This is a genomic window from Rivularia sp. UHCC 0363 (genome assembly GCF_034931125.1).
Classification (GTDB): Bacteria; Cyanobacteriota; Cyanobacteriia; order Cyanobacteriales; family Nostocaceae; genus Rivularia.
This window is the reverse complement of the sequence record NZ_JAYGHM010000037.1, coordinates 1-56838: the sequence shown is the minus strand read 5'-3', so window position 1 is coordinate 56838 and position 56838 is coordinate 1. Positions and strand designations below refer to the sequence as shown.

Here is a 56838-nt window from a genome sequence, read left to right as displayed (position 1 = left end):
CCATCGGGGATGGGATATTGTTTGACAAATTCAATATCTTTTGCATCAATCCCGACAATTACTACCCGCTCGTCAACTGGTTCTTTGGGACGCAAACGCAACATTGTATCGAGGAACATCCATTCTAAGGATTGCATTCCTCCAGCCATACGCATTAACATCACTGCAATTAGCACGAGCATTCCTGGAGGTGCAGCACGGAACCACAACTTAAATTCTTCACGAATCCGATTCCAAATTCTCCTTTGCATCATCTTCCCGATTCATTTTCCCTCTGTTAATCAATTAAACCTTCTTCTCTAGCACGAATTTCGGTTTGGATTCGCATATTCTTACCACTTTGCTTGCAATCTTCGGGATATACCCCCAAAACATCCTGAATCTTCGTCCAGTAAGTCCGTACTGCTCGTTCTGATTTATACATTCGTTGCGCGATCGCTTTATCTGTCAAACTTTCTTCAAAAGCCAATCGCAACACATCCACCCATTCAGGTTTCAGTTCGATTCCTGTTTTGATGTCCTTGGTATGGGTTGCACCATGAAATGCCAAACTAACCCGCATCAACATTTCTTCTTCAGGTAATCCTTTATCGGCGATCGCAAAGCCACCTTGATGATTATCAATTTCGTGTTTAATCCGGATCAAAGCTTTCACATAACTGGTTTGCACGATAAAATTTTGATGGGGATATTCTTTGAGTAGATTTTGTAAAAGTTTAATTCCCAGGTCAATTTCAGCTTTTTCCCCAATGCGATCGGGAATTGACAAATCCATCACAATCAAATCTAATTGATGAGATTGAATTAGAGATAGTGTCTCTGTTGCTGTTTGAGCCTTAATAATATTAGCTTCAGGATACTCTCTCTTTAATACATCAAGAGTACCTGTCAAGATTAATTGATGGTCATCTACCACAAGAATACCGAGCTTTCTGTCCACTGGCAAATCCTCGTAAACTTGGTGTTCTTTATAATTAATTGATACCATATTTTTACTTACATTCTCTAAATTAAAAGTTTCCTTAAACTTTACTTTTGCGAAAAAGCTATCTACACAATTATTGTATGCTAATAGCAGAACCTAATTTTTTACCACCGCCCAATGCATGATTGTTGTACCAATGTAATTGTTGCTTTAATTCTAATTGAAGAGGAATATTGAAACTATGCACAAAAGTGCAAATCTAATAAACTAGCATTGTGGCTTATCGGTTTCTAAGCAAAAAGTTTGTAATACTTGGGAACTAACAGAAGTAATAGCTATACATCTCACAAAATCGCGTTGCTCCCCTGAACAATTAACCATGCTTATTGCATAACTTCAAATGAATCCTATTATTTTTTCAAGTGCAGGAGTGGAGAGCAGTGCAAGTAGTGGAATTCGCGGGTGGCGGTGGGGTTGCTTGTGGAATCAAAAAAGTTAACCCCAGTGCCGAATTTTGGGCAGTGGAATTTGACCCAACCAACCAAAAGTTAAGCGAAAAGATTGCCGATAATTACCAAAAAAATTTTCCTGACCATTATTTAATTCGTAAGTCGGTACAGCAATATTTACTTGCTCTCGCATACCATCCAGTTTGGGTAGGACAATACTTGTAGCAGAGTATTTTTGTGCGATCGCAATAATTTTTTTCGCCAGTAATCTATCAATATACTCACCTAATTCAGAATCTCCATATTGATTTGGTGAGGCTTGTATTTGAGCTATTTGACGTGCGTGCGACATGGCTTGTTTTTGTTGTCGCTGTCGATTAAGCAATTTGTAATTATCACCTAACAGTTGTTTGATGCTGCGGTAGGTAAGAACTTTACCTAAAATCACGTCTACAACTGCGACAGTGGCAGATTTTTCTAAACCAAGGCTGACACCGAGAAGAATATGAGGTTGACCTTTGTATAAAGATTTACTAGGACGTGGGAAGGGGTTATTAATTCTGGCTAGAGAGGAATTTTTGCGTTTCATATGGGCTTGTTGTTGAACATTTAGATCGCCTTTGGCTTTAGTCTGGGTGATGGACCAGATTTTTCCTTATACTGAGATTGCCCAAGAATTCTTTGCCTTACTCCGAGCTTGGCACGAGAACGGTAAAAACGAAGAAATTTGGCAAAAATTACGCTTAGTAATTGCTCATTCTCAAGAAGTCTATGTTTCTCTAAAAGTGAATCAATCCCCCTTTAATGTGGGTTTGTCTATTGAAATCGGAGAATTTAACGCTACACAAATACAAGAATTAATCCAACGACATGGATTAAATTGGTCAGAAGCGGAAATAGAAAAATTAAAGGGAATGATTGATGGTCATCCTTATTTATTAAGAACTGCTCTTTATCAAATTGCTAAAGGTAATTTAACTTTAGAACAATTTCTGAAAATTGCGCCAACTGAAGAAGGATTATTTGGAGATTTTTTATATCACTATCTTTTAGTTTTGGAAGATGACCAATTGTTGAAAACAGCAATGCAACAAGTAATTGAAAGTGATGTTCCCGTCAAAATAGATTCAGTACAAGCTTTTAAATTGCGTAGTATGGGACTAATTGAATCCAAAGGAAATGAAGTGCAATCCCTTTGTAATTTATATCGTCTTTATTTTCAAGAACACCTATCTGATTGATTACAGAAATACTAAATTTAAGTAATTAGCCGTAATTAAATAGAACTGTGTAAAACGTTGTACTGTCCCTCAATCATCTTTCCAAACGGTGTAAAACACCTGTGACACCAACCATCAACCCACAAAGCCGGAACTTTGAATCTAGCACCACAATTAGGACACTCAGACAGCAAACTTAAATTATGCAGCTTACACCCCTGCGTTACCTTAAACTGCCACTCAATTTTGTGGCAAGATGACTCAGCATAACAAGCCCCACACAAACGAATCGGCTCCATTTTCATTCCCATTCCCACAGGTGGCAACATCAACGTGAGCCTATCCGCATCAATCCCCACCACCACAGCCAAACTTTGCAACTGCTGAGGAGAAGGAGGAGGATTAAACCGAAACTTTTCCCAACGTGCGATCGCACCTCCAAGCTCTGCAACTTTGCCCAACCCAGAGGGTGTTAAATCATTCGCTCGTCGAAATCTTCCCAAAAAATGACTTAAACTTTCCCCTTCTAATGGTTCAACTTGAAACAACCAAGGCTTAATATTTTCCGCTTCCATCATCTGTACTCAGCAGTAACTTCCTTCAAAGTATCCAAATCAATCTTTTGTAATCCTTTTTTCAAAGCCCTAATCGCAGCTTCCCGCAAAATCATATCCAACAATCCAATATAACCACCCGTCGCTTCCCCCAAAGTCTTCAACATCATTTTACTTCCAAGATTAGAAGGCACAGGCAGCCTTAAAATTTGCTTCTCCCAAATCTCCACCGTCTGCTTAAAATCTTGCCCCGACATCTTTCCAAATCGATGACAGGAGCGAAAACGGTTGTAAACTTGCTCATCCCGCTTAATTACCGCATCCAAACGGTCAGTCCCAACCAAAATCACCGATATTTCCAACTTGTCAAAAATATCACGCACCTCTGCAAAAGTTTTAGCTTTAAAACGGTCAGCCTCATCAATAATCAACATCTCTACGCCGCAACCCTTGAGGACTCGCAACGTCCTATCTCGAATTTCTGCAACTGTTCCTTTCGTTACCTGATATTTCAAATGCTCCATAATTACCCCAAAAAACTCCTTAGCACCGCACTCTTGGGGAACTTGGATATAAGCCACAGGTACAGTTGGGGGTTTTCCTGCAACTTGAGAGGGCTTATTCCTCAATCTATAGGCATCACAACCCATTGTTTTACCCGTTCTCGACTCACCCACCACACGTCCAGATTGCCGTGATTGTCGCTTACCCTCCAGCCAATCATGGAGAGTTTGCACCTGTTGGAGAGGAACAAAACCCTTACGATTCAATCGTTGAATCTCAGCTTGTACTTTTTCACTATTAACGGGAATATCACCCAACTGTTGAGCGATCGCTTGAGCTTCCTTTGCTGACATTTTTACCACCCGTAATCTTCACGCATTTGTTCGTAATCAAAAACTTCCGGCATATCTGGCTCTGTTTCGCTGTGAATAGATACCACCTCTACTGATTCCTTTGGCTCAACAGGTATAAGTTGTTTAGCTTTTTTGACCTCAGCCTGTTCTACTTTTTGGCGCTCTTTTTTGGTTTTCTTTTGAGTTGGGAATACTTCGCGTTTCCTAACTTCTGCCAAAATTGAACGATTGCTCACAGCCTTACCCACTTCCCGCACTCTGCGACTAATAGCTTTTGCTTCATCTAGGGATAGTTCTTCTGTCTCCAAATCTTGAGCATACGCACGAGCAATAAATACCTCTTTATCCCCTTCTCTGCGGTAAACCAAAATCGTTGTGATGTCTCTGGGGTCATATCGCAACACAACACTTTCCCCTGCATAACCCGCTAAATATTCACCTCGGTACATCAAATTTTCAAATTGCAGATATCCCCCACGTTGAATTTGTCGCCGTGTTTGCTTCATCAAACAAATATCCAAATCCCGCTCGGAAAGTAAATCCGGTGCAGCAATTAAACCAGATTCCCAGCGTTGAAATCTTGTTTGGTCGCCCATTCGAGCATCAAGTCGCTGATTATAGTTATCAACGATGTAACGCACCAACATTTGCTCTAACTGCCGTAACAGCAAGCTTCTTTCTCCGCTTCCTCTGGCCGCTCTTGAACGTTTGAACCCGTATATCCTTGTAAAGTTGAAAATAATTCTGTGTTTAGAGTTTTAAATGGACGCTCAACACTACCCCCTTCGGATGGGCGATCGCGCAAATGACAAACAAAACCTAACTGCACTCCTATTTGTTGCAAATGGTTGGAACGAAAATCCTTGCCCCCATCTGTGTAGAGGTGTTGTGGTAAACCATAAGTACCCCATTCTTCATGAAGTCCGTATTCCGAATTGTACTGCTTAGGTAAAATTGCATGACGTAAAGCCAAAGCTACAACTTGAGAACTTGGTGCATCGTAGCCCAAGTGAATCCCCATAATGCAGCGTGAATAACTATCTACAACTGTTGTTAACCAAGGGCGACTAAGAAGTTTGCCATGTTGGTCTACCAACAAAATATCGGCGGGGGTATGGTCGCACTGCCAAACTTGGTTACTATGTTCTACTTGTAAATCCTTACCATCACGGGTTTTAACTGATAACCGCGAACCACGCCAGCCCCGAGAGCGAACACTTTTAGCTTGTTCAATTTTATCTATTAACGGTTGCAAAATCCGATAAACCGTCATGTGGGAAGGAGGCCAGACCTTTCAATGCGTTCATACGTACTACCACTTTTGAAGCTGAAACCCGCATTCTTGCGTTACCGTCAAATTAGGTTTTTTAGTTATCCATACAAGTTGACGAGATTCGCAGATCAAAAACGGTCAATATATCGCCGATCAAATTGTTCGTTTTTTTGAAGATTTCCCATAAGCCTAATTTTTAGGGGGTTAATTGGACGTGTTTTTTGGTCACAAAATTTAGTACGATTGTTCGCGTTGAAAGGGCTGGGGAAGGAGGCTTAACACCCAGTTCGTCTGCTCTCGCCTTCGCTCTAATAAAAACCTGCTGACGAGTCATTCTTTTACTAATTATCTTCTGGCTCAAATTAGTATTTTTTTGTTTAAATTAAACTTAGTATCTGAAAAAACAAAAAAGAGGATTTGTAAAAATGGCTCAAAATAAACAATACATTTCAATTCGCAATCCTTATCAAGATAAGACCTTTCTGAGAATTGCTGGCTGAAGGAAAGCTTGATGAACTATATTATCCGACTAGTGATGATTTGAAAAGAATGGAAGAACGGGATAAAGAAAACGAAGAAACAGATCAACTTGTTAATTCTGAAGATTTTAATCAAATGATTGAGGAAAATAGAAGTAATCAAGATTCTGATGAGATAGATTTTTGATTTTTTTCATATTCAAAATTAAAAGACGCTTATGGAAAATTACCACAAGCGTGTTTTCTCACATCTTGCACCAATAAAAAATGATGTAACTTAGTTACTCATTATTAAACTACAATCCTTGATTTAACGATAAAAACCAATAAAAATACGGCAATATTATTAGTAATTACTCCTCGCGTAACACATATCCTACACCGCGTACTGTATAAATTAGGCGTTTTTCCTTACTTTCTTCAAGTTTGAGGCGTACATAACGTACATAAACTTCAATAACGTTAGAATCTCCTACAAAATCATAACCCCAAACCTGCTCTAAAATTTGGTTTTTTGTAAATACTTGACGGGGATTGCTCATCAAATATTCAAGCAAATCAAACTCTTTCACTGTCAATTCTATTGCTCTGTCACCACGGAATACTTGACGAGATTGACAGTTCAAAGTTAAATCTTCAAATATTAATAAATGGCGGTTATCTTGCTCAATATGACGGCGTAAATGAGCGCGAATTCTGGCTAAAAGTTCTTCGATGTTAAAGGGTTTAACTACATAATCATCAGCCCCAGCATCCAAGCCCATAACTCGCGAAGTTACTTCATCCTTAGCTGTTAACAAAATTATTGGAATTTTACTTCCCATAGCTCGCAGATGACGACAAAGTTCTACTCCACTTAACCCAGGAAGCATCCAATCAAAAATAGCTATATCTGGAGATGATTCTCGTAACAATATTAATCCTGTCACTCCATCATTAGCGATACTAACGCTATAACCTTTGCTATTTAACTCCATCTCTAAAAATTGAGCAAGTTTAATTTCATCTTCAACCAGAATAATATGTTCGCTCACTATCTAATCTCCCCACGATAAGAATATATTTAGGAATATCGGATTGCTAGTTGATTTTTCTTACTCATCAATATTGTCATACCATAGCCATCGGAAATTTTACTGTTACTATAGTTCCTTCAGTATTCGATTCAATCAGAAATTCTCCATTGTGTGCTTCTACAATTCGTTTTGTAATTGCCAAGCCCAAACCGCTTCCAGAAGATTTTGTTGAAAAGAATGGCTGAGTTAATAGTGGTAAAATATTTGACGGTATGGGTTCGCCATCATTACAAACTTGAATGCAAACTTCTCCTTTATTAAAATTACTATTTACCTGTAGTTTAACTTTTTCTCCAGAACCTACAGCTTCATAAGCATTCTGAATAAGATTAATTAATACTTGTTTAAGTTTATCCTCATCACCATATATTTTTGGTTCTGCTATCGCAGGATAAAATTCAAGATGTTTGTTAATCATTGCTGGCAGAATTTGCTGCAAATCTAATACTTTTTGAATACATTGATTTATGTCAATTTGCGAAACATCTAAAATCTGTGGTTTCGCGTAAAGTAATATTTCTGCTAATAATTTTTCTAAGCGCTTTGCTTCGTCTAGTGCCAAAACTAAACGTTTTCTAACCTCAGCAGATAAATCAACTTTGTTAAAGTATTCTAAAACTAATTTGATTGTACAAAAAGGATTACGAATTTCGTGAATAATAGAAGCCGCAAATTCACCAATTGCGGCTAAACGCTCCTGTTGGATAATTTTCGCTTGTGCTGCTCGTAACTCCTCTGTTTTGAGAGTTACTTCTGTTTCTAAAATTTGATTAAATTGTCTTTGTTGTTCATATAGATGGTGGTTATCAATCGCTGTTGCTGCTCGTTCGGCAAATAATTCAACTATTTCTATTTCTTGAGTAGAAAACCGACGCGGTTTTTGATGAAAACAACAAATTGTGCCTATAACTTCTCTTTGAGAAGTACGCAAAGGTATTCCTAAATATGCACGGCATCCAGATGGAGCTTGACCGTATTGGGTACAAGTCTCCGTATCTTCAACAATCAGAAATTGACCAGTTTCTAGAACAGTACCAGTTAATTGACCGTGAAAAGAGTGAGTACCATTATTTTCGCCCATTTCTATACTACTAGCCAATATTTGACCAACACCTTCTTGACAAATAGTAATAACAGAAGAATCAACATTGATTAATTTACTAACACTGTTGACTATTTCCTTTAAGTATATACTTAATTCACCCGTGCGATGACTCAGAGATGACAAAATTTGAATGGTTCTGGCTTTATGCTGCAAATGAGAATTATCTAATAAAATTGAGTTCTTATTTACTGTTTTGTTAAAAGTTAAAAAATTATCATTGTATCGCAACAAAAATAACGTAATTAAGGTTCCAATCAATGGTATGCTTATCCAGAATAAAATATAATTAGATTGAAAAGGTTGAAGCATCTCCTTATATATAGAAGTTACTGAAACTAACTGCATCCCTAACAAAGCACCATAAGAAAATGTTTTATACAAACCAGCTAGAAAAAATATTACTAAAACAGCGGCAAAAAATAATAGTGAATAAGAGAGAGTAATTGGTATTTCACAGGAATAAAATCCTGCAAATATCCCTGATGTTCGTTGAGTTGCTACTAGTTTCTGTATTATTAAAGCGAGGAAAAAAATCCCAATACTCAAACGCATGACAAATAATCCGATTTCGATCCGTTTTTCGTTTGCCATAGCCAAGTTCCCCGATTATCAATTCTGTAGAATGGTTTCAAATGCAGATTATAATAAAAGGCTATACATAGCTTTATCTAGAAAACCCTAGCTAGCAAAATATACAGACCTGCACTTTAAGATACTACTAAGTAGACTAATTCGTCTACTTTTATAAAATTGATTTATGAACGGCAAAACTAATGAACAAAATATAGGTTATAATTAGTTGGTGTTAAGAGATAAGTTCGTTTATCTATTGAAAACCTTCAAATATCTTAACTTGCTAGAATAGAGGAATCAATATTACTTGGACGACGTTTAACACCTCTTTCACGACGAATATCGCGCCAAATTCCTGTAGCTGCGATCGCACCATCAGAAGCCGCAACTACTACTTGATTAAGACCTAATTTTAAATCGCCAACTGCAAAAATTCGAGGGTGAGATGTGCGGCAAATTTGATCTGTGACTAGAGTTTCACCTTGGGTTTGGAGGTTTAATCCCGAAAGATAAGCTGAGTGGAATTGTGAACCCATTGATACTAATCCAGCATCCAATTCTATTACAGAACCATCCATCATTTGCACGCCAGTCATTTGATGATTTGCGCCTAGAAACTTGGAAATCGGTTTCTCTACTAATTTATATTCATGTTCCCATAATCTATCGCGGAATTGGGAACTAATTTCAAACATATCTTGGGTAAAAAGAGTGATATAAGGTGTAAACCAACCCAGACTAAAAGCGACTTCTAAACTGCGTTCGTTTCGACCAAAAATACCAACTCTTTTGTCTGCCATTTCATAACCATCGCATATTAAACAAACGTGTAAATTATATCCTGCATAGTCGTAAACATTCTGCATATTGTCTACAAAAGGCAAGTTATCAATAATACCGCTAGCTGCAATCAAATATTTAGTATGAAATATTTTATAAGTGCTATTTTGGCGACCTATTTTAACTTTAACCTCAAAGATACTTCCTGTATCAATTACTTCTTCTACGTAACGATTTAGTAAATCTCCTCCTAAAGATAAGTAATGGTCTTTACCATGTTTTAGTAAAGTGCGACCTTGAGTATCGGGTGGTAAACCAAGATAATTATGGAGTTCCTGCATCCAGAAAGAACGGGCTTTACCTTTATCTATAATTAAACTATTCAAAAGATATCTTTGTAAATAGATTCCGGCAGATAAACCACCAACACCACCACCAATAACAATCGTATCGTAAATTTTATTCATGGGTTCTTGTAAAACTTGTTTTGATAGTTGCATAAATACCTCTTTTCAATTTTAGATTGAGTTTAATAGCTTCCCAGTTTCTAACTGGAAAGCCTTTTAAGAAGAGTAAAATCCTTTACTGAGTAACTTTTTCTGCCAACATTGTTAAAGCATTCTCAATTTTTCCTAATGCTTCTTCTCCACAACCTTTTAATTGATGACGAATTAATAGGTATTTCGGACTGTTGTAACCGAGCCAAACTTGTCCTTGTTCGTCTTCCCAAATAAGAGCTTTTTGAGGTAAATCAATTCCCGCAGTTTGATTACACTGCATTAATGGGGTACCTGCATTCGGATTACCGAATATAATTACTTGCGTCGGACGTAATTCTTGACCAATGGATTCTGCTCCTGCTTGGTGATTAACTGTAGCAACAATATTTAAACCTTGTTCTTTGGCAATAGATTCAAATCTTTGAACTGTTTCCTCTACACTATAAGCACTTTTTACCCTAACAATACCATCTTTTCTCGCTCCAATAATACTATTTTTCCTTGACCTGGCTATTTCATTTTTAGCATTTTCTCTGATTCCTTGAGTTGCATAAGCAGGAAAAACAAATAAACCTAATGCTGCAATGCTCAATAAAACTTTCTTCATTGTAATACTCCAATAACTTAATAATAAACTGAACAGAAATTAAAGTCTAACTTTTACTAAAATTAGTAAAAACTTTTAATCAGGACTAAACTAATAACGGAGATAAACAACCATGAAGCCGCACCTAGATAAAGAGGTTTGATTCCACTTTGCTTAATTTCAATAATACTAGTTTTTAAACCCATCCCTGCCATAGAGCTAGCTAGTAGAAAATGGTTGAATTCAGTGACTGATTTCTTTGGGGTTTCCGGAAAAATATTAGCACTATTCAGTAACATTAAAACAATAAATCCAAGTACAAACCAAGGTATTGGTAGTTTTTTCGATTTTATTCCTTGTGCTGAATTACTTGATTCCGGTGCTAAAAATCCCAAAGTCAAAACAACTGGAGCCAAAAAGATAACTCTAGATAATTTCGCAATTGTACCAAACTCACCGCTAACTTCTCCACGTTGAAATGCTGCTGCTATTACTTGGGCTGTTTCATGAATGGAAACACCACACCAGATTCCAAATTGTTGAGATGTTACCTGAAACAAAACGGCTAATAGAGGGTAAAGCAACATGGAAATAGTACCAAAAATTGTAACTATTGCCACAGCATAAGCCACATCTTCGTCTTTGCTTTCTACTACACCATTAGTCGCAACTATCGCAGAAGCACCACAAATGGAAGTACCCGCAGCAATTAATTTTGTTAGTTTTTGATTGACTCCAATTTGTTTTCCAAACCAACAAGTAAAGACAAATGTACTGACTAAAGTAACAAAGACAATTACTAATCCCGTGGAACCAACTGCAAGTATTTGGGATAAACTAAGTCGCAATCCTAATAGAATAATAGATAATCGCAGAATACGTTTTAGAGAGAAAGCAATTCCCGGTTGAAAAACTTTGGGGACGACCATTGTGTTTTTAACTATGATGCCTAAAAGAATTGCTATAATTAACGAACTGAATAGAGAAAGTGATGGAATCTTCGTTAGAGAATTGGCTAAGATTGCAAGTCCTATTGTTAATAACAAACCTGGCAATATGCTATAGAAGGGGAGTCTTTTTGTTATTGGTTCGTTCAAATTTTGAGGTGGATTATTCATTTTTGTAGATTAAAGCTATTAATAAACTACTTAAAGTGAAATTAGATGTAATCTAATTCTGGATTTTGAGCCATCATTTCCAAGATTTCATCTGATTCGGAAATGGAGATTTTAAAAATATCTTTCATGAAGCGATAATAGGCTGTATAAATCTTAGGAATAGCTTCATTATCTTCGACGATGAAAAAAGGTGCGGATGGCACTTGATATTTTCTCGCTAAATTAAACCCTTCGCTGTCAGATTGTTGCCGTTCATCTGCTGTAATAATTTCGTCTATTTTATCAAGTAAGTTTAATTCCTTCAGATTGTTTAAAACTTTTGCAGATTTTTGACAAGGATTGCCATCTAATTTAATCTTTTGGACTAATTTGATATACATGATTTTGAAATATTGGTGAGGAACAGGGAATAGGAGAGACGTAATATATTACGTCTCTACATAATGGCAATTGAAAAATCAACCGTTATTCTGAGTTAAATTTATTTCGTGGAAGCCACATTCTTTATCAGCAGCTTCTTCCCACCACCAACGACCGAGACGTTCGTGTTGATTAGGTAAAACTGGTCTTGTACAAGGTTCACAACCGATACTAATAAAACCTTGAGCGTGTAACTTATTGTAAGGAACTTCATTGGCACGGATGTATTGCCATACTTGAGCAGAAGTCCAGTTTGCCAAAGGATTAAATTTAATTAATGCGCGTTCTTCTGTGGAAAAAGCACTGTCAACCTGAACTACGGGAACGCTATTTCTGGTTGCGGGGTTTTGGTCTTTACGTTGTCCGGTAATCCAAGCATCGACAGTTGCAAGCTTGCGGCGTAATGGCTTAACTTTGCGGATAGCACAGCATTCTTTATGACCATCCTGGTAGAAGCTAAATAGTCCTTTTTCTTTAACTAATGCTTCAACTTCTGCTGCATCCGGAGAAATTACGTCTATCTTAACTCTATATTGTTTTCTAACTCTATCGATAAATTGGTAGGTTTCAGGATGCAAACGACCTGTATCAATGGAGAAGACTTTAATATCTTTTTTGATTTTTGATGCCATGTCTATCAAAACTATATCTTCTGCACCACTGAAAGAAATTGTAATGTTATCGAACTGCTTGAGAGCAAATGCAAGGATGTCTTGTGGATTTTTCTGCGAGTACTCGGATTCTAATTTGGTAATGTCTTCGACTATGGAAATGGTATTAGCTAAAGTCATAATTCTCCTTTGTTTTTTGTTGGCTATTTGTACGAGTAAATAGGATTAAACTGTAGTTAGTTTCATGGAAGAAACTAAAATTTGTGCAACCTCTGGACGAGAAAATTCCGGTGGTGGGGTTTGACCGTTTCTCAGCATTTCCCGCACTTTTGTTCCAGATAGATGTATTCTTTCTTCTTTACTGCTGGGACTGGTTTTACCCGTTGCCATTGATTGGGTGCGAGTACAGTAAAATGCGTGTTCAAATTTGAGGGGAGTAATTTGTAACTCGTCTTCTGTAAATTCATCGAAGATGTATTGTGCATCGTAAGTGCCGTAATAGTCGCCAACTCCGGCATGGTCGCGTCCGACGATAAAGTGGGTGCAGCCGTAATTCTGGCGGGCGATCGCGTGCATAATTGCTTCGCGGGGTCCGGCGTAGCGCATGGCGGCGGGAAATACCCCCAAACATACGCGATTTTGCGGATAATATTTTTGCATGAGTACTTGATAGCACTCCATCCGCACGTCAGCAGGGATATCATCGGACTTCGTTTGACCCACTAAGGGATTAAGAAAAAGTCCATCAACAAGTTCTAAGGCTATTTTGGTGATGTATTCGTGGGCGCGGTGAATCGGATTCCTAGTTTGAAATGCTACAACTGTATTCCATTCACGTCTAGTAAATTCGACTCTGCTAGCTTCTGGAGTCAAACGGTAATCGAGAAAATCTTGGTAAGGAATTGAATTGATAATTTTAATTGAACCACCCAGGTAAACTTCTCCTTCCCCAAGCATGGCTTGAACACCAGGATGTGCTTGTTGAGCAGTTCGATAAACTTGTTCTGCTTCAAAATTTTGATCTGGTTTAAATTTACTACTAACGGTCATTACTGCAAGTATTTCTCCATTAGGATGAGCTAAAGCAATCTCAGAATCTAACTTATATTGCTTTGCTATAGATTCAGAAACTTGTAAAGTTACGGGAATGCTCCAAGCAAGACCATTAGTCAAACGCATATCTTTGACGATGGAGTTATATTCTTGTTCGTTTACAAAGCCTTCTAGAGGGCTGTAAACACCTGTAGCAATACATTCTAAATCAGCAAGATTACGAGTGGAGAGGGTCAGAAAAGGTAAATTTGAGGCTTTCAAAAAAGTTTCCTTGCGGTCTTTTTCAGACAAGTGACAGTCTATTAGTCTACCACCGTGGGGTTGAATTAAGGTTTTGATGTAAGACATTGTTTTACTCCTTATATTAGTAATTGGTAATGGGTAATAGGGAATAGTAAAAGAGGGGGGGAACGGTTCATAAAATCTAAAATCCAAAATCTTTAAAGTCCGTAGAAAAAAATAATTAATGGTGGTACGATTATTGTCATTAAAATACTTAATGGCGCACCGACACGGATAAAATCGGTAAATTTATAGCCTCCGGCTCCATAAACCATTGTGTTTGTTTGATAACCAATTGGTGTGATAAAGCTGTTGGATGCTGCGAAGGTAACGGTAAGCATGAAAGCTAGAGGGTTTAGTTGAAGATTCTCCGCAACATTGACTGCAACTGGTAACATCAAAACTACTGCTGCGTTGTTGGAAATCATCTCTGTAAGTATGGAAGTAATAATGAAGAAAGATGTCAGTATCCAATAACCAGATAGATTTCCTGCAATTGCAACCAAGTAATTCGCTAACCATTGAGTTGCACCAGACTTATCCATTGCTGTACCCAGGGGTATTAAACCAGCGAGCAGAAAAATAATGTCCCAACGCACAGCATCGTATATTTCTCTGGGTTTGAGACAGCCAGTTAAAACCATTAACACTACACCAATCAGAGAACTGATGAGAATAGGTAACAAATTAAAAGCTGCAACTACAACAACTCCTAAACCAATACCAATTGCGATCGCGGCTTTGTCACGTCGGAGTGTTTCTAATTCTCGCTGTGTTAGTACCAGTAAGTTGGGATTTATTTGTAAACCAAAGAGGCTTTGCTTAGGACCTTGGACTAAGATGACATCCCCAAACTTTAAACGGATTTCACTAAGACGTTCTCGTGTAATTTCTTGTCCGCGATGGATTGCTAAAACTGTAACGTTATGCCGTTGACGAAAGCGTATTTCTTTGACAGTTGAACCGATGAGATTAGAATTAGATGGAATAAGAACTTCTGCAATACCTTCATCTTCTGCACTAAGTTGTACTTCTAAAGATTTTTTATTCTGAATAAATTCGGGCAGAATTTCAATACCTGTTTCATCTTTAATTTTAAGTAAATCCTTTCGATTACTCCTAACTAAAAGTACCGAACAAGCTTGCAATTTCTTATCTTCTAAAGGCTGATGAAAGTGAGTATCGTTAGCGATTATTTCTAATACATCTACATCAAATTTATGTTGCAGACCGCTAGAATCTAAGGTTTTTCCAACTAAATTAGAGCCGGGTGGAATTAAAATTTCACTAATGTAATCCCTTAGACCATAGTCTTGAGTAAGAATATCATCAGTTTGTTTTTTACGATTTGGTAATAACCGAGGTGCTACAAGTGCGAGATAAATTAAACCGACGCTAAATGTAACTAGCCCTAATTTAGTGAATTGGAATAAGCTAAATGTTCCGTATCCCAACTGCTCGGATAAACCGCTGGCTAAAATGTTTGTAGAAGTTCCAATTACCGTAATCATACCACCTAAAATAGTGGCAAATGATAGCGGTATTAATAATTTAGAAACTGAAATATTTTGTCTTCTACACCATTCTTCAACAATAGGTAAAAATACGGCAACAACGGCAGTATTATTTATAAATGCTGTTATTGGACCAACAATAAATCCTAAAGTGAAGATTTGTTTACTAGGGCTTTTTCCACCCCAGTTTAGTAAAATGTCGCTGACAATTTGAATAGCCCCAGTACGAGCGATACCTGCACTTAGGATAAACATTGCCATGACAGTAATAGTAGCAGAATTGCTAAAACCACTTATACTTTCTTCGGGGGTCACTAAACCCAGAATTGTTAAAAGCAGCATTGTAATAATAGCAACTATATCTGGTGGAAACCATTCACCAACAAATAAAATTAATGCCAAGACAACAATGGCAAGTGTAAGGAATATTGTCATGCAGTTGCTGCCTGATAGTACATTTATTATGTGTAGTTTGACTAAAAAATTTCATTGCAATCAAGTGTTATTAGAGTCGATTAAGTTACAGCAGGTCTAGCATTCCATAATTGCATATCATGAAACAGAAAAAATATGGCGTACTCCTTTGGAATCAAATAATTTTTCAGAAGTTGAATTGTTATCAATTTGCCTTAAAAAACTGATAAACCGTTGATAAATAGATGAGATTTTCCTGAGAAATAAATTAATAAAAATTAAGAATTGACTTAAAGCTATAGAAAGGTGAACTGTAATTATGTGTACGAGTGATGATACCAGTAAATTCGCCTATGATTCGATTCGATATTGGTGGAATAACCACGGTAAAAACGCTATCCATTGGCTGCATCAGTATTAGTATTATGCGATACTAAGGGTAGTAATAGTTCTCGTTATTATGTTTTTAAAGAAACAATGAAGATTGTATTCGACAATTTTTTTGCTACAATGGAACTATACTGTAAAACTCCAAATACACTCAGGCTTGCAAGTTATTTAATCCACGTTCCTAAAAATAAAGAATACATTTCAATTCGCAATCCTTATCAAGATAAGACCTTCTAAAAACATTAAAATTTAAAACGTCTACGTTAGCATTCAGTCCTGATGGGCTGAAATTAGCTATGGGCTATGGTGAAAGTATACAACTTTGGAATTGCTTGCAATAAAGATGAAAATATTTATTCAATAAAAGCACATACAGAAGCCATTAAAAACGTTACTTTTAGCTCTGATGGTAAAATTCTCTCTAGTTGTAGTTATGACGAGACTATAAAAATTTGGGATGCTACTACAGGTAAATGTTTGAGAACTTTTTCAGGTCAGAAAAACTGGTCTAGAACAGCCGCTTTTAGCCCTGACTCAAATATTATAGTTACATCTAGTGATGACTATATTGCAAGGATTTGGAATATTTATACAGGTCAATGTTTAATTACTTTGGAAGAACATACTGGTCAAATTAAAGCATTGACTTTTAGTTATGATGGTCAGCTTATAGCTACTGGAAGCGATGATTTAACAATAAAGCTATGGAATGTAATCACAGGTAAATGTCTAATCACATTACAAGGGCATACTGGAACAATAAAATCAATTTGTTTTAGTCCAAATGATAAGATTCTCAGCAGTTGTGGTGAAGATGGCACAATCAAAATTTGGGACATCAAAACCGGCGAATGTCTCAAAACCCTAAAGAGCGATCGCCCCTACGAACGCATGAACATCACGGGTGTCAAAGGCTTAACCGAAGCCGAAATCTCTACGCTAAAAGCATTAGGTGCAGTGGAAAACTAAATAAACCTTTTCATATCCAGTTAAAACCAAGCCGAATCATCGCAATCCCCTATCAAGTCTTTAATTTCACAATAATGCTGGTAATCAAATTCCAATTGTTTCAAGTCGTTATCTAATATTAAATGTCTACTAATTTTAAGCGGTAGCTGCGTCCGAGATAATAAAAACCTTGTCCGGGGAGGTAGGTTTGTGGTTCGATTGGTGGTTGTTTGATGGTTTCTTTTTTCAGTAGCTTGCTGTAAATCCAGAAGCGACGTTGATTGATGATTTTTTCAAGCTTATCTAAAGGGACTTTGGGGGGTGTAGCTAATATCAATTGTCCGTCGGGTTCGACGGTTCGACGACGGTTGCTTTCGCGCAGTTCAAAGGAAAGTTCTCCGCAATTAATTGTTTTCATTGATTGGGAATTGGGAATTGGGCATTGGGAATAAGGCAATGATAAATATAGCGGTTTTCGGAAATTAACCTCACCCCCTTCCCCTCTCCTTGTCAAGGAGAGGGGTGTCAAAACTTCCTTCCCTTGTCTTTATTAAGAACAGCGGTGTCAAAACTTCCTTCCTTTTTCCTTAGTAAGAACAGGGGTGTTAAAACTTCTTTCCCTTCTCCTTAATAAGGAGAGGGGTGTCCGTTAGGACGGGGTGAGGTTCAACCATGTCGTCGAGCAAGTTGGGTAATTTGGTCTGCTAACGCATCTAGTTTACTATCTGGGAAGAACATTGAATCTTCTAATTTCAACCAAATTTGATTGCGGAGTTCTTTTCTAACTACAGGGTCGTTCCAAAAGCCGATGATATTGGTTTGACTGTTGATAAGCTGCTATTAAATCCCAGTTTGATTGATGATTTTGTAAGATTTCTTCTAGTTGTTCGCTGAGTTTGCGATAATACACGGGGTCGTCGTCGAGATGGGTGCGGATATGGTAGCGGATGGCGTGTTCCATCTCTGCGGCGCGGGTTTGGGTGGAATGTCGTTGCTGTACTCGTTGTTTAAAGTTAAGGTCGAGGATGTTTACCGGGGCTACTTTAAGATCGATTCCTTGGGACTGGACGTGTTCGTCTATCAAGGCTTGTACTTTGGGTTTGGGGTCTTCTGGTCGTTCGTCGTGGAATATATCATCTACAATTTTCTTTAATTGTCCGAGTTGTTTGGCATCTTTGAGGTAAGGTAAGGCTTGGGGACGCGGTAAAAAGGCATCCATTTCTTGGAGAAACTGCCGTAAAAGTTGATAAAATTCGGCTCTAGAACTTTCGTCATGATTAAGTGCATTTACGCAGGATTCTGGGTCGTCGTAGATACTAAATTCTCGTTTTTGCCAAAAGTCCATGACGCGGCGATGAGCAGCTTCTAATTTGGGTAATTCTTGGCTGACATCAAACCAAGCCCCGTCTACGTCTTCAGCGTCGTATACCTGCATTGCGGCGGCGATATCGATACCGTAGTAGTCTACTATTAAACCATAATCTTTACCTGTAGCGGTGCGGTTGGTACGGGCGATCGCCTGCAATAAATCGTGTTCTCTGAGGCTGCGGTCTACGTATAATACTTGTTCTAATGGTGCATCAAATCCTACTAAAAGTTTATTTTGCACGATTAAAAAAGCTAAACCATCTTCGTCCAAGGTTTTCCAAAAGCGACTTGTGTAATTATTATGGTTGCTTTCATCAGTCCAGAGTTTCCAGCTTTAATTACCGGAAATAATACAAAGAAATTTTAGCTAAAAATAAGCAAATGGAAATAGCGCTTTCCACCAACTGCTAATATATAGAAACATCTACCAGAAAGCGACATTAAGACATGAAGAAAAGGGAAGTTTTCAACTATCCTCCCACAGTTGAGGTCTTAAGAATATTAACGGCTGGTTCTCTTAAACAAAATTTAGGGAAAGCAGTAAGATTATGGGTTATTTTACGCTCTATATACGGAGATGAAAGTGATGAGGTGAAATTAGAGTTAGGAGAAAAATTTCATTTTTTGCAATGGCGTGATTTGTTTTTTATGGATGCAAAAAAATATCATCAACGCGATATAATTCCTAGTTTACACTGTATAAATGAACTAAACACAACCTTTCAAAAAGACCAATGTTTTTGTGCTATCAAGTTAAAGCAGTGGTTATTTGAATTAAATCTGAAAGTTGATGAAAAACAATGGTCTGAATCATTTAAAAAATACTATTTTATTCAAGATGATGAATTAAAACAAATACTATTGACTGGAATAATTAAACACTCTTACCAAAATAGTCAGCACAACGACAATTCATTAAATACCAATAATCAATTCTCTAAAAGTTTACCAGATGGACGTTTATTCGCTGTAACTAGTCGCAATTTAAAAGATAATGACTTCCAATCATTAATAAGGTTAGGCTGCTTGAAAAGTAAAAAAATCAAGAATCAAGATATTTACATTAAGGTTGATAAATTTCCTGAACTTTTCTTAAATCATTTGGGGAATGAAGCGATTCAAACAGAGCAATTTACCCATGAAGAGTTATCTGCCTTTAGTAATTCACTATCGCAACCAATTAATGGTATTCAAAGATTTTTTATTCATGCAGAATATATCGTTCATCCTCGATTATACGACCGCGTTGAACAACTACAGCAGGAGTTGAAAAATATTTGGAAGCAAGATAAAGTACCATTAGTACAATTAAATTATCAAAGTGCCAAGCTATATCAAGATACCGTTTATTGTATTGTGTATCCAGTTTGTATTTACTACTATAAACGCGCACCTTATTTATTTGCTTACGGTCAAACTCCACAGATTAATGGTGAGGATAGTTGGAGTAAAATTGATTGGTATGATTATCGACTTGATAGAATTCTTGCGTTAGAACAACTATCTATTGATGCCGATAATATTAATATTACCAATATTCCCAAACATTTTTTAGATAAATGTTATGGAAAATATTCACCAAGTCCCGATGATATAAAAGAGAAAATGTCTACTGCTTGGGGATTTGATATCTACAAACCGCAGGAACTACTTATTTTAAGATTTGACCAATATTTCTATGGTAATTATATTCAAGGAACAGAAAGAGATGAAATGTTCCACAAAATTACTCGCCAACAGGTGGAAAAACTAATTAAATCCTATACTCCTACAGCATCAATAGAACAAAAAAAATTGCTTGCAACAGTACAATCCCGTTCTACTAACGATATTTATTGCAAAATTAATTATCGAGTTGATGATAATAATATTGTCATGCGTTTACGAGCTTGGTGTCCAAATGTTGAAGTCATTTTACCTTTGGATTTAAGATACAAAATGAGAAAGGAAATGGAACAAACATATAAACTTCACAGTTAAAGACTGATATGAATTTAAATACAACAGAAAATCCTTTTTTAACTCATCGTTTTGAACAAGCTTTAATATATGCTTCTAGATTACATCGCAAACAAATTAGAAAAGGAAGTAATGTACCTTATATTAGTCATCTTTTAAGCGTAGCAGCACTAGTATTAGAAGATGGTGGTGATGAAGATGAAACCATCGCTGCATTATTACATGATGCGGTGGAAGATCAAGGTGGAAAAGCAACTCGCGAAGTAATTTTCGATATGTTTGGTGCAAAAGTCGCGGAAATAGTTGATGGTTGCAGTGATGCAGATACTATACCGAAATCTCCTTGGCAAGAGCGCAAACAGCAATATATTGATAATTTGCGTGGTGCTTCAGCTTCTATTCGCAGGGTGTCGCTAGCGGACAAATTGCATAATGCTCGGAGTATTTTGAGAGATTTATCTCAGAATGGTGCATCTACTTGGGAAAAATTTAAAGGTGGGAAAGAAGGTACTTTATGGTACTACCAAACAGTACTGAAATTGTTTTTAGAAACTGACGGTGATTCGTGGATGGTGCAAGAATTAAATCGAATCGTTGAACAGTTATCGGTGAATAATAAATAGCCATTATGAACTGACTTACACCAGAAAGAATCGAAAAAAATGGTGCGTGACGGTAATTTTAAACTATCGTTGTCACAATCGAAAATTTTCTGTAACCGTCACAGCACCCTACAAGTTTATTACTTCTTACTTCTTACTTCTTACTTCTTACTTCTTACTTCTTACTTCTTACTTAACATGAGCGACATTGCTAGTAAATTCATAGATATCAATAACTTTCAACGTGCTTGGGAAAAGGTTGCCGACAAACGTGGTTGCGCGGGTGTAGATGGGGAAACAATAAGTAGTTTTGCTGGGAATCAAACGGTTAATATTTATCAGTTAATGAATGCAGTAGCAAATGGAAGTTATCAACCCTCTGCTTGCAAACAGGTAATTATTCCTAAAAGAAATGGCACCCAAAGAGAATTAAAAATACCAACAATTCGGGACAGAATCGTTCAGCAGGCTTTATTAAATGTACTGAGTCCAGTAATGGAAGAGAAATTTTCCCCAGTCAGTTTTGCTTATCGTCCTAATTTATCTTATATCAATGCAGTAGAAAAAATTGCTGATTGGCGAGATATGGGTTACGTGTGGGTTTTGGATGCTGATATTGTCAAGTTTTTTGATAATATCGACCACGATAGGTTATTAAAAGAAGTAAGGTTACATCTCGATCATCCAGGAATTTTATGCTTAATTAAATCTTGGATATCAGTTGGGGTGGAAACTAGAGAAGGAATAATTTTACCTCAAAAAGGTATTCCTCAAGGTGCGGTAATTTCTCCAATTTTGGCAAATATTTATCTCCATGAATTTGATGAAATCATCAGCGCAACTGATTTAAAAATTGTGCGTTATGCAGATGATTTTTTGATTCTATCAAGTTGTCAAGAACGAATTTTAACAGCGAAATCAGAAGTTATCAACTTGTTGGATTCAATCGGACTAGAAATAAATACCGAGAAAACCCAACTTACTAGTTTTGAACGCGGGTTTAGATTTTTAGGTCATGGTTTCTTAGGAGATGCTATTTTTCCTGTTGATGCGAATAAAGCCAAGTTACAGTCAGGGATAGATAATAATCGCGAGGAAAGAACAACTAGAAAACATACAACAAGAACTAGTAAAAAAAAACTATCAAAACCCCTATTGGAAGAGGAAGATAGTTTAGATTTAATCGAAACTTCTACTTCGGTAAATAACAGTTTTGCTGGTTTGGGTTATGAAAATATACGTTATTTACATAAACCGTATTTTGCTGAAACAATCACGGAAAAACCTATCGAAATAGAAGAGGATGATAGTCCTTTTCAAAAAAACATTTGGAATCAAGAAATGGCAGCTATTTACTTAATTGAACAAGGAACAAATATCTATAAAGACTATCAACGCTTTATTATTCACGTTTCAGAAAAGCCGAAACTTGAAGTTCCGATTCGTGATGTGCAGCAAATTCTAGTATTTGGTAACATTCAATTATCAACTCCCGTACTTCAAGCTTGTTTGCAATCACAAATTCCGGTGATATTTCTGAGTCAAAGCGGTAAATATCAAGGTCATTTATGGAGTGAAGAGTCTATTCATTTAGATAATCAGTTAGTTCAAGTAGAAAGACGTAATGATGATTTATTTCGATTTAGCGTATCAAGAGCAGTTGTTTTCGGTAAGTTGTTGAATTCAAAACAGTTATTAATGCGATTCAATCGCAGACGCAAAATAGAAAAAATAGAAGAAGCTATCTATGGAATCAATCAAGATATTGATGCTTTAAATTATGTGGATAATTTAGATACTTTGCGCGGTTATGAAGGAATTGCTGCTGCAAGATATTTTCCTGCTTTTGGTAAGTTAATTACTAATTCTGCGTTTAGTTTTTCTCAGAGATTTCGTCAACCTCCTACTGATGAGATAAATTCATTGTTAAGTTTTGGATATACGCTGTTATTTAATAATGTATTAAGCTTTATTATTGCTGAAGGACTTTCGCCATATATCGGTCATTTTCACTATGGTGAGAGACAAAAGACATATTTAGCTTTTGATTTGATGGAAGAATTTCGTTCTCCTGTTGTTGATAGTTTGGTTTTAAAAATTATTAACAAGTCTTTATTTAAACCACAAGATTTTGATGTGGTAGCAACTACAGGAGGAGTATATTTAAGCCAAACCGCAAGGAGAGTTTTTTTGAAACAGTTTGAACAGAGGATGAACGAAGAAATTTCTCATCCAGATTTAATTTCTCAAGTAACATATAGACACGCGGTTCAATTACAAGTTAGGAGATATAAACGCTGTTTGTTATCTGATATTCCCTATGAATCTTTCTTAAGAGCGGGTTAGATTAAGCTTTACGAGTAAGTAAGTGGGTCAAATTAATATGAAACCTTACCCTTAGTCCAACTTCCCTCTCCTTAATAAGGAGAGGGATTGAGGGTGAGGTCTTATCTTATATTTAATTACGCCTATCTATTTAATAAATAATGAGTAATGAGTTTAAAAAGACTTCTTACTTCTTACTTGTTAAGCATCTTATACTTAAGTAACAAATTAATTCTTAGTATTGAAAATGCTAGTGGTTGTTGTATATGATATTCCTAATGATAAAAGACGCACTAAGTTATCTAACTTTTTAGAAGGTTATGGGCAACGAGTACAATTTTCTGTATTTGAATGCTTTTTGAATTTGGATGAAATGCGACAACTTTTTGAGAAATCAAAAAAAATCGTTAAACCATCCGAAGACAATGTGCGATTTTATTGGATTAGCGAGGATGCAGTTTCCAGGGTGTTAACTATTGGTAGCGAACATCCTCACGCACCGCCAAACTATTATGTAATCTAGCTTTTAGATTAATTACGGAGATAAAGGTAACATGAAAATCGACGCATCTCGCCAAATCGCCCAAATACCACCTTTTTCGTTGGGATGCGTCGATTGTTTGCTGGGCAAGGGTTTGAGCTTGCTGTTTTGTGGAATTTTGGGCATCATGTATAATGTTTTTCAGAGATGCGTCGATTTGGCTCCTGAAACTCTTACTGGATAAGGGCTGCTGAGCGAACTCCCCACCGATTGGGTTAATTCGGATTAGTTGGAAACACTAAAATCAACTGGATTAACCGATATTTTTGACAAGCCCCCACCGATTGGGTTAATTCGGATTAGTTGGAAACGTTTTTTCTATTGCCGTTTCTGTCTTCCCAGCTGGAGATTCCCCACCGATTGGGTTAATTCGGATTAGTTGGAAACGCTATAGATGGAACTATTTGCCCATTATAAACCCCACCGATTGGGTTAATTCGGATTAGTTGGAAACATTAGCAAACAATGTTTTTCATAAAGACTTTTTCCCCACCGATTGGGTTAATTCGGATTAGTTGGAAACTTTTTTCTTTAAGTTCAGAAGTTTCCTTACTGTAAACCCCACCGATTGGGTTAATTCGGATTAGTTGGAAACTTTACTTTAATCCCCCTTGTCACTGATATCTCTTCCCCCACCGATTGGGTTAATTCGGATTAGTTGGAAACGCGGTATATGGTAGATATTGGTAGTTAAAAAAGACCCCACCGATTGGGTTAATTCGGATTAGTTGGAAACTCTGTTTCTTTCAAGTAAGTTCTAAAAGTTGCTTCCCCCCACCGATTGGGTTAATTCGGATTAGTTGGAAACTTTCATAGGTTGTCATTTCGTCACCCCACCCCCACCGATTGGGTTAATTCGGATTAGTTGGAAACTTTTCCTGCTCCCCAAATTATTCCACCTAGACAACCAATTCCCCACCGATTGGGTTAATTCGGATTAGTTGGAAACTTTTCACTTATTATTGCCAAATCAGTTGTCACTTTACCCACTCGTTGGCAGTAAGGTGGAAGGAGTTGATGGCAGTATCTGAGCCTCAAACACCTATTAATGCGTTGTAGAGAAAAGCAATTTATCTCCCAGGTGGAAGGAGTTGATGGCAGAAAGTATAAAAATGGAAGCACTTGAGTGGCAGTAAGTATGTTCCACGGACAAATATAATGAAAACCTTTATTTATCAAATGTTTGAGCCTTCCTGCATCTTTGAAAAACCCAGCATCAAAAAAAATTTACTGCCAACATTGCTATACCTTCAGATAGAGACAGAAACACAAAAATATAAAAATCACTATCTTAATTAGTACAGATATATGGAAAGCAATCAAATTTAGTCATTGACTGAAGGAAACAAAAATTCAAGATAAAATAGGTTAAAAAGCAGTCAGGAAAAGAGTTTTAAAGCTTATTACTCCACCTTACTGGAAGGACTTGATGGCAGTAAGTATAAAAAATTAACAGTTCTTAAAATTCAAAGAAAAAATATTTGCTTCAATGGAAGTATGCAATTCAAGAATAAATTGCGTACCGAGGTAATAATATTGACAGAATCTGATTTTAGTGAGTGGTCTAAATCCCAGGGATTTTCATCACACCAGTTAAAAATGATTCAATCAATACGGAATTCACCACCTTCTAGACGAGTTAGAGGAAGAGTTGGAAACGTTGAATTAGATATGATTAGGAGTTACGCACTGTACAAAAAACATCTTGTGGATTAACTTAGATGCTTATTTCCAAGCTTTTAGGTACTGCTTATAATTTTGGCGATCGCCCTTCTTATAATTCAAAAATCTAGTGTACTGATATTGTCCTGATTTATGTCGCCAAATATTTAAACGTTATAAATTACACAATAAGTCTAATTTTAAACCTCGTGTATAATATTTATTATCTTCCGTGATTTTATACTTTCTGATGAAGGTGGAAGCACTTTGTGGCAGTTACCTTGTGGAAGCACTTCTTGGCAGTTACTGCCATCTTCTGGTTCAAGTTACATCAGTTGTTCCGTTATCCCCACCGATTGGGTTAATTCGGATTAGTTGGAAACTGTTGATAGCAAAGCAACGCTTTGTTAAACCACTCAACCCCACCGATTGGGTTAATTCGGATTAGTTGGAAACTTTTTGCAACGAGGTTTTGGTCTATGGAGAAAATTTTCCCCACCGATTGGGTTAATTCGGATTAGTTGGAAACCAAACTTCTTTTTTCAATACGAAAACAGAGTATCCAGCTTCCCCACCGATTGGGTTAATTCGGATTAGTTGGAAACGTTTTCCTTACAGCTATGAGGATAGGAATGAACACCCCACCGATTGGGTTAATTCGGATTAGTTGGAAACGTAGCATTAATTACAAAAGCAGAAAAAATGTTCACTGATAAAAATATAAATGCTAGAATCAGCATGGATGTAATAATCCGAAAAACAACACAGCCAAAAGATTAGAAATGCCTGCCATCGTTAAACTACAACTATCTTTACAAGCGTTTGCACAAGCAATTTCTTCTTTAGATTTAGAAGAAAAACGTCAACTTCAAGAAATAATTGAACAACAAATTTTTGAAGCTGAAGAAGCCCAATATGAAGACGATGTAGAGACACAGGAAGAAATTAAAGTAATTCGGGCGGAATATGCACTTGGTGAATCCATAACTTTATTTTAAGTAGTAATTTTAAATAATAAAAACCCAACCAATTTAATTGATAGGGTTTTTATTGAAAGTTATTGTAATTTTTTAAGAAAACTAATAATTTCGATAAAAACCTCGAACCATAGAAACACCCCAATTGACCATAAATTCACCCGTGCATCCGTAACCAAATTGCTTCTTCATTTCCATAGTTACTTCATTTATAAAAACTTCTTTAGCTACACCTCCGACATCATTACCTTGAAGAATTGAGGAAATAGTTGTAAACACTCTAGAAGATGTTTTATCATTTTGTTCCGGATTACAGAAAGGAACCTGGGCTAATGCAATCAAAAATTTATTCGCAGGATTTACATAATTCGCATAAAGTCTGTATCGAGATGTTTGGGAACCATAGTTAATAACTTTAATATAGGCATATTTATCCACTGCAACAGGTTGTGTAATAACTAATTCCGTTTGTGTCCCCGAATTCTCTCCTTTAGTCAATAGTTTTCCATTACTAGAATCATAGACATAAATATCAAAATCTGACTTACTGCTGTTATTTTTTAGCGTGAAAACTCCAAATGTATTCGCAGGAATTTTATATTGATAGTGTGCAACACCTTTTGAATTTAAGTTTTGGTGATAGTATATATCGTCTCGATGCTCAAATCTAGTAATCTGCTGGGAATTCGCGATACCTGGAGAAACAAAACATAAACCTAATGCTGCGATACCTACAATTAATTTATTCATTTGACTATTTCCCTTTTTAGTTAAACAAAATAAGTACGGTTCGTAAAAGAATCTCGATGCTCCCGCAAATCAAACTAAATCCAAGCTGTTATTTTCAACTTCAGAGTTATCCAAGCAAAATATTTTCCAAAGCGTTTAAATCCAGGTCAAAACCTTGATTTAATTGCTCGCGAGTATTTTCAATTAATAAAAGCTGTTTATCGATATGTGTAATTAAGCGATTACCATTCAAAGCATGAACTCGTAAAAATGCATCGAGGATGTCACCAAAAATAGGAACAATACCCACGACTAAATCAACAAAAGTAAGAGCGACAATCATTAATTTATCTTCGTTATCGGCTCGTACTTTGTAGGATTGCGATAATAACCATATACCCATTATTCCGGTATACATTCCACCTGCTACCGGGATAAGTCCAAGACAAGCATCAAGTCCAACCTGGTCATATATTAAACCCTCAGATACTTTAATAAATTTCTGAATTTCATTTTTAGTTTGAATTAAACTTGCTTCATGAGCTTCAATCTTGACAGGCAAAGATTTTTTGATGTCCATAATTAGTAGTAAATGTTTCGTGTTTTCTTGATTTCATATATTTAATTTAATTGCATGGTGGAAAGGGATATTTCCACTTTTAAAAATATCTTTATGGATTTAGTATTAATTTTTTAAAAATAAAAAAGTTAATTCCTAGGATGCTCTCAAATTACTTAATAAGGCTACGGTGTATACATATCTCGTTCGATCCCCCTAAATCCCCCTTGTATAAGGGGGACTTTGAATCTATTCCCCCCTTTTTTAAGGGGGGTTAGGGGGGATCTAAACGCTGCGAAACAAATCTAAAAACTTATATATACGCCATATCCTTAATAAAAGAGGGGTGCTTGTCAGTGCGGTGTGAGGTTTTATTCTCTTTAAAAAAACAATACGGAAAAAGCATATTCCACCTATGGGTTTTAATTGTAATCAAGCAAACAAAAAAACCAAAACAAGGTTAAAAATCGAATGGGAAATCTACATCGAGTCATGGTTATAGCTGATGGTGATAACGCTTTTATGGCAGCACAAAGTTTTAATCGTAAAATAAACTGGCATAAAATGCGGGATTATTTAGCTGACCCCAAAGAAGGTAGAGAACTAATTGAAATGGTAATTTATTTCGGTTTACCTCCCGCAAAAGAAAGATTTGAGGAACAGCGAAAAAGCAAAGAAAAATTTATCTACTGGGCAAAAAGTAATGGGTTTTTAATTGTTACCAAAGAAGGTAAAGCCAAAGGAGATGGTTATGAAAATAATGTTGATGTGGTAATGGCAATAGACGCGATGGAATTAGCTTTAGAAATTAAACCAGATATCGTGGTTTTGGTAACGGGTGATTCGGATTTTGCTTATTTAGCACAAAAATTAAGAAGACGAGGAATAAGAGTTGAGGTTGCTTCAGTAGAACAATCGTTAGGAAGCGAGTTAAAGAATTCAGCTAATAGCGTAGTAGATTTAACCGAAGTATTTGATGAATTTGACCCACATAATTCTAACGAGAATTTTCACCGAATTGGTCATGCAAATGTATTTGATGTATGAGTAAACATAGTTGAAATAAATAAAAAATCAAGGGAGTTATTTATGGAAACAGTAAACGGGAAGCTAACCAATCAAAAACTAAATCAATTTGATGAAATAACGCACAACATTGAGTATATCAATCGACGTTGCGAGTATCTACAATCTCAATTAACTCACATTAGCAGTCAAGATAATTTACAATATTTACAAAAACTCGAACAGCGAATAGATTTCTTAGAAAAATTGACATCAAAGCAATCAAAGCAAATATCATTGATTAAAATAAGCAGCATCATCGCGTTGCTTTTTGTGTGGTCTATTTGCAGTACAAATAATCAACAAAAAGATGATAATAGTCAGCTTCAAAAACAAGTAGAGTTGGTTTCTAGAAAACATTCCAATTTTATTAGTCCACGAAGGTGGACTTGGTTTGTGTAGCCCCAGACTTACAGTCTGAGGGAGATTTGAAATTACCATTAGCCGAATAATACGAACAAAATGAGGTTAGAAAATGAGAGCGATTGTTAACGGTAAACTGGTTGATTTACCAAAAGGTGCCACTGTTGAAGAATTAAGAAAAAAACTGCCAGAGATTGGTCAAGATGATGTAATGGAAGAAGGTTTTAGTGGTACTCGTCCTTTGAAAAACAACGAAGCGTTGAAGGAAGGTTCAAAGGTTTGGACTGTACCCAAGATTGTTAAGGGAATGAGAAATCAGAAATAAGTAAGAAGTAAGAAGTAATAGTTAAAGAAGGTGAATTATGGCAATTACAATTAGTCAAGATAAATTGGGATTTAAACCTAGTTCGCGAATTATAGAAGAACTTAAATTATTAGAAAAAGTTGCCAAAAATATAATTGTTGGTAGCAAGACTGTAGATGACATAAGATATACGGCTATTTTAATTAAGGGAATGCCTTTATCTTCTAAAAAGTTTAAGGTTTCTAATACAGATGTTTTGTTCCTATTACCGTCAGATTACCCACGACTTCCTCCCATTGGCTGCTATCTCAATTATCCGTGGAACACTGTAGGAGAAGGCGACCATCATTTTACCAGACAAAGTTATTACGGTGCGCCATTTTTAAGCGAACAAGGATGGTATTGGTATTGTGTTGGGTTAGGAGGAGGATTTAATCACGATGTCTGGTTGAACTCTTGGAGACCTAGTAACAATGCTGAAAACGGTCACAATCTCACCACATTGTTTGTAACAGCACGTCATGCGATTAACAGTGACGATTAACTAAGTAAGAAGTAATAAGTAGTAAGTAATAAGTAATAAGTAATAAGTAGGATATTTATTTTTGTAGGGTGTGTGACGGTTACGATAATTTATCACTTCTAACAAAATAACTTGAAATTACCGTCACGCACCATAAATCTAAATCAACCACTAACAACTAATAATTATCGACAACAATGAATACTAAAATTTCTCTACATATACCACCAAAAATGTGGTCTGATTTTCAAAAATCAATGCTTAATTCTCGGATGTTTAACGAAGAAGTAATTGGTTTTTTATTTTGCCAACGTCATCAAATTTCAAAACGTAAAATTCGATATATTCCCAAAACTTGGGTTGTTCCCACTGCTGAGTGTTACGAACATCAATCTACCGATGGTTTGGTATTAACACAACATTTTCATTCCTATTTATTGGAAAATCACATTACACCGGGTTTGGATATAGTTCACATTCATACTCATGCTGGTCGAGGTATTCCCGACTTTTCTTACGTTGATAACCGCTATGAGTCAGAGTATGCAAGATTTATTGCTTCTAGTTTTCCCAAAAAGCCTCGTTTGATTTCGGGAGTCTTTGACGAAAATTTACAATTAGGCAAGTTTCGGATCTGGAATAGAAGAGGAAGAGAGTTTGAACGGGTTGAATTTTGTAATTCATTATTTGCAATCTCCAATTCTCCAGAGATTACTAACAACCCAGATTTAATGTTTACTCGTCAACAAATCTTTGGAGAAACCAATCAAAAGACTCTTAATCAACTAAAAGTAGGGTTAATTGGTTGCGGTGGAATAGGTTCTATTTTCGCTGAATTATTAGGTCGTTTGGGTGTAAACAATTGGGTACTAATTGACCCTGACAAATTGGAGACAATCAATCTCAATCGAATGACTGGTGCAACCCAAGAAATGGTAGAACAAAATTGGTATAAAGTACATTATGTCAAGCACCTCATCAAAAAAATCTATGCTCAAGGTTCCCACGTTAAAACCGTACCAACCATAATTGAAAATGAATTAGCGAAACAAGAAATAGCTAGTTGCGATTTAATTGTAGTAGCCACTGACAATCATCTTTCTCGAAAAACTGCTCAGGAATTAGCATTGCAATATATGCGTCCTCTGGTATGCTTGGGAACTCACATAGAAGTAAAGCCAGATAACACACCGCGAATGTATTGCAGAATAAGCATTCCTCCTCTGGGTGGTAACTGGTGTTTGATGTGCGGTAATATCATCAACCTACAACGCGCTGCATTAGAGTCTGCACCAGCGCAAATTAATCACATGGCTGCGGGTGCAGGCTATTTGGAAGGAGTAAATGACCCATCGGTGTTCTGGTTAAATAGTATTTGTGCAAGTACTGCTGTGGGAGTTATTCACGGGATGGTAAGCGGTTTCTTGAATGTAGATTCTGGGATTGACTGGATTTACGAGTTTCCCGGTAGCGACTGGCGCAAAACTGATACCAAGTATTTACAGACGGATGATTGTTATTTCTGTGGAATGAATAGTTCGGTGAATATTGTTCAAAATTCGGATTTTGAAAGTCCAGATTTTGAAGAGCAAGATTTTGATAATTCGGATTTTATTGTTTGGTAAGGAATTAGGACTTACGCACTGTACAAATTAATTATGGTATGCGTTGACGAAAATATGTCATCTCAAGCTTTGACAGTTTATGACTATATAGTCATATGTAGGGGTTTAGCACTGCTAAACCCCTACGATGGATATAGCTTTCCCCATATTTATGTTTTGTATTTTATGTCAATGCGTAAGCCATAGGCATTATATCGCGTCTCTACATTCTTTTTCGGAGATGTCTACTGAACTTCTTACTTCTTACTTTTTACTTTTTACTTCTTACTTCTTACTTTTTACTTCTTACTTAAACATGGAATACGCCTATTCCACTTCCATGTCATAGTAAACCAGTAACCGCAGGAGTTAATTATTGTATGCAAAGTTACCAGATAAAGTTAGAAGGCGATGTCCTGCACGTTGGTTTCAATCGTAACATTCCCGCACAGGGCGATCGCATTGCCAAAGATGCACTAGAAAGAATAACTCAAATGCTTGATTCGGGAGAGATTTCTGGAGGTAAACGCATCTTAATTGATGGTCCGCAATCAGTTCCGGTTGCTTATATTCTTTCCCACAAACTGGTACATTTATACGAAGCGGTAGCCGTATTAGACCCAAAGCTAGGTAGTAAAATTAGTACAATTGATGGTACTATCAGACACAAGACTTATATAGTCACCTCCGTACATGGTTCCACAGAATATCAAGTCGGAGATTTAATTGAAACCACAGAACCCCAAAAAGAGCGATCGCGCATTAAAGTAGTTTTATGTGGACCACCGCAATCGGGTAAATCATGTTTGCGAGACGGTTTGAAAAAAGCAATTTTAGCTCATGTCAACGCACCTTATCCATATATAATCACGGCTTGTCCAGATGGGGAAGGTTCATGGCATCAAGAAGCTTGCGAAAATAATGCATCATTAGCATTAGATTGCAAGCTCAAGAATAAGGCACCAGTAACCCCAGAATTTGCGAAAGAAGCAGCTAAATGGGTCAGAAGCGCTAATCAATTAATCAATATTATCGATGTTGGTGGCAAAATTACCGACGAAAATAAGCTAATTATGCAACCAGCAACTCACGCAGTTATTTTATCGGGAGACATCAGTTTATTTGCAGAATGGGAGAATTTTTGTCAAATTTTGGGGCTAAAAATAATCGCCAAAATTCACAGTCAGTTAAATGCTGTTAAAGATGAAGTTTTATTTAGCGAAGGTTGGAGAAAGGATACAAACGAATTGCTAGAAAGCAATCCCGTACTCACAGGTAGCGTACATAGTTTGAAGCGAGGGGAGAATTTATCAACTCGTCCGATGGTGAAAGCTTTAGCAGATGTATTGATTCATTTGACGAAATGTTGAAGGAAGCTTGCATTCGGGGAAATCTTAAATTAATCCAAAACAAATCATTATTTGTTAAAAATAAGATTATTGTTAACTGTAATATTTAATACTTAAGCGTAAATTTGATAAAAAATGTAATCTGGAGAACAAATTAAGATAATTAATACCTTATTGAAAAATAATAGAAGTCTAAAGCTTGATGTATACAAGCATAAATACATAACCGTTGAGTAGTTTTTAGATGTATGACAAATAAAATTTACACAGTAATTACCTTTGCTCCCGTGCAGGGGTTTATCGAAAAGTCGCGGAAGTTACGAGATTTATATGGGAGTTCATATCTACTTTCTTACATATCTTGGGTAATTTGTAACGCTGCTGATAAGCATGGTTGTACAGTCATTTCTCCAGCTTCGATAAATGTCACTCAGGGAATGCCGAACCAGATTATTATCGATGGTAACTTCCCTGAAAATGAAGCTAAATCGGTACTCTTAAAAGCTTGGAAATGCATTACAGAGACTTGCCGGGAGTGGGTTGAAGAAAATGTTAAAGTGATTGAAAATATTGAAGTTAATTATACTCCTTGGAGAAGAACCTGGGGTTTGTGGACGAAATATGCATGGGAATTTTTTTGGGTTCAGGGTAATGAGAATCAAAGTATAAGCGATGTCAGGAAAAAGCTGAATGAGAAAAAACGCGGACGTGATTGGACTGGGATAAACTGGCAGGGAGAGAGTTCTACCCTTTCTGGTGCAGATGCGATCGCATATCCAAAACTCGGTTTAAATTCCGACCCGCGCAAATATAATTACCAGCAAGAAAAGAAGGATGTCACTGCTTTTTATCAAGCACTCAGCGAGAAGTTAGGGGAATCATTGATTGATCCGAAAGAAGAACTCAGTATTCCTGAGTTAATCAAGCGAATGATTACCTATGAGACTGTTTCTAATCAATTAATTGAGAATTTTAGAAAAGATTTTGGTAAAAACGGGGCAAATATTGAACCATTAATTGAACAAATCCAACAGATATCCAATGATTTACAACCTTCTTCCTTCAAAGATTTAAACCGACATAAAGAAAATAGTCAAGCTGATAAAGCACAACAAAATAGAGGTTTTCAAGGCTGGTTTCAAGGAGATGGTGATAAAGCTGGTGAATATCTCAAAAACTATCCCCAAAAAACCCATGCTTTTAGTCAAGAAATGCGAGATTGGGGTAAATGGTTCAAAAATAAACCCTTAAAATTTGGTCGTGTGATTTATGCAGGAGGTGATGATTTTTTAGGTGTATTTTTTGATAGGGAAGATGAAGGAGATAAATTAGAAGCAAGATATTGTGTTGATTGGTTTGAGGATTTTAAATCCAAGATTTGGCATCAAAATAAAACTATTAAGGAAGAACAAAAGAAAATTACTGTCAGCGTCGGTTTTGTGTGGGCTTTTTGTGGAATACCCCAGCGGGATATACTACAACATTGTCGGGAAGCGGAGAAGTCAGCAAAAAATGACGGACGCGATCGCATTGCTTACCGGATTTTATTCAACAACGGTAATCACTTAGAATGGGTGTGTCCTTGGTGGCTATTAGAAGCTGGTTTGCTATCGGGTTATCGCGATCGCGATAAAAAGCAAAATTGGACGCATATATATAATGATGTCGCAGTTTTAGAATCCCGTCACGCTTTTGATGATGATGGTTTAGATATTGCATTGGGCTTATTCGAGATATATTTTCCCGATTATATAGACAAAATTAAAGATAATCAAAATCAATTACACCCTAACGATGCGAACTTAACAGAAATTAGTGCGGGGATTTTAGGGGAAGAGCGGATGTATTATCAAGAAAAATCAGCACAAGTAGACCAAACCAAAGTCAACAAAGCTTTAACCAACTGGATAATTAACCTTGCAAAAGTAGGATTTCATTTATGTCAGCAGTAGAAACCCCAGAAAACGCATCAGAAGAATCGAAAGATATTCCTCCTCGCTCCCCATTTACCCATTTAATTATTATCGAACCCTTGGGTTTACTTTACGGTAGTTCGGGAAGATTTCTCTCACCAGAAAACTTAGTCGGACGTTCTGGTAGTAGTTTTCCTCCTACTGCTGCGACTTTATCGGGTTTATTTGCAGCTTCTCAAGATGAAAATGCAGATATCCTCCGTTTGATGTTAGCTGGACCATTTTGGGGAAATACAGACGAGTTAACATCAACTAAACAAAGTTTTTATGTACCAACTCCCAAGAATTATTTAGTTAAAAATGAAAAAATTGTTGATAAATTGAATTGGAACGGCGAACATGAAGAATGGAGAAATAAAGACAATGAAACTCCCGTCGATAAATATGATAATAATACTTGGTTAGCAATTAATAATTGGAATAATCCCAAAGAAGTTAAGAAAAATCCTTGGAAATTCCTAGCTCATTTACATCCACGCTTGGAATTGGAAGAAAGACACGTAATTAGAAATCACGAAGAACAAGGAAGCTTATTTCTAGAAAATTCGGTTCAGATGGAAACTGGTACTTGTTTGGTGTATCTGTCAAACACCGAACTAAAAAATGGTTGGTATCGCTTTGGTGGTGAAGGACATATGGTTGATGTCAGATGCGAACCTATTTGTCAATCACTTACCGATTTATTAAAAAAATCAGTAGGAAATAGTTTTGCATTAATTACCCCTGCGGTTTGGGGTTCCAATCGTTTATCGAAGCGAGTACCCGTTTACTTAGAAAAACGCGATCGCACTTTTTACCAGCAAGAAGAACCAATACCAGAAAACCAAGAAAAAAATGTTTGGCAACTAGAAGCACTTTTTACCGCTCGTCCTATACCTTTTCGTTACCGTTTGGGGGGAAAAGGTGAAACTAAGCTATTATCTCGCGGACGTTATGCGGTTCCTGCGGGTACTGTTTATGTATTAAAAGAACCCATAGATAAACCTTGGCAAGATTGGGATGTAAATTGGTTCCCCAAAGAAGGACCTTCACTTAAACGCTGGGGATGTGGGTTAGCGTTACCTTTGGTTGAGTAAGAAGTAATGAGTAATAACGAACAACTAATCACCAACAAATAACAAGTAAAATGTATCACAAAGCTTACGGCATTATTGAAACCTTAGCACCGCTACACATCGGAGCAAGTGCTGGGGAAGAAACGGGGAATTTAAACTTGATTTTTCGCGACCAATTTACCCAAACGGGGATTATTCCCGGTAGTTCGATTCGCGGGAGATTTCGGGCTGATATGCGTTCAAATTCCAAGGACGATGAAAGAACATGGTACGGTCATGAAGCTATATCGGGTGAAGAAAATAAAACTACAGAAGCACTGATCAAATTTGAATATGCTTCTTTAGTATGGCTTCCAGTATTTTGTCCCGGTCAACCCATCGTTTGGATTACCTGTCGGAGATTACTTAAACGTTACAAGCAAATTGCTGGAATTACAGCAGAATTACCACTACCATATACAGCACCAAAAGCCTTACAAAGTCGTCAAGTTGGCACTAATCACCGAGTTCTATTTTTCAATCTGGGTTTTATTGAGATTGAACATGAGGATAATCTTTCTGAATGGATACCAAGTAGTGCCAGTTTCAATCGCGATAATTTACTGGTAGTTGCTGACAATGATATCGCAATGCTCCACGACATGGCGCTTTATCGTCAAAGTCGGGTAAAGCTAGCTGATGATCAAAAGAAAGTTGAAGGAGGAGCATTTTTTAACGTCGAAGCTTTACCCGAAGGAAGTATTTTAATATTTCCTATCGCTTTAAAAGAAAAAGGTTGGAAGCCTTTTGGTGATGGTAAAACATCTGAAGATTTATATTTTGGTGGTTTAGAGTCCATCGGATTTGGTCATTGTCAGGTGAAATTAGCAGGAGACTATTAATCATGGGTTGGAAATCTTACGATTTAGATCGAGAAGCACAAAAATTAGTATTAAACGCCAAACAGCGGGATGATAAGTCTCTTAATCAATCCTATAAAATGCGGATGGCTGTTGCTTATGGATTGGAGCGTTTTTGGGGGGAACATTTGCGTTTGCAAGCTAAGGAACCGAAAAAATCTCAATATTGGAAGGAAACTTGGGATGCATTGGTAGGAATTATGGAACAAGCGGGAGTTTTGATTCCGAACGAGCCAGTTGATGCTAATAATGTCAACCAAATTCAAACAATGTCCGACCAACTTTGGCAGTTAAAAATAGACGAACAACGGGTTTCTTTAGCAGTTTTAACTCAATTGTGTGACTGCATTGTTTGGTGGACGCAACGTTATAAATAATGGATATGGGGCATTGGGCATTGGAAAATAAATATTCAATTAAACCTCTGCATTAAAAAATAAATTCAAGGATTATTTATCATGACTGTTCCCGAACCTGCGAAAAAAGTCCCGATGTTATTTCGAGCGCAAATTGACGGACGTTGCCAAATTCAAAGATTAGTTCCTCGTAGAGAAGAACAAGATGCTACACGTTGGGCTTCGGAATGGGTGGAGAAGACTTATGCCCAACTTCCCGAAATTACCGGAGTTGTTCAAACTCGCACCTATAATTTGACTTGGCGATTTATTACCAATAGCGGACAAGATGACGGTGTAATTCGTCCTGTAATTGGTGCCAAAGGTTGGCCATTTTATCCCGGAAGTAGCATGAAAGGTATATTCCGTCGCGCTTGTACCAAAGAAGAAGCCGAACGCTATTGCGGTAAATCTTTAAATGATGATTTCCAACCCGGAATTTTGCGCTTTCATGGTGGTTATCCTACCGATACTGCTTGGACGGAAGATTTAGTCGATATCGTTCATCCCCAGCAAAATTGGCAGGTAAAATCTAGTAAAAAAGATTCTGGCGCTTTTATTCAAATTTCTCTCCATAAGCCAGAACTGAAATTTGGTATTTCTAGTAACATCACTTTAGATGATACGGAATGGGAAGTGATTTGGGGTATTTGGGAAAAAGCCATATCTACCGGAATTGGTAGCCGCGTATGTGCTGGATACGGACAACCAGAAAAGCATACTGGCAATGTACTTTACCGCACTAAGTTAAAAGGTCAAGGGCAAGCAGCAAAGCTAATTGATGGAACAGGAGAGTTTCGAGCCAACGTATTCCGTGCAGCAATAAGAGGTCATGCACTGCGAATTTTTGGGGGATTAACTAATGCAGATACCGCAGATAGAATTATTAATCATCTATTCGGTGGAATTCAAGGTCAAGCTGTGATCGGATTATTAGGAATGAGTTTCCGAGTACTCAAAGATAATCCAGGGGATTTTGGTAGAGCGGGTTATCTACAACCAACCTACGATATTGAAGGGGAATTGACTTGGTTATTGGCAAAAAAACTACCCAACCCAGAACAGGAACAAGCATTGAAAAAATTGATTGCAGCTTTAACTCAGTTTGCAATGATATTTGGTGGTTTTGGCAAATCATGGCGTAGAGCAGACCACCGCTTATTTTATGAAGAATACTACGAAAACCAATATAAATCATTGATTGGCTGTCATTGGCAATGGTTGGGAGAGCGATCGCTAATTAATGATGTAAAAGTCCGTAAGTTAGATCATGTAACTAAATTTATTAACGAAGTACAGCAAGTAGCCGCTTATTGGATGCAAATTCAACGTATAACTGTTAATCCCGCTGAGAAAGCAGATTGGAGAGAAATATGGCATCCCGATAACGTACAAGTATGGGGGCGAGAAGCAGAAAATAAAGAAGATTCCCGAGCTATCTTTTGGTTACACAAACCTTATCAAGAAGAAATTCGTGGAATACAATCGGAAGGTTCTATTTATCGTTCGTCAGTTACCGGACAAATGGGACAAATTGGTAGATTGTGGCATCGAATGTATCCAGTTGTGAGGTTAGTCAAAAATTCCGAAGATCCAAAAAAACCAATTGTCAAAAAAACATTCAAATACTTGGAATTGTTAACTGTATTTCCAGATAATTCTCAGGAATCCCAGGATTTTATCGAATTTCTTAATTCACAACAAAATCGTCCTAACAGTTTTCAACAACTGTGGTAGCAAAACTTGAAATCAGGTGAAAACATCATGCGTCGCGTAATATTATCTACCATCGGCACCAGTTTACTAACAAATCAAATTATTCGCGCTAATCCAGAAGAAGAAGATTGGTATTCCCAACTGCGCGATACAGCAAACTTAAACGAAAAAGACACACCAGAAAATGTAAAAAAGATTATTTCGACTCTCGAAGAAAGAGCAAATAAGCAGCTTAATAACGTCCAAATTCCCCAAATTCGTCGTGCAAGTGCGGAATTAAACGGTATTTATGGTGTCTACCAAGAGGATTTGAGTCAAGGAAAAGAAGATTACCATTTTCTGATTGCTACCGATACAATCCAAGGTAAAATCACCGCTCAAATTGTCGAAAATTTTCTCAGAAAACAAGGTTTAACTAATACTAGTATCTATGCTCCCAGCGGACTTTCTACTGCGAGTACAGAAGCATTTTCTGTGGGAATTGATGACTTGATTGTTTGGCTGCAAGAAACTATTCCACCTTTACGAGAGAGTCAATACAAAATATGTTTTAACTTAGTAGGTAGTTTCAAGAGCTTGCAAGGTTATCTCAACACCATTGGAATGTTTTACGCTGATGAAATTATTTACATATTTGAAGGTAAAAAATCCGATTTAATTACCATTCCCCGCTTACCAATTTCTGTAGATACTTCCTTATTTAAACCTTACACCATGCAGCTAGCTTTACTAAATGCTGGTGCGGGACTTTCTCCCCAGGAAACTAACGGAATTCCCGAAACAATGTTAGGTGAAGTTGATGGTAAAATGACCCTTTCAACCTGGGGACAGCTAATTTGGAATCAGTGTAAAGATGATTTATTGGCTGGCGATTTAATCCCTTTTTCTAGATTGGAATATCAAGATAGTTTTAGGGCTGATTACAACAGAGTGAGGGAAAAATATAAGCGGGTTAAATTGCAAGAAACTTTAGCGAATGTTAGCCGTTTATTAAATGAGTCAAATGGTGATACTGCTGTTTTGAAACAAGATGGCGGCGGAATAAAATATAGCAAATTAAAGAATCAAGGGAATATTGACCATTTTAGAATAACTCAGAGCGTTCGAGTTACTTGTGTTTCTTCGCAAGGTAAATTAAATCTGCATCATTACGGCGAACAACATGATGATATCAATAATAATCCTTACTAATTTTGTGACGACTTTTAGTATTGTTAAATAATCTTACTTATTAATAAAAAAATTACCCTCTAATTAGCTTTTAGAGGGTTTTTTTATAATTATTTTTATCTAACTAATCCGACTTAATCCAGTCAGCGGAAGATTTTATAAATTAATCTCAGATTAAAAAGTAATACGTTTCCAACTAATCCGACTTAATCCAGTCGGCGGAAGGGGATGTTGACATCGTTGCAAACCTCGTGACATTCAAGTTTCCAACTAATCCGACTTAATCCAGTCGGCGGAAGGTTAGACTTGTCGTTGTAAGCAATTGAAAACTCAAGTTTCCAACTAATCCGACTTAATCCAGTCGGCGGAAGAAAGAGCAATACGATATTGCTTATATGCTAACTAGTTTCCAACTAATCCGACTTAATCCAGTCGGCGGAAGGCATAGCCAGATGGCGGCATATACGAGTTATCCGCAGTTTCCAACTAATCCGACTTAATCCAGTCGGCGGAAGCAACCTCTGGGTCAACTTCTACGGGAGGTCTATTGGTTTCCAACTAATCCGACTTAATCCAGTCGGCGGAAGCCAAGAATTTGAATATGGTGGTGGTTCATCTGGTTCGTTTCCAACTAATCCGACTTAATCCAGTCGGCGGAAGAGTGTGGTGTTATTGTTTCCACCAGAATTATAATTGTTTCCAACTAATCCGACTTAATCCAGTCGGCGGAAGTTTTCTACAGTATGTTCTTCTAATAAAGTAGATCCTGCGTTTCCAACTAATCCGACTTAATCCAGTCGGCGGAAGCCCAATCCGTAATATTTTCTAACCAAGCATAGCTAGTTTCCAACTAATCCGACTTAATCCAGTCGGCGGAAGGCATGGCAAAGTACTACCGAAGAATTAGGTATAGAACGTTTCCAACTAATCCGACTTAATCCAGTCGGCGGAAGTCCGTCCCCTGAAACCCTTACATAGCAAGCGCTCCAGAACGGGTTTTGGCAGACCTCAAAAATAAGTCGATTTCAGCACCACTTATTGAAATAAATTCTCATTTAATCCAATATCTCAAATGCTCAAACTATTGTATTGTCTTGGTTCTGGCGATTTTGGCAGAACCCCCTAGGTTTTAGCCCCCGCTTCGATCTGCCAAACATCAAGCTGATAATCAAATATTAGAATGTTTGCTTGTTTGTGTCTAGTTTTTACGGGGCTTTTGCTTAAAAAACTATCTCATTACCTAAAATATAATATAAATGTCCCATCCGATTTGTACAATATTTAAAGATGACCGTTACTACTGCCAAATGGTCGCTTGATGACTATCACCGAATGATTGAAGTTGGTCTTATCTATGGTCGTCAGGTTGAATTATTAAATGGAGAAATCGTAGAAATGCCTCCAGAAGGACCAGAACACGCGCAGTTGAGTACAGATGCTGCGGACTATTTACGTTCTCTACTGGGAGAAAAAGCACTTATACGTGACGCAAAGCCCATAACAATACCAGAGACAAATTCCGAACCAGAACCAGATTTAGCAATTGTTCAACCATTAAGACAACTTTACCGAACTCGTCATCCATATCCAGGAAATGTTTTTTGGGTTATTGAATATGCGAATACTAGTTTGAGTAAAGATTTAGACACGAAACGGAAAGCTTATGCTGGAGCAGGAATTAAAGAATATTGGGTTGTGGATTTTAAAAATCGCCTCGTTAAAGTTTTTCGCAACCCGGTTGACGGAAATTATGCTGAAGAAACAACTCTTACGTCGGGTGAAATAATTCCAATTGCGTTTGAAGAAATAAAGGTTTCGGTAAAAAGGTTATTCAACTAATCAAACCTGTTAATACTGTAATACGAATTGTATGACAAAGATGTTAGTTCAATTCAATGAATTTCTTTCAATTTCTTGCTTCGTACCAATCTTTTTTCAGTCAATGCAATTTCAATTGGATTTAAAGAATTTCCAGTAGGTTTGCCATCTCTTGATTCTGCTGGAGTATACTGCAATCTTGATTGTCGCATTAATAAAGATGCAATTGTCATTCCCACACTAGCTTGAGCAGTCATTCCCGTGAAATCAGCGATAATATCATCCTTTGTCCAACGGCTAGGAAGATGATCGTAAACGTTCATAACTACTTGAGAAAATTCTACCGGGTCATAAACATCTTTGATTACTAATGGTTCGGGAATTATCAGTTTGGGAAAATCCTGCTGTAGTTTTTTCGCAACGTTGATAGTCTGGGAAGAACAAATCAACCAGCAATACTTCAGTTCGGGTAGATGATGTTCTATTGCTTTGCGACAAGGTTCCTCTCGACTCACTAGTAATATCAATCCTTTATGTTTGCGAGGTGAGGATTTACCCAAATCTATCGGTAGTCGATTTGCAGTTAATGATTTCCCTACTAACCAAATACAAAACATGAAAATTAATACTGAACCTATGGCAATTTTAACCGCGTCTGGTGTGGTATCGCCAATAATCGCTTTTAATATGTCACTAATAGCGTTACCAAGTACCGATAAAAAAATTGAGCCAATCAAGAAAGGTATTAGAGTTTCTGGGTTAAAAAACCTCTTAGCTACTTGAGGAAAGCTGTTATGCATATTTAATTTGAATTTAAGTATCTTAAATAAGATTCGGCATATACTGTCGTTAATAATACCTACATCTCGTTTTACAGGTTTTCAGCAAAAATGCCTTAAATTCATATTTAATTAATTAAAAGGGGGGATATTACACGAAACATGAACTATGCCCGCGTAGTCCTTAATGCAAGCAAAATACTTAGACCAACTCAATTTTCAATCTTGGATAATTCAGCAAGCGGCACCATAGGCTGGTAAACATCTAACTTCGCTTCCGTACCTTGTATATCCACAATTAAAAATGGCTGCCAACTATTCAAATGCGCTGGGCAATTATTCCAGATTACCTTATCCCCAACTTGAGGCATTTTCTCCAAATTTTCAAAATGCTGGTTTTTTAGCTCATTAATACACTGTCTCTCTTCCTCTGTCAACCCTTGCCAAACAGTAGATTTTAATTCTTCAGTCCAATTTTGGGTTATTGAAATAACTTCTTCCCAACCAGTCGCTTGCACTAGCATTTCAACTTTGTTTAAAATATCTTCGGATACTTCATCATCTTGATGTTGATTCCTAACTAGTTTTAAATCTAATTCTTCAGATACAGGTAGTTCAGAAGTAATTTGTGTCTCTAACTGTGTATTATCTACTACTTCTTTTACATCCTCTTCAGAGTCAATATCTGCTTCATCAGTGTATTCAGGCTCAGTATCCTCTGTATCTTTTTGCAATAATGATTCAAATTCTTGTTGTTTGGATTCCCAGTTTATTTGACTGACAACATCTTCCGAGTTGATATTATCCTCAGTTTCTTCATCGGTAATCAACTCAATTAGAGAACTAATTTTATCCGTTGGAATCTCAGCTTGAAGATTATCGTATAAGTTAGCGATCGCCATTCGAACAATCTTCTGCGGGGACAATCCCGATTGCTCTATTAACTTATCTGTAAGCACCCCTGTTTGATGGTCATCTTCCATAATCTTGCCGAAAGTATAATATCGATTACCATCTGGTGTTGCTCGCCAATTACCAACTTTTTTCTCTGTTTTCTGAGATTTGAGAAACTTTCCTCTTTCCTTAATCAGTTCTAAGACAAGTCTGCAAGTCAATCCTCCAATGGGAATATCTTGCAACTTTTCAATCAAAACCTTGTAATTCTTCGAGCATAACCGCAGCAATACCGATACTGGTAGAACAGCCAAGTGTTCCGGACAACCAACAAAAGCTTGAAAATTCTCAGCTATTTTTAGTGATCGCCTTTCTTCCGCACTCCCCTTATCCCATCCATACTCTTCCAACAGTGCGCGATACTGTTTTCTATTAAGAGTCTGCTTGCATTCGTAGAGCGAGAAAGCTGCGTACAGATACTCCAAGGTACTTTGCTCGATGTGTTCCGTAGGATTGGAGTGAATATATTTCTGTTCGGTGTACCTTTCGGTTGCAAAAATTAGTGAAGTCATGTTAAATTTACTTTGCTTTTTAAAGTGTTTGGTCTACGCTAAAGACCAATTTTTCTAATCCAACCAATTTGAATAACTTAAGCTGCTGTTTCCAGTACTTTAGACAGTGCTGCTGGCTTGCTTGGCTTGAAAGAAGTATCAATTGATAAAACTTGAGAGATAGCTGCTAATGCATAACCTAAAGTATTCTTATGAATTCGAGGCATTTTACGAAACGACATATCTTGTCCCCAATCTTGCACTGATTTTGTGCCAATATGCAGAACCTGGGTTAGGGCTTTAACACAAGTGCCACGGAAATTAGCATGAGAGACAGCCTGCAATACCTCCTGCTCCGTTAACCCATCGAGAAGGACTTTCTCTAGAAACGTTTGAGCATCAACCGATGGTGGAGCAAAATTCCCTTTTAAGATGCTTCCTAACTGATGAGGCGCAATTTGGGCAGCATAGATATAGGCAAGCGCAATCTTGCAGTATTTGGGCATCCCTTCAAAATTAAGATCGCTTCCCCATTTGCGAACCGTTGCTCGCTGTATATCAAAAATTGCACAGAATAGGGTAATGCATTTTTTGCGGTACTGACTGTCTGTTTCCTCTTCAAGCAACTCCTCGGGAGTCAGTTCGGCGATACCAAAGCAGTGACGTAAGAACTGCCTTGGTTCTAAACCTTCTTTTGGTAAACTTTTGAGGATTTCGCAGTTTTTCATATTTCAAGATTCCTGCTTATAAGTAAAGGGGTTTACGGGAGTATTTAACTCATCTTATTATCTATTTTACAACTATATAGCATCTATTTAGCAACATAAGTTTAATTAAATAAAAGATACGATGAGACATGAAAATTAGAAAAGACTTACCGTGACCAAGAGAATAAGCGTTTCTATGCCCGACTTGACCCATGAAAAATTACAAAGGTGGGCTGATATTGAAGGTACGAGCCTTGCAGATTTAGCAGCTTATTTGTTGCGTAGAGACGTTGAAATAGCTGAAAAGGAGGGAAAGCTTAGATACTCAGATGAAAATTCAACGGATAACTCGTAATCAATGTGCGCTTAAATACTTTTTATGAGCTATCAGTACAGCAACACCTTCTTGAAGCTGTGATAGTAGTGTTATCGAATTCAGCACTGAAGAAACTTACTAAAATTCTAAGTATTCCTGGGCAAACTTTCAGGATTTCGCAGTTTTTCATATTTCAAGATTCCTGCTTACAAATAAAGGGGTTTACGGGAGTTTTGAACTTTTGGACTCGAAACTGAAATTTTTTTATTTTGAATCATACCCTATATAGGTATTTTAGTACACAATACATAGTTTACCTATATGTTGATATTTATCTCAATGACATAATTGGGGTAAGTATCGTAATGGGTGAAATGTGTCTAACTTGAAAAAAACGGAAGAAAAAACCGTAAAGCTTGTAGTTTTTTTGTCTGACGACGAACGTACACAATTTAAAATAGCTTGCGCTCGTAGCAAAACCTCCATGAGCCAAAAAGCTAAAGAATTAATCCTCTCTTGGATTGAATCAGAAGAAGAGGAATCTTAGAAGGGAGGTGGCATTAGAACTGGTGTTCGGAGTTGAATGGAGTTATGTTTTCATGTTAAAACTCTCAATTCTTCTCCGAGCGGTTCGCTTATACCGAATGAAAACATTCTATCAATTCACAGAAATAATGATGCATTAGCTTTATATATATTTACAAGTAATGCATAACCAAACATTTATAATGCATTTTTAATTTAACATTAATTAATTATTAGTGATGCATTAAATTGTCTCACTGACGAGGCTTTGATATAAAACTTGCGGAGAATAAACTAAAAATATAGTTGTTTATGTAAACTGAAGTGAAACATCGATGAAACTAAGTCCAAAAATCTGTGATAAATAAGCGCGAACGCTTTCCCCAAGGGGATACCAATCGAGTATCTTTTACTCTTGCACCGGGTGTGCGACAAAGAGTAGACCAAATGTTGCCGATACTAGGCAGTTCTTTGTCAAAGACATTAAGATACTTAATTGATTTAGGCTTAGATGTATTTGAACTGGCTCAAAAAAATGGAAATTCAATTCCTCAAGTAGGTAGTTTAGATCGGATGTTTTCTACTTACACTTCTTTAGGAATGGAATTAGTATTTGCGTGCGATTCTTTGGGCTTATCAGTCCCAGAGGTTGGTCGTGTGGGTATTTGGTTTGTAGACAATCTCTATCCCGGATTCGATAATATTGAAGGGATTCAACGAGATGAAGAATTTCAAGCATCTCGCATATTCCGCTTAAGTGGAGAAATCCAAAAGCTTTTTCAACAACAGCTTAGTTTATTATCTGAAGAGGAATTCGCAGTATTTTTAAAAAATTTACATCAAGAAACTATCATTGGGCAAGAATTTCTCGTCACTTGTCAAACGCTTGGCTTGCAACCACCACAGAAGGGAAAAATAGAGGAATGGTTGCTTTCAAAGATGAGACAACAGGTGCAGCTTGAGCAAAGTAGCTTCTCAGGAGCGGACTCTACAGCAGAATCGCACTCAACAGAAAATAATTTGCTTGAGGTGAATTCGCAGCCGTTTTTGGAATACTTATTAACGCTTGATGCAATGCCAACTGAAGAAGAGGAGCTTTTGATGGCTCGTCGGTTTGGTGTAGAGCAAGCACTTATTAAAAAATTAATATCTCGGATGAGGTTTAGCAAAAATGATTAGTTGACTTATGTGCAAGATGTAGCTATACCGCTTCAAAATGTGGTTGAATGATTGAAGAATCGTCTTGCTAAAATATGAAGCAAACGGTGAAATCAAACGCTATGAGCATGATACTTACCCCCCAACAAGAACAATTTATTCAAAACAAACTGCAAACAGGTAAATATCGCAATGCACAAGAAGTATTAGAACTTGCTTTCAAGCTCCTTGATGAATATGAGCAAGCAGATACTGACTGGATAAATTCCGTGAGAGAAAAAATAGACGCTGCGATCGCAATTAGCGAACAAACTCCACCTATTGATGGAAAAGCTTTTGTAGGTCAAATATTGAAAGATTTGCAGCAAGTGCGCGAAAGGCAAGAATGAATCCTAGATATTTTATTAACATTCTTGCAACGGAAGACTTAAAGGAAATTGCTAATTATTTTGCTATTAAGCGAGTTAAAACAAACCAAAGTTTACCAAGAAGCCAAACAGGAAGGTAAAACAGAAGGAAAACTAGAAGGGAAATTAGAAACGGTTCCTTTGATGTTGAATTTGGGTGCGACTGTAGAACAAATCGCTGAGTCTTTAGGTTTGGATATTCAATTGGTACGGTTAGTTGCTGCGAAAGTTAATCAAAATGAAGAAAAAAGTCAGTAAAATCACTCCTTTTTCTCTTCTTCTCCAGCTAAATTACTCAAACTACGACTCGCTACATCCGCGCTCAAACCCCAAACAAATAACCCCAAATAATCAGAAAAAGGGTCAGCACCAAAAGTGGTTCCCTTTTGGATGTATAAAGAACGCAGTCCTACTATCGATAAACCAAACAACAGCATCAGCGAAAACAAAGGACGCGCAAACCAATAAGTTGCTTGAGTACGAAACTTACTTCCAGATAAGAAAATTAGCGATTTTTGCAACCAGAATACCCATTTATCTATAGGTTTTTTAATACTAGATTCTACGGAACCTCCTACTGCAACGACTGCATCTTTTACTCCTTTAATAACTTCTGATAAATTAAATGGTGTCTTATCTCCCATCATTGGGGGAAGTTGCAATTTACCTATATCTTGCTGTAATTCTTCTAATAATGTTTTTGCTTGTTCATCTTGAGATAAATCAATTTGCATTCGGATATTATTGATTTTTTGAATAATTCCATTGTCTCCCTTCACTTGTGGATGAGCTTTTAAAGGTTCTAATTTTTGTTCTATATTACGTAGTTGCTTCAAACTTTCAAAACGAGCAGAAATTTTATCAACTTCTTTTGTAGCTGTCTCCAATTTCATTCCCTGCACCAACTGCTCTGCTTTTGATAGCATAGGTTTGAGAATTTTTTGGTCTTGTTGGTCAGCTTGAGTAACTTGCTTTTCTAGTTCTTTTACTTTACCTAATGTCTCAGCTTGAGGAATACCTTTTTCTTGCATATATTTAATTAATCGACCGCAAACTATACCCAAAATTAAGACAAAAAGTGGAAATAAAGGAGCAATCCGCATTGTCAAATTAATGGGAATAATTAAACGTTCTTTGGCATCCTCTAAAGAAATATAAGCTGCTCCTGTATAGCGGTCGGAAGGAATTTTTTTGCTATCCCAACCTAAAAATATTTACGTAAAAACACTTAAGCTTACGCTATCCTTATGAGCCGAGATGCTTTAGTAGTAGGAATCAATAAATACCCCTTCCTCAAAAATTCATCAGGTAGTCACAAGCATCTCACTACCCCTGCATCTGACGCAGAAGCGATCGCACAACTTCTAGAAGCCCAAAATAACTTTAGAGTCAAACGCTTCCCAGCCAAAGTTATCGATAATAAATTGCAAGTTGACCCAAATATACCCTTCAAAACTGAAGAATTAGAAAAAGCAATCCTCGATTTATTCCTTCCTGAAACTGGAAAACCCCCAGAAACAGCGTTATTATTTTTCGCAGGACATGGACTGCGAAAGCAATTAAGAGCAAATTTCACACAGGGTTTTTTAGCAGCCAGCGACGTTAATCCGGGTAAAATATGGGGTTTCTCGCTACGAGATTTATGGGATATATTGCAGCAAAGTCAAGTCAAACAGCAAATTATTTGGTTAGATTGCTGTTTTTCAGGAGAATTGCTCAATTTTAAAGATACTGAATTGGGAACACAAAGTTCGGGGTGCGATCGCTTTCTAATGGCTGCATCCCGTGACTACGAAGTTGCCTATCAGCAATTAGATGGTAAACATGGGGTACTTACAGGTGCAATTTTGGCTGGACTTAACCCGCATCAAGTTCCGGAAGATGATTGGATTACAAACCGAACGCTAGCGGTTTCCGTCGAGCAGAAGCTACAAAAATACTACGATTTGGTAAAAATTCCCCAGTCTCCACTAATTAACAACCACGGGGAAGCCATTAAACTTATTCAAGGAAGGGTAAAAGTAACATCGGAATCATTTGAAGAGGACGCGATAAATTTACAATTTCGTCAACTTTTCCAAGAAATTTTACACGCTGAAGCAAGATTAAGAAATTGTCATCTTCAGAAACACCCCGAATGCAACTGTCAGTTGCTTGCTCAAAGGCGATTATTAAAAGATCCTCCAAACACACTAACAAACATTGCTCAAGATTTAAATTTAACTTCAGCACAAGTTGCACGTCATTGGAGTAAATGTAAAAATATATTACAAGAAATTGTTAAAAATATTGGATATTTACCTGAATGAGGTTAATAAATAAAATTCATAGACTCCGCGAGAGGGTTATATTGAGAACTTGAAAAGGGGCGAAAATCATCGACCACATCGACACTCATTTTACATAACAGGCGAAATTGGAGCGGTGTTGGAGGTTTATTTACACGCTCTACCTGCACATCTAAGTTAGAATTGTGTCGAAGCAACTCAAAAATTTCTGCAAGCAAATATCGCGGACAGTAACCGACGATGTAGTGGTCTTCGGTGTTTAAAATTAAAGCCTGAGAATCGTAGGGATTTTGAAATTGGTGAGCTAACCATAACTTTTCCCCAGATTCGAGTTGATTAATCCGCTCAATAGCGCTACTTGGTAAATGTCGCAATCCATGCGAAAAAAAATAAAGATGGTACTGTCCCCGTTCATCAATTTCTGGACAAGGAAAAACGGCGAGTGTATCTGTTTCTCGTTCTCCAGCACTCCGAGCTAAAATTGTAATTGGGTCATTTTCATCATTCGGAATATTGAGCCATTCAATAAAACGCTGATAATCGGGACGCGATCGCGACATTAGTCGATTCGCAAATACAGGAAATAACTGGGTTGATGTATAAACCTCATCTAAGCGGGGAAACGAGGACAAAGGTTTAAAAGCAGATTTCTCTTCAGCTTCTTTTACACTTTTGGTGTAGACAAATTGATAGGTACTCCCATCAAATGTTAATCGACCAATGGGAAACCAATAGCGACTAATGGGGTCTTGCCAAGCTAGAAATAGTGTTTTTGGTGTTTTCAAGGTAGTGTTTCCCTCAAGGAAATTAGCCTGCGTTTGTTGATTTCAAGAATAGACCGAGCAAAATTACTTGCTTCGGTGGAAATGCGCGACGAGTTAATACGATTAAAAATATCTAAAATATTAACTTCTGTGATATTTTCAAGTCGAGTCAACCACACCCAAGCCGCTTTCGGATAGCGATTAGCAACGAGTGAGAACGCATCAAAAGTTTTGAGAGTTCTTTTGTCGTCAACACTGCCATAAAATGCCGAGAAACATTTGTTTGCATAAGCCTCAACCGAGCGTTTCTGTCTTTGTTCGTCAGAAAGATCGCGTCCCAAACTTGAAGCATGGTCGTAGGTGGGTGCGAGGTGTTCCGCTTCCTCCGAGGTAGATACTGCTTTAATTCGGACGATTCCCCAGTTTTCATGATGGCGATCGCCATTACCAATCCACGCATCCAACAGAAGATAGCCGACGAACACATCTATTGCAGTTTCTATCTCAGAAGGTGCTGTCCAATCAATAGGTAAATTGACAGATTCGCCTGCGATCACCTCCAACACTACATCTATTGTATGTTGAGAAACGCCATAAGTATCAAAAGCAGGGTAGTTCGCCACAATTGAGGAAAGAAGCTCATTACCATGAACAAGCGTTCCCCCTTGCGGTAAAAAGTTGGGTGAGATTACGCCACGCGAACCTTCCCAAGTCGAAGCCAATTCATAAATAGCATGGGGAAGTCCCAATAGCTTGCATAACTCGGATGCTACTTTTTCTGCCCAATCTTCTCCCAAATTTTCTCGACTTTGCTTATAAAGACAACGACCAAATTCTTCATGGTAAAACCAAAATTTATACTTACTTCCTAAAGCTTCATTAGAGGATTCTTCATAAGCTTTTTGGGAAACAAGCAGGATTGGGAATTCCGAGGTCATAAATCAAGGTATAGAGTAAGCGACCAAATCAAAATAAGCCGTACCAACCCTCAATTTATATCATTATGAACACGTAAAAACTCCCCCCACCCACAACCAGCAAAATCCGAACGCTCGTAAAACTGAGAATAACCTCTCACGGGCGAATAAATCAACAATTCCTTAACCCGCTCAAATCTCACCCCCAAACCCACATTAGCTAAAATTATCTGCGGTTCAACTTCCAAAATCATCAAGTTCATCACCTCATTGATAACTTGAGTCATTTCACCACTATCCCCTGCATATTTATCCCGCAACAGTTTCAAAAAGTCATGTAAGTCAACAAAATCTTTATCGTCAAAACGTACTGCTTTACGTTGAGCATGATAAATTGCATTTTCAGCATAAATATCTTCTTCTACCAACAATTGACGTAAAACCGTCGCGAACCTTCCCAAAGCCTGAGCCAGATTTTCTAGCATCATCAAATTTGTTGCTGATTGGGTAACTTTAGTGACGCTACCTCGTGACTCTCCCTCGTAATAACGCCCGTATTCCCGCACAATTAACTTTGATAACTCCTCCGGTGTCATGTCTGCGTTGACTGTTAAATTCTGCAAAATTGCTGTATCCGGATAAGCCAAAGCAATTTCTAGCCATTCAGTAATCGCGAAAGGTAAAGTTAGCCTACCTTTTTCTACTAATTTCGCGACTTCCCAGCAAGAAACTATACTGACACCAATGCCGTTAGTCTCATTTTCTTTTAGCCATTGTTGATATTTTACCGTCAGACGTGTTGTATCGTTCTGAACCCACCACACCCAAATATGTGTATCAATTACAATCATTGCAAAAATTCCCAATCTTCTAAAGCAACGGGTTCTGTTGGGTTATCGTAGTTGTATGGCTGTGTGTTGTGTAGTGGATAAAGATTTTTTTCTATTTGCTGTTGAGTGTTTAAATTTGAGCTAGTATCATCTTTCAATTGACGTTTGGCATGACTAACTTTGATGAAACGAATAAAATCGAATGCTTCAGTTAATAATTCTGAAGGTAAAGATTCTATTTCTTTAATTAGTAATTCTTTATTAACCATATTAAGTAATTATCTTTGTTTGTATTTTAATTTTTATACAACTGATACACAAACTTATTCAAGTAAAGCAATAAACTCTTCCACTGTTGAATCTATATCTCGAATAATTGCTCGTAGGGTTCCCTTGGCTATTTCATCATGGGCAGGAAAGGTAAACCGTCTTCTTCTAAAGCCGCAACGTATCCAGCAATTGCTTCTTTAATATTAGATAGGGCTTCTTCTTTTGTTTTGCCTTGGCTAATACATCCTTTTAGGCTTGGGCATTCCACAATCCAATAACCATCTTCATCTTTGTACATGATTACTTGTCTCATGTGAGCGTGTCTAACCAATAAATAAACAATTCTTCTCAATCGTAATCGTTATATATTAAAGCGGTTGTGATTGTCTTGTGTTCTAAGAAAATTTAATAGCTATAACAACTCAAACCACAAGCCGTACCCACCCATAATTTAGTTACCTCCTCTTCACCCCTGCTAATAGCAACGCCCTTGGTGGAAACCCAGCCTTTGTACTTGATGGGCGACTGAATATGCCTCTTCTAATTCTGCCAACTGCTGTAATTTTTCATTCCACCGTCTTTCTAATGTACGAGCGACCAAACGATTTTCTGGCTCGGTTGCATCATATTGGCGGAAAGCTCTATCAGCCTCGTAACGTCCTCTTTCCCTATCGTTCAACCCAACCTACAATTCTCCTTAACTGCGATCGCGATGGCTTCGGGGAGTGATGAGCATGAAGGTAAGGGTGGTGAGTGATTTTGAACGGAGTGTGTTGTGGGTTATGAGTGAGAGGAGTGGGGCTAGAAAGGAATCCGCGTTTGGATTGATTTTGATTTAACTTTCCGTAGTCGGGAAGTTGTGGTAACACTGATTGCGGTGGATTCGAGGAGAGGTAAAGGGGCGCGATCGGTTGCATATTTTGAGATAATTATTCGTGCAAATAATATTAAAAATCAGCATTTATGACCAATCCGCAAACTAAATATGATTCTCCTTGGAAAGAGATTTTGCAATTGTACTTCCAAGATTTCATGTTATTCTTTTTTCCCCAATTCCACGCACAGATTGACTGGAGCAAAGAACCTGTATTTCTCGATAAGGAATTACAGCAAGTAATTCGCGATGCTGAATTGGGAAAAAGGCTTGTTGATAAGTTGGTAAAAATTTATCTTTTGGATGGAACTGAATCTTGGATACTGATACACATCGAGGTGCAGGGACAGGAAGAGGATGAGTTTTCCCGGCGTATGTATGTTTATAATTACCGTATCTTCGATTGTTACAATCGCTCGGTAGTTTCAATTGCGATTTTGGGAGATGCTAACAGCGATTGGCGACCGCATCAGTTTGGTTATAATTTGTTTGGTTGTCGCTTGGATTTTCAATTTCCGATTGTTAAGCTGATTGATTATCGACAACGATTCGAGGAGTTGGAAGCAAGTAGTAATCCGTTTGCTACGTTAGTGATGGCGCATTTAATAGGATTGGAAACGGGAGATAATCGCACCCAGCGCAAACAACGAAAAATAGCTTTAATCCGTGGGTTGTATGAAAAGGGCTTTGAACGAGAAAAAGTAGTTAATTTATTTCGTTTGATTGACTGGATGTTAACGCTACCATTGGAATTAGAACGGGAATTTTGGCGAGAATATCGTGAATATGAGGAAAGTAAAGATATGCGTTATGTAACTAGTGTTGAGCGAATTGGGATCGAGCAAGGTATTGAGCAAGGTATCAAGCAGGGTACTAAGCAAGGGTTAATTAAGGGTATTGCGTTGGGATTGCAGTTGAAGTTTGGAGATTCGGGAACTAATTTGTTACCGGAGATTGAGGAAATTGGGGATGTGGATGTGTTGTCTGCTGTGCTGGATGCTATCGCATTTGTGGAAACAATCGAACAATTACGGCAGGTTTATCAGTCGAACGCTTGAAGTTATCCAAAGAAGTCGGGTTTTTTAGGATACCTCGTTCCCAGTTTAATAGCTGGGAATTTTTCTGCGGCTTTGGATGCGATGGAGCAGTTGCGACTGGTTTATCAATCAGCAACTGAGTAGCTTGAGGAGGTTGCTGAATACGGGTATGAATCGAGATGTGGAGACTACAAGGGTTTCGGTTATTTATTGAATTTTTACCATAATTATTGCTTTTCGTCAACCCCCAAATCTCCAGGCTATTTTTTTACGGTTTTTTTGATTTCAACTTGCGATCGCACACCTAGCCAAAGCGTAGACCCATAGCAATTTCTTTAGTGACTCGCAATAAGCGATTAAGAATTGGGGGATAAAAATATTTGGGTAATATTGGAGTTGCGATCTAAAATTAGCGCATAGAAAAATTTAACTAGAAGATGGCAAGTATCGGTTCTGGAAGTGGTTTACCTTGTGCTTGATAATCTTCAATTAATAGCTCTAAAACTTCTTCTGCATTTTTGAGAGCGTTTGCATAGGTATCTCCATGAGTATGGGCATAGGGACCAAATTCAGGTAAACTAACAACGTATTTTTGGTCTTCCTTTGACCACTGAATAATAATACTATATTGTGGTTTCATTCCTATCTCTCCAATATCATCTAATTCATCTTCTAGTTGCTTCAGGTTTTCTATTTCCTTCACGGCTTTTCTAACATCTGTTTCTTGATAACGGTCTGCATCTGCTCCATCTTTACCAGATAAAGTTAGGCTATAAGATAGGTGATTGAAGTGTTAGAGATTGAATAGCTTCAGTTCCAATTTCGGGAACATAACGTTTGAGCAAAGCGCTGGAATCTAAAAAGTATGCTGTTACCATTCACCTCGGTCTTCAATGATTGTTTCGGAAATTGGTTGACCAGTAACATCAATAGACTGTACCATTAATGCCAAATCAGCATCAGAAATGGGTTTAGCATCGGAGGTAGTATTGGGTGTAAGTAAACCAGAATTATACAGAGATGACAATAAAACAAAGGGTTCTGTAGTTGTTTGGTTGGGTAAAACTTGAAGCCAGACTGTTTGCTTTTCGCACAAGTCGATTGGAGTTAAAGGACGCAACAATCCATTTTCATAAATAGCTGGAATTGGTTTAGTCATATTAACTAATTTGTTGTTATCAACCTATTTTAACTCAGGACTTATGCACTCAAATATATAAATTGCTTTTCATCAATCTCCAACTCCCCAGGCTATTTTTGTGTTGGGGGGTAATTTTGAACGGACAAGATTTGCGGGGAAGTTTTGGCTGTCTCGTCGGGATTTGGATGTTTGGGTTTCTGATTGAATTTGTTAACTCTTATCCTGATAAACCTGACTTCGATGTTTGACTTTAATTACTGTTACCAATAAGATATCGTCAAAAATATCGTATACTACTCGATAATCTCCTACTCGAATACGATATGAATTGTCTTCACCTTGAATTTTTTTACTCCACTGGGACGAGGTTCTATTGCTAAATCTTTAATCTTAGTTTCGATGCGTTCTTGGACATCTGAAGGTAGTTTTTTAAATTGTTTTCTCGCAACTTTAGAAAAGTCTACACTATAAGTCACGCAACATCCTTTTTCATTTCATTTTTTATTTCTTCCCAGGTAACGGTACCATTAATACGTATATCTTCTCTAGCTTCTTGAATCGCTTTTAAATCTTCTTCGTCTTCTTGGTCATCAATTGTTTTTAATAAAGTATAAATTTCGTCTAAAGTACTGTCATAAGCTTGGTAAAGCAGCACAGTGATATCTTTAATTAATTTTTCTCTCTCACGATCAGTTTTCATAGTTTGTACCTTTTTTAATTAATTACGCCTTGATAAGTAGGTGGGTACAAATAAATATAATATGCTCCGTCCGAAGCGAGGAACGAAGCAATCCCAGTCGTAGCGATTGCTTCGTTCCTCCTCGCAATGACATCTTACATTTAATTACGCCAACCTACTTATAGTAGAAAAGTACTCCGGTGGAGGATACTCTAAACGATTTATAATTAATGATAGCTTGAATGGCGTAGGGTTGGAGTGCTTTACATGAATCGTATATTTATCGTTAATTTTCTCCCCCCTTTCCCCCCTCTAAATAAATGAAACTTAATTTTCCCACTCGTCGCTTTCTCTTCTGCTTCGGATTAAGTTTACTGGTTGTATTACTTGGGTTTATGACCGTGAGGATAAATATTGCTTTTCATCAAGCTCCAACTCCCCAAGCTATTTTTGTGTTGGGGGGTGATTTTGAGCGGACAAAGTTTGCTGGTAAGTTTTGGCTGTCTCGTCGGGATTTAGATATTTGGGTGTCTGATTTTTCGTATACTTTAGATAAACATCGACGGATTTTAAAGAAGTTTGGGGTGTCTGATGAGCAGTTGCAAATGGAAGGGTGCA

64 protein-coding genes, 2 pseudogenes and 3 CRISPR repeat arrays (1 of these 69 only partly in view) are annotated in these 56838 nt (G+C 37.2%); of the genes and pseudogenes, 29 read left to right on the top strand and 37 right to left on the bottom strand.

Annotated features, from left to right (window positions below):
- From VB797_RS20600 to cas12k, 3 genes are all read right to left on the bottom strand, one after another.
- Window positions 1-254: the 5' end (the start) of a CHASE2 domain-containing protein gene (locus tag VB797_RS20600; protein ID WP_323239606.1), read on the bottom strand. The gene continues 1648 nt to the left of window position 1, outside the view; only the first 254 of its 1902 coding nucleotides appear in the window; the start codon lies at window positions 252-254; the stop codon falls past the left edge of the window.
- Between the two features lie 23 nt (window positions 255-277).
- A complete protein-coding gene (locus VB797_RS20595) occupies window positions 278-988 on the bottom strand; it encodes a response regulator transcription factor (RefSeq protein WP_323239605.1) in 711 nt (236 codons plus the stop codon).
- Between the two features lie 432 nt (window positions 989-1420).
- Window positions 1421-1963: a type V CRISPR-associated protein Cas12k gene (gene cas12k, locus VB797_RS20590; protein WP_323239604.1), complete on the bottom strand. Its 543-nt coding sequence runs from the start codon at window positions 1961-1963 to the stop codon at window positions 1421-1423.
- 49 nt (window positions 1964-2012) lie between these two features.
- Here cas12k and VB797_RS20585 point away from each other — a divergent pair, with 49 nt between their 5' ends.
- Window positions 2013-2615: an AAA-like domain-containing protein gene (locus tag VB797_RS20585; protein WP_323239603.1), complete on the top strand. Its 603-nt coding sequence runs from the start codon at window positions 2013-2015 to the stop codon at window positions 2613-2615.
- Between the two features lie 35 nt (window positions 2616-2650).
- On the opposite strand, the gene VB797_RS20580 is transcribed toward VB797_RS20585, so the two are convergent.
- The 4 genes from VB797_RS20580 to VB797_RS20565 are packed head-to-tail and all read right to left on the bottom strand — an operon-like array spanning window position 2651 to window position 5278.
- Window positions 2651-3169 (bottom strand): TniQ family protein, encoded by a 519-nt coding sequence (locus VB797_RS20580; protein ID WP_323239618.1) that lies wholly within the window; start codon window positions 3167-3169, stop codon window positions 2651-2653.
- Window positions 3169-4005, bottom strand: coding sequence for a TniB family NTP-binding protein (locus VB797_RS20575; protein WP_323239602.1), 837 nt, complete (start codon window positions 4003-4005; stop codon window positions 3169-3171). Before VB797_RS20575 ends, VB797_RS20580 begins: the two co-directional genes overlap by 1 nt.
- A 2-nt stretch (window positions 4006-4007) precedes the next feature.
- Window positions 4008-4676: a Mu transposase C-terminal domain-containing protein gene (locus VB797_RS20570; RefSeq protein WP_323239601.1), complete on the bottom strand. Its 669-nt coding sequence runs from the start codon at window positions 4674-4676 to the stop codon at window positions 4008-4010.
- A complete protein-coding gene (locus VB797_RS20565) occupies window positions 4658-5278 on the bottom strand; it encodes a transposase family protein (RefSeq protein ID WP_323239600.1) in 621 nt (206 codons plus the stop codon). Before VB797_RS20565 ends, VB797_RS20570 begins: the two co-directional genes overlap by 19 nt.
- 489 nt (window positions 5279-5767) lie before the next feature.
- On the opposite strand from VB797_RS20565, the gene VB797_RS20560 reads away from it, so the two are divergent.
- Window positions 5768-5944: a hypothetical protein gene (locus VB797_RS20560; RefSeq protein WP_323239599.1), complete on the top strand. Its 177-nt coding sequence runs from the start codon at window positions 5768-5770 to the stop codon at window positions 5942-5944.
- A 166-nt stretch (window positions 5945-6110) separates the two neighbouring features.
- On the opposite strand, the gene VB797_RS20555 is transcribed toward VB797_RS20560, so the two are convergent.
- The 9 genes from VB797_RS20555 to VB797_RS20515 form a co-directional block, all read right to left on the bottom strand.
- Entirely contained in the window at window positions 6111-6791 is a 681-nt protein-coding gene (locus VB797_RS20555) for a response regulator transcription factor (protein ID WP_323239598.1), read from the bottom strand.
- Window positions 6792-6867: 76 nt separating this feature from the next.
- Entirely contained in the window at window positions 6868-8529 is a 1662-nt protein-coding gene (locus tag VB797_RS20550) for an ATP-binding protein (RefSeq protein WP_323239597.1), read from the bottom strand.
- A 257-nt stretch (window positions 8530-8786) separates the two neighbouring features.
- Complete coding sequence (locus VB797_RS20545) at window positions 8787-9791, bottom strand: NAD(P)/FAD-dependent oxidoreductase (RefSeq protein WP_323239596.1); 1005 nt, start codon at window positions 9789-9791, stop codon at window positions 8787-8789.
- A gap of 82 nt (window positions 9792-9873) precedes the next feature.
- Window positions 9874-10398, bottom strand: a complete 525-nt coding sequence (locus tag VB797_RS20540) for a DUF302 domain-containing protein (RefSeq protein ID WP_323239595.1) — start codon at window positions 10396-10398, stop codon at window positions 9874-9876.
- Window positions 10399-10460: 62 nt separating this feature from the next.
- Window positions 10461-11495 (bottom strand): YeiH family protein, encoded by a 1035-nt coding sequence (locus tag VB797_RS20535; protein WP_323239594.1) that lies wholly within the window; start codon window positions 11493-11495, stop codon window positions 10461-10463.
- Window positions 11496-11536: 41 nt separating this feature from the next.
- Window positions 11537-11875, bottom strand: coding sequence for a hypothetical protein (locus tag VB797_RS20530; RefSeq protein ID WP_323239593.1), 339 nt, complete (start codon window positions 11873-11875; stop codon window positions 11537-11539).
- 78 nt (window positions 11876-11953) lie between these two features.
- Window positions 11954-12706 carry a phosphoadenylyl-sulfate reductase gene (locus VB797_RS20525; protein ID WP_323239592.1) on the bottom strand — a complete coding sequence of 251 codons (753 nt, stop codon included), beginning with the start codon at window positions 12704-12706 and terminating at the stop codon, window positions 11954-11956.
- Window positions 12707-12751: 45 nt separating this feature from the next.
- Window positions 12752-13927 carry a sulfate adenylyltransferase gene (gene sat, locus VB797_RS20520; protein WP_323239591.1) on the bottom strand — a complete coding sequence of 392 codons (1176 nt, stop codon included), beginning with the start codon at window positions 13925-13927 and terminating at the stop codon, window positions 12752-12754.
- A gap of 92 nt (window positions 13928-14019) precedes the next feature.
- The gene (locus tag VB797_RS20515; protein ID WP_323239590.1) at window positions 14020-15810 is read right to left on the bottom strand and encodes an SLC13 family permease; all 1791 of its coding nucleotides are present in this window, start codon (window positions 15808-15810) and stop codon (window positions 14020-14022) included.
- 672 nt (window positions 15811-16482) lie between these two features.
- Here VB797_RS20515 and VB797_RS20510 point away from each other — a divergent pair.
- A complete protein-coding gene (locus VB797_RS20510; RefSeq protein WP_323239589.1) occupies window positions 16483-17148 on the top strand; it encodes a WD40 repeat domain-containing protein in 666 nt (221 codons plus the stop codon).
- A gap of 118 nt (window positions 17149-17266) precedes the next feature.
- Here VB797_RS20510 and VB797_RS20505 read toward each other — a convergent pair whose 3' ends face one another.
- From VB797_RS20505 to VB797_RS35015, 3 genes and pseudogenes are all read right to left on the bottom strand, one after another.
- Window positions 17267-17545: a YgjP-like metallopeptidase domain-containing protein gene (locus VB797_RS20505; protein ID WP_323239588.1), complete on the bottom strand. Its 279-nt coding sequence runs from the start codon at window positions 17543-17545 to the stop codon at window positions 17267-17269.
- 363 nt (window positions 17546-17908) lie between these two features.
- Window positions 17909-18562 carry a type I restriction enzyme endonuclease domain-containing protein gene (locus VB797_RS20500; RefSeq protein WP_416350887.1) on the bottom strand — a complete coding sequence of 218 codons (654 nt, stop codon included), beginning with the start codon at window positions 18560-18562 and terminating at the stop codon, window positions 17909-17911.
- Between the two features lie 36 nt (window positions 18563-18598).
- Window positions 18599-18787, bottom strand: a pseudogene (locus VB797_RS35015) (type I restriction enzyme subunit R domain-containing protein); the annotation flags it as partial.
- 155 nt (window positions 18788-18942) lie between these two features.
- Between VB797_RS35015 and VB797_RS20495 the strand changes: the two are divergent.
- From VB797_RS20495 to cas2, 4 genes are all read left to right on the top strand, one after another.
- Window positions 18943-20475, top strand: a complete 1533-nt coding sequence (locus VB797_RS20495) for a TIGR03985 family CRISPR-associated protein (RefSeq protein ID WP_323239586.1) — start codon at window positions 18943-18945, stop codon at window positions 20473-20475.
- Between the two features lie 8 nt (window positions 20476-20483).
- Window positions 20484-21077 carry an HD domain-containing protein gene (locus VB797_RS20490; RefSeq protein ID WP_323239585.1) on the top strand — a complete coding sequence of 198 codons (594 nt, stop codon included), beginning with the start codon at window positions 20484-20486 and terminating at the stop codon, window positions 21075-21077.
- A gap of 177 nt (window positions 21078-21254) precedes the next feature.
- A complete protein-coding gene (gene cas1 / locus VB797_RS20485; protein ID WP_323239584.1) occupies window positions 21255-23402 on the top strand; it encodes a CRISPR-associated endonuclease Cas1 in 2148 nt (715 codons plus the stop codon).
- 226 nt (window positions 23403-23628) lie between these two features.
- A complete protein-coding gene (gene cas2 / locus VB797_RS20480; protein ID WP_323239583.1) occupies window positions 23629-23904 on the top strand; it encodes a CRISPR-associated endonuclease Cas2 in 276 nt (91 codons plus the stop codon).
- Window positions 23905-23916: 12 nt separating this feature from the next.
- Here the strand turns inward: cas2 and VB797_RS20475 are convergent, their stop codons facing one another.
- On the bottom strand, window positions 23917-24051 hold the full coding sequence (locus tag VB797_RS20475) for a hypothetical protein (protein WP_323239582.1): 135 nt from the start codon (window positions 24049-24051) through the stop codon (window positions 23917-23919).
- A 72-nt stretch (window positions 24052-24123) separates the two neighbouring features.
- Window positions 24124-24871: a CRISPR direct-repeat array (repeat unit 36 nt; unit sequence CCCCACCGATTGGGTTAATTCGGATTAGTTGGAAAC).
- 1059 nt (window positions 24872-25930) lie between these two features.
- Window positions 25931-26259: direct repeats of the CRISPR family, unit length 36 nt; unit sequence CCCCACCGATTGGGTTAATTCGGATTAGTTGGAAAC.
- A gap of 107 nt (window positions 26260-26366) precedes the next feature.
- On the opposite strand from VB797_RS20475, the gene VB797_RS20470 reads away from it, so the two are divergent.
- Window positions 26367-26582: a hypothetical protein gene (locus VB797_RS20470; protein WP_323239581.1), complete on the top strand. Its 216-nt coding sequence runs from the start codon at window positions 26367-26369 to the stop codon at window positions 26580-26582.
- Window positions 26583-26663: 81 nt separating this feature from the next.
- On the opposite strand, the gene VB797_RS20465 is transcribed toward VB797_RS20470, so the two are convergent.
- Together VB797_RS20465 and VB797_RS20460 are read right to left on the bottom strand one after the other, a co-directional pair.
- Entirely contained in the window at window positions 26664-27311 is a 648-nt protein-coding gene (locus tag VB797_RS20465) for a hypothetical protein (RefSeq protein ID WP_323239580.1), read from the bottom strand.
- Between the two features lie 106 nt (window positions 27312-27417).
- Window positions 27418-27870, bottom strand: coding sequence for a DUF4112 domain-containing protein (locus VB797_RS20460; protein ID WP_323239579.1), 453 nt, complete (start codon window positions 27868-27870; stop codon window positions 27418-27420).
- A gap of 450 nt (window positions 27871-28320) precedes the next feature.
- On the opposite strand from VB797_RS20460, the gene VB797_RS20455 reads away from it, so the two are divergent.
- The 13 genes from VB797_RS20455 to VB797_RS20395 all read left to right on the top strand — a co-directional run bounded on the left by VB797_RS20455 (window position 28321) and on the right by VB797_RS20395 (window position 42104).
- On the top strand, window positions 28321-28896 hold the full coding sequence (locus VB797_RS20455) for an NYN domain-containing protein (protein WP_323239578.1): 576 nt from the start codon (window positions 28321-28323) through the stop codon (window positions 28894-28896).
- 42 nt (window positions 28897-28938) lie between these two features.
- Window positions 28939-29316, top strand: coding sequence for a hypothetical protein (locus VB797_RS20450; protein ID WP_323239577.1), 378 nt, complete (start codon window positions 28939-28941; stop codon window positions 29314-29316).
- A 73-nt stretch (window positions 29317-29389) separates the two neighbouring features.
- A complete protein-coding gene (locus VB797_RS20445; RefSeq protein ID WP_323239576.1) occupies window positions 29390-29602 on the top strand; it encodes a hypothetical protein in 213 nt (70 codons plus the stop codon).
- A 37-nt stretch (window positions 29603-29639) separates the two neighbouring features.
- A complete protein-coding gene (locus VB797_RS20440) occupies window positions 29640-30125 on the top strand; it encodes a hypothetical protein (RefSeq protein WP_323239575.1) in 486 nt (161 codons plus the stop codon).
- 176 nt (window positions 30126-30301) lie between these two features.
- Window positions 30302-31729 (top strand): ThiF family adenylyltransferase, encoded by a 1428-nt coding sequence (locus VB797_RS20435; RefSeq protein WP_323239574.1) that lies wholly within the window; start codon window positions 30302-30304, stop codon window positions 31727-31729.
- A 359-nt stretch (window positions 31730-32088) separates the two neighbouring features.
- On the top strand, window positions 32089-33078 hold the full coding sequence (locus VB797_RS20430; RefSeq protein WP_323239573.1) for a CRISPR-associated protein Csx3: 990 nt from the start codon (window positions 32089-32091) through the stop codon (window positions 33076-33078).
- Between the two features lie 227 nt (window positions 33079-33305).
- Window positions 33306-35009, top strand: a complete 1704-nt coding sequence (locus VB797_RS20425; RefSeq protein ID WP_323239572.1) for a Cas10/Cmr2 second palm domain-containing protein — start codon at window positions 33306-33308, stop codon at window positions 35007-35009.
- Window positions 34997-36106, top strand: coding sequence for a type III-B CRISPR module-associated Cmr3 family protein (locus VB797_RS20420; RefSeq protein ID WP_323239571.1), 1110 nt, complete (start codon window positions 34997-34999; stop codon window positions 36104-36106). Before VB797_RS20425 ends, VB797_RS20420 begins: the two co-directional genes overlap by 13 nt.
- Window positions 36107-36156: 50 nt before the next feature.
- On the top strand, window positions 36157-36966 hold the full coding sequence (locus VB797_RS20415; protein ID WP_323239570.1) for an RAMP superfamily CRISPR-associated protein: 810 nt from the start codon (window positions 36157-36159) through the stop codon (window positions 36964-36966).
- A gap of 2 nt (window positions 36967-36968) precedes the next feature.
- Window positions 36969-37361 carry a hypothetical protein gene (locus tag VB797_RS20410; RefSeq protein WP_323239569.1) on the top strand — a complete coding sequence of 131 codons (393 nt, stop codon included), beginning with the start codon at window positions 36969-36971 and terminating at the stop codon, window positions 37359-37361.
- 81 nt (window positions 37362-37442) lie between these two features.
- The gene (locus VB797_RS20405; RefSeq protein WP_323239568.1) at window positions 37443-39116 is read left to right on the top strand and encodes an RAMP superfamily protein; all 1674 of its coding nucleotides are present in this window, start codon (window positions 37443-37445) and stop codon (window positions 39114-39116) included.
- 27 nt (window positions 39117-39143) lie between these two features.
- Complete coding sequence (locus VB797_RS20400; protein ID WP_323239567.1) at window positions 39144-40286, top strand: CRISPR-associated protein; 1143 nt, start codon at window positions 39144-39146, stop codon at window positions 40284-40286.
- Window positions 40287-40381: 95 nt separating this feature from the next.
- Window positions 40382-41218: direct repeats of the CRISPR family, unit length 37 nt; unit sequence GTTTCCAACTAATCCGACTTAATCCAGTCGGCGGAAG.
- Window positions 41219-41552: 334 nt separating this feature from the next.
- Window positions 41553-42104: a Uma2 family endonuclease gene (locus tag VB797_RS20395; RefSeq protein ID WP_323239566.1), complete on the top strand. Its 552-nt coding sequence runs from the start codon at window positions 41553-41555 to the stop codon at window positions 42102-42104.
- Window positions 42105-42157: 53 nt separating this feature from the next.
- Here the strand turns inward: VB797_RS20395 and VB797_RS20390 are convergent, their stop codons facing one another.
- The 3 genes from VB797_RS20390 to VB797_RS20380 all read right to left on the bottom strand — a co-directional run bounded on the left by VB797_RS20390 (window position 42158) and on the right by VB797_RS20380 (window position 45035).
- Window positions 42158-42883 (bottom strand): CRISPR-associated protein, encoded by a 726-nt coding sequence (locus VB797_RS20390; protein WP_323239565.1) that lies wholly within the window; start codon window positions 42881-42883, stop codon window positions 42158-42160.
- Between the two features lie 191 nt (window positions 42884-43074).
- Window positions 43075-44328, bottom strand: a complete 1254-nt coding sequence (locus tag VB797_RS20385) for a hypothetical protein (RefSeq protein WP_323239564.1) — start codon at window positions 44326-44328, stop codon at window positions 43075-43077.
- Between the two features lie 77 nt (window positions 44329-44405).
- Window positions 44406-45035: a hypothetical protein gene (locus VB797_RS20380; protein ID WP_323239563.1), complete on the bottom strand. Its 630-nt coding sequence runs from the start codon at window positions 45033-45035 to the stop codon at window positions 44406-44408.
- Between the two features lie 151 nt (window positions 45036-45186).
- Here VB797_RS20380 and VB797_RS20375 point away from each other — a divergent pair, with 151 nt between their 5' ends.
- From VB797_RS20375 to VB797_RS20355, 5 genes are all read left to right on the top strand, one after another.
- Window positions 45187-45369, top strand: coding sequence for a ribbon-helix-helix domain-containing protein (locus VB797_RS20375; RefSeq protein WP_323239562.1), 183 nt, complete (start codon window positions 45187-45189; stop codon window positions 45367-45369).
- A 337-nt stretch (window positions 45370-45706) separates the two neighbouring features.
- Entirely contained in the window at window positions 45707-45877 is a 171-nt protein-coding gene (locus tag VB797_RS20370) for a plasmid partition protein ParG (protein WP_323239561.1), read from the top strand.
- A gap of 335 nt (window positions 45878-46212) precedes the next feature.
- On the top strand, window positions 46213-47034 hold the full coding sequence (locus VB797_RS20365; RefSeq protein ID WP_323239560.1) for a hypothetical protein: 822 nt from the start codon (window positions 46213-46215) through the stop codon (window positions 47032-47034).
- Between the two features lie 101 nt (window positions 47035-47135).
- Window positions 47136-47402 (top strand): ribbon-helix-helix domain-containing protein, encoded by a 267-nt coding sequence (locus VB797_RS20360; protein ID WP_323239559.1) that lies wholly within the window; start codon window positions 47136-47138, stop codon window positions 47400-47402.
- A 48-nt stretch (window positions 47403-47450) separates the two neighbouring features.
- A complete protein-coding gene (locus tag VB797_RS20355) occupies window positions 47451-47678 on the top strand; it encodes a hypothetical protein (protein ID WP_323239558.1) in 228 nt (75 codons plus the stop codon).
- Window positions 47679-47680: 2 nt separating this feature from the next.
- Here the strand turns inward: VB797_RS20355 and VB797_RS20350 are convergent, their stop codons facing one another.
- Complete coding sequence (locus tag VB797_RS20350) at window positions 47681-48523, bottom strand: hypothetical protein (RefSeq protein ID WP_323239557.1); 843 nt, start codon at window positions 48521-48523, stop codon at window positions 47681-47683.
- A 144-nt stretch (window positions 48524-48667) separates the two neighbouring features.
- Here VB797_RS20350 and VB797_RS20345 point away from each other — a divergent pair, with 144 nt between their 5' ends.
- On the top strand, window positions 48668-49729 hold the full coding sequence (locus tag VB797_RS20345) for a caspase family protein (protein ID WP_323239556.1): 1062 nt from the start codon (window positions 48668-48670) through the stop codon (window positions 49727-49729).
- A 2-nt stretch (window positions 49730-49731) separates the two neighbouring features.
- On the opposite strand, the gene VB797_RS20340 is transcribed toward VB797_RS20345, so the two are convergent.
- The 6 genes from VB797_RS20340 to VB797_RS20315 all read right to left on the bottom strand — a co-directional run bounded on the left by VB797_RS20340 (window position 49732) and on the right by VB797_RS20315 (window position 53168).
- Window positions 49732-50493, bottom strand: coding sequence for an HIRAN domain-containing protein (locus VB797_RS20340; RefSeq protein ID WP_323239555.1), 762 nt, complete (start codon window positions 50491-50493; stop codon window positions 49732-49734).
- Window positions 50490-51410: a HipA-like protein gene (locus VB797_RS20335; protein ID WP_323239554.1), complete on the bottom strand. Its 921-nt coding sequence runs from the start codon at window positions 51408-51410 to the stop codon at window positions 50490-50492. Before VB797_RS20335 ends, VB797_RS20340 begins: the two co-directional genes overlap by 4 nt.
- A 50-nt stretch (window positions 51411-51460) precedes the next feature.
- Window positions 51461-52240, bottom strand: a complete 780-nt coding sequence (locus tag VB797_RS20330) for a hypothetical protein (protein ID WP_323239553.1) — start codon at window positions 52238-52240, stop codon at window positions 51461-51463.
- Window positions 52237-52488, bottom strand: a complete 252-nt coding sequence (locus VB797_RS20325; RefSeq protein WP_323239552.1) for a hypothetical protein — start codon at window positions 52486-52488, stop codon at window positions 52237-52239. Before VB797_RS20325 ends, VB797_RS20330 begins: the two co-directional genes overlap by 4 nt.
- Window positions 52489-52616: 128 nt before the next feature.
- Window positions 52617-52802 (bottom strand): type II toxin-antitoxin system HicB family antitoxin, encoded by a 186-nt coding sequence (locus VB797_RS20320; RefSeq protein ID WP_323239551.1) that lies wholly within the window; start codon window positions 52800-52802, stop codon window positions 52617-52619.
- 162 nt (window positions 52803-52964) lie between these two features.
- Window positions 52965-53168, bottom strand: a complete 204-nt coding sequence (locus VB797_RS20315; protein WP_323239550.1) for a hypothetical protein — start codon at window positions 53166-53168, stop codon at window positions 52965-52967.
- A gap of 284 nt (window positions 53169-53452) precedes the next feature.
- On the opposite strand from VB797_RS20315, the gene VB797_RS20310 reads away from it, so the two are divergent.
- Window positions 53453-54421: a cytosolic protein gene (locus VB797_RS20310; protein WP_323239549.1), complete on the top strand. Its 969-nt coding sequence runs from the start codon at window positions 53453-53455 to the stop codon at window positions 54419-54421.
- Window positions 54422-54830: 409 nt separating this feature from the next.
- On the opposite strand, the gene VB797_RS20305 is transcribed toward VB797_RS20310, so the two are convergent.
- The 5 genes from VB797_RS20305 to VB797_RS20285 form a co-directional block, all read right to left on the bottom strand.
- On the bottom strand, window positions 54831-55040 hold the full coding sequence (locus VB797_RS20305; RefSeq protein WP_323239617.1) for a type II toxin-antitoxin system HicB family antitoxin: 210 nt from the start codon (window positions 55038-55040) through the stop codon (window positions 54831-54833).
- A 231-nt stretch (window positions 55041-55271) separates the two neighbouring features.
- The gene (locus tag VB797_RS20300) at window positions 55272-55559 is read right to left on the bottom strand and encodes an antitoxin family protein (protein ID WP_323239548.1); all 288 of its coding nucleotides are present in this window, start codon (window positions 55557-55559) and stop codon (window positions 55272-55274) included.
- 192 nt (window positions 55560-55751) lie between these two features.
- A complete protein-coding gene (locus tag VB797_RS20295) occupies window positions 55752-55859 on the bottom strand; it encodes a type II toxin-antitoxin system RelE family toxin (protein WP_323239616.1) in 108 nt (35 codons plus the stop codon).
- Window positions 55850-56017: a hypothetical protein gene (locus VB797_RS20290; protein ID WP_323239547.1), complete on the bottom strand. Its 168-nt coding sequence runs from the start codon at window positions 56015-56017 to the stop codon at window positions 55850-55852. The genes VB797_RS20295 and VB797_RS20290 overlap by 10 nt, the downstream gene beginning before the upstream one ends.
- Window positions 56014-56241: a hypothetical protein gene (locus VB797_RS20285; RefSeq protein ID WP_323239546.1), complete on the bottom strand. Its 228-nt coding sequence runs from the start codon at window positions 56239-56241 to the stop codon at window positions 56014-56016. The genes VB797_RS20290 and VB797_RS20285 overlap by 4 nt, the downstream gene beginning before the upstream one ends.
- Window positions 56242-56540: 299 nt before the next feature.
- Here VB797_RS20285 and VB797_RS20280 point away from each other — a divergent pair.
- Window positions 56541-56838: pseudogene (locus VB797_RS20280) on the top strand (hypothetical protein); the annotation flags it as partial.

Coding starts and splice junctions, on each gene's coding strand:
- VB797_RS20335 (WP_323239554.1), bottom strand. CDS start 51,410: ATGACCTCGGAATTCCCAATCCTGCTTGTTTCCCAAAAAGCTTATGAA.
- VB797_RS20400 (WP_323239567.1), top strand. CDS start 39,144: ATGCGTCGCGTAATATTATCTACCATCGGCACCAGTTTACTAACAAAT.
- VB797_RS20420 (WP_323239571.1), top strand. CDS start 34,997: ATGTCAGCAGTAGAAACCCCAGAAAACGCATCAGAAGAATCGAAAGAT.
- VB797_RS20535 (WP_323239594.1), bottom strand. CDS start 11,495: ATGAATAATCCACCTCAAAATTTGAACGAACCAATAACAAAAAGACTC.
- VB797_RS20475 (WP_323239582.1), bottom strand. CDS start 24,051: ATGATGCCCAAAATTCCACAAAACAGCAAGCTCAAACCCTTGCCCAGC.
- VB797_RS20305 (WP_323239617.1), bottom strand. CDS start 55,040: ATGAAACCACAATATAGTATTATTATTCAGTGGTCAAAGGAAGACCAA.
- VB797_RS20465 (WP_323239580.1), bottom strand. CDS start 27,311: ATGAATAAATTAATTGTAGGTATCGCAGCATTAGGTTTATGTTTTGTT.
- VB797_RS20500 (WP_416350887.1), bottom strand. CDS start 18,562: ATGCAGGTATACGACGCTGAAGACGTAGACGGGGCTTGGTTTGATGTC.
- VB797_RS20460 (WP_323239579.1), bottom strand. CDS start 27,870: ATGGACATCAAAAAATCTTTGCCTGTCAAGATTGAAGCTCATGAAGCA.
- VB797_RS20540 (WP_323239595.1), bottom strand. CDS start 10,398: ATGAAGAAAGTTTTATTGAGCATTGCAGCATTAGGTTTATTTGTTTTT.
- cas12k (WP_323239604.1), bottom strand. CDS start 1,963: ATGAAACGCAAAAATTCCTCTCTAGCCAGAATTAATAACCCCTTCCCA.
- VB797_RS20360 (WP_323239559.1), top strand. CDS start 47,136: ATGAGCATGATACTTACCCCCCAACAAGAACAATTTATTCAAAACAAA.
- VB797_RS20425 (WP_323239572.1), top strand. CDS start 33,306: ATGACAAATAAAATTTACACAGTAATTACCTTTGCTCCCGTGCAGGGG.
- VB797_RS20450 (WP_323239577.1), top strand. CDS start 28,939: ATGGAAACAGTAAACGGGAAGCTAACCAATCAAAAACTAAATCAATTT.
- VB797_RS20350 (WP_323239557.1), bottom strand. CDS start 48,523: ATGCGGATTGCTCCTTTATTTCCACTTTTTGTCTTAATTTTGGGTATA.
- VB797_RS20490 (WP_323239585.1), top strand. CDS start 20,484: ATGAATTTAAATACAACAGAAAATCCTTTTTTAACTCATCGTTTTGAA.
- VB797_RS20585 (WP_323239603.1), top strand. CDS start 2,013: ATGGACCAGATTTTTCCTTATACTGAGATTGCCCAAGAATTCTTTGCC.
- VB797_RS20285 (WP_323239546.1), bottom strand. CDS start 56,241: ATGAAAACTGATCGTGAGAGAGAAAAATTAATTAAAGATATCACTGTG.
- VB797_RS20595 (WP_323239605.1), bottom strand. CDS start 988: ATGGTATCAATTAATTATAAAGAACACCAAGTTTACGAGGATTTGCCA.
- VB797_RS20405 (WP_323239568.1), top strand. CDS start 37,443: ATGACTGTTCCCGAACCTGCGAAAAAAGTCCCGATGTTATTTCGAGCG.
- VB797_RS20530 (WP_323239593.1), bottom strand. CDS start 11,875: ATGTATATCAAATTAGTCCAAAAGATTAAATTAGATGGCAATCCTTGT.
- VB797_RS20495 (WP_323239586.1), top strand. CDS start 18,943: ATGAAGAAAAGGGAAGTTTTCAACTATCCTCCCACAGTTGAGGTCTTA.
- VB797_RS20515 (WP_323239590.1), bottom strand. CDS start 15,810: ATGACAATATTCCTTACACTTGCCATTGTTGTCTTGGCATTAATTTTA.
- sat (WP_323239591.1), bottom strand. CDS start 13,927: ATGTCTTACATCAAAACCTTAATTCAACCCCACGGTGGTAGACTAATA.
- VB797_RS20505 (WP_323239588.1), bottom strand. CDS start 17,545: ATGAAAACAATTAATTGCGGAGAACTTTCCTTTGAACTGCGCGAAAGC.
- VB797_RS20440 (WP_323239575.1), top strand. CDS start 29,640: ATGGCAATTACAATTAGTCAAGATAAATTGGGATTTAAACCTAGTTCG.
- cas2 (WP_323239583.1), top strand. CDS start 23,629: ATGCTAGTGGTTGTTGTATATGATATTCCTAATGATAAAAGACGCACT.
- VB797_RS20510 (WP_323239589.1), top strand. CDS start 16,483: ATGGTGAAAGTATACAACTTTGGAATTGCTTGCAATAAAGATGAAAAT.
- VB797_RS20445 (WP_323239576.1), top strand. CDS start 29,390: ATGAGAGCGATTGTTAACGGTAAACTGGTTGATTTACCAAAAGGTGCC.
- VB797_RS20575 (WP_323239602.1), bottom strand. CDS start 4,005: ATGTCAGCAAAGGAAGCTCAAGCGATCGCTCAACAGTTGGGTGATATT.
- VB797_RS20320 (WP_323239551.1), bottom strand. CDS start 52,802: ATGAGACAAGTAATCATGTACAAAGATGAAGATGGTTATTGGATTGTG.
- VB797_RS20325 (WP_323239552.1), bottom strand. CDS start 52,488: ATGGTTAATAAAGAATTACTAATTAAAGAAATAGAATCTTTACCTTCA.
- VB797_RS20435 (WP_323239574.1), top strand. CDS start 30,302: ATGAATACTAAAATTTCTCTACATATACCACCAAAAATGTGGTCTGAT.
- VB797_RS20525 (WP_323239592.1), bottom strand. CDS start 12,706: ATGACTTTAGCTAATACCATTTCCATAGTCGAAGACATTACCAAATTA.
- VB797_RS20580 (WP_323239618.1), bottom strand. CDS start 3,169: ATGGAAGCGGAAAATATTAAGCCTTGGTTGTTTCAAGTTGAACCATTA.
- cas1 (WP_323239584.1), top strand. CDS start 21,255: ATGAGCGACATTGCTAGTAAATTCATAGATATCAATAACTTTCAACGT.
- VB797_RS20410 (WP_323239569.1), top strand. CDS start 36,969: ATGGGTTGGAAATCTTACGATTTAGATCGAGAAGCACAAAAATTAGTA.
- VB797_RS20415 (WP_323239570.1), top strand. CDS start 36,157: ATGTATCACAAAGCTTACGGCATTATTGAAACCTTAGCACCGCTACAC.
- VB797_RS20345 (WP_323239556.1), top strand. CDS start 48,668: ATGAGCCGAGATGCTTTAGTAGTAGGAATCAATAAATACCCCTTCCTC.
- VB797_RS20385 (WP_323239564.1), bottom strand. CDS start 44,328: ATGACTTCACTAATTTTTGCAACCGAAAGGTACACCGAACAGAAATAT.
- VB797_RS20470 (WP_323239581.1), top strand. CDS start 26,367: ATGCCTGCCATCGTTAAACTACAACTATCTTTACAAGCGTTTGCACAA.
- VB797_RS20300 (WP_323239548.1), bottom strand. CDS start 55,559: ATGACTAAACCAATTCCAGCTATTTATGAAAATGGATTGTTGCGTCCT.
- VB797_RS20310 (WP_323239549.1), top strand. CDS start 53,453: ATGACCAATCCGCAAACTAAATATGATTCTCCTTGGAAAGAGATTTTG.
- VB797_RS20390 (WP_323239565.1), bottom strand. CDS start 42,883: ATGCATAACAGCTTTCCTCAAGTAGCTAAGAGGTTTTTTAACCCAGAA.
- VB797_RS20395 (WP_323239566.1), top strand. CDS start 41,553: ATGACCGTTACTACTGCCAAATGGTCGCTTGATGACTATCACCGAATG.
- VB797_RS20430 (WP_323239573.1), top strand. CDS start 32,089: ATGCAAAGTTACCAGATAAAGTTAGAAGGCGATGTCCTGCACGTTGGT.
- VB797_RS20330 (WP_323239553.1), bottom strand. CDS start 52,240: ATGATTGTAATTGATACACATATTTGGGTGTGGTGGGTTCAGAACGAT.
- VB797_RS20455 (WP_323239578.1), top strand. CDS start 28,321: ATGGGAAATCTACATCGAGTCATGGTTATAGCTGATGGTGATAACGCT.
- VB797_RS20550 (WP_323239597.1), bottom strand. CDS start 8,529: ATGGCAAACGAAAAACGGATCGAAATCGGATTATTTGTCATGCGTTTG.
- VB797_RS20565 (WP_323239600.1), bottom strand. CDS start 5,278: ATGACGGTTTATCGGATTTTGCAACCGTTAATAGATAAAATTGAACAA.
- VB797_RS20545 (WP_323239596.1), bottom strand. CDS start 9,791: ATGCAACTATCAAAACAAGTTTTACAAGAACCCATGAATAAAATTTAC.
- VB797_RS20380 (WP_323239563.1), bottom strand. CDS start 45,035: ATGAAAAACTGCGAAATCCTCAAAAGTTTACCAAAAGAAGGTTTAGAA.